The organism is Rufibacter sp. JT3400010 (assembly GCF_054956755.1).
Window position 1 is genome coordinate 115,343 of record NZ_JBUDXA010000008.1, and the last position, 57,671, is coordinate 173,013.

Below are 57,671 nucleotides of genomic sequence, written 5' to 3' on the forward strand. Positions count from 1 at the left end.
ATCAATGCCGCCCATAAAGATGATGTGCTGGCCATTGAACTGATTGCCAAAATAGGCGACAAGATTGGCCGCGGCATTGCCCTGCTCATCAACATCTTCAACCCCGAACTGGTGGTTTTGGGCGGCAGCCTGGCCTCCACCGAAGACTACATCCTGCTCCCCATCAAGAGCGCCATTAAACGCTATTCACTGAGTCTGGTGAACAATGACACCAAGCTGAAGGTCTCTAAATTGGGCGAGCAGGCCGGTGTCATTGGGGCCTGTCTGCTGGTGCGCCACCGCTACCTGGCCCTGGAACATAACTAGGATTTTCCTTGGTAAACATGGTTCAAGTTTTCAACTTGGACCTAAAATATCCGGAAGTTTGAAACTTCCGTGAGGCGAAACCCTCAAAACAACTTTTGCTGGCTTAGGTCCGCAATCTCAAAACCTTTTCTTGCCATCATAACCCAATCTTGCCGCTGGTTCCCGGCGAGTCTGGAGACTCGCTTCATCCTCGGTCACGAGACAGCAGTCTCGCGCCAGCAACTGCAAAGCTCATTCTTGTATTTAGCGTAAGATTCCTTTCTTAACTAAAACAGTAAAGCCCGGTTTCAGACCTGTTTTCAACAAAACAAGTCTGAAACTGGGCTTTTATCTTGATGAAACTCTTTCTAAAAGTCTACCACGCCGAAGACGCCCATAGCCACAGGTACTCAGCTACTTTCCAGAGACCGTAGAGTAGCAGCCCGAACAGGATTAGAAACGCGATGAGCACCCCAATGATAAAGCCGGTGCCTTTGCCCTGGTACTTGCCTTCCTGGTAGTGCTTCTTGAGCAGATTCACGTTGCGTTGGTTGGCTTTGTATCCAAAGTCGAAGAGCCAGCCTACAATAGGGATACTGCCAATAATGGCATCCAGGAAAATATTGAACAGCATTCTGGCTACCAACGCCCGGCTGGCGCCATGTTTGGCCATGGTCATGACCAGCACGCCAGACATGGCAAACGAGGAAATATCGCCTACTACGGGCAGCAAGCCCATAATCGGGTCTAGCCCGAAACGGAATTTAGTGCCCGGCACCTGAAACTGATTGTCCAGCAACCGGGAGATGGACTCTACCCACCGCAGGCGGTCATCAATGGGCGTAACGGGTGGTGTGGTCTGGTTCATGGCACAAATGTTTCTCCTTCATACGCAGAAACAACCGTCAGGATTACTTTACGCGTACCGCTGCAACATGGCCTCCAACCGTTTCTTCACCTCAGGCCATTCCCGGTCTAGAATACTCAGCATCACAGAATCGCGCACGCGGCCTTCCGCCGTAATCAGGTGGTTTCGCAGAATGCCTTCCTCTTTAGCCCCAATCCGGAGCATGGCTTGGTGGGAGCGGTGGTTCAGCACATCGGTTTTCAAGGTGACTCTAATGCAGCCCAGTTCCTCAAAAGCATGCCGCAGCATCAGGTACTTGGCTTCAGTGTTCACGCCGGTACGTTGCCACACCGGTGCAATCCAGGTCCAGCCAATCTCCAAGCCTCTGTTGGGGACGTCAATGTTCCCGAAGCGGGTACTGCCCATGAGTTCTCCGGTCTGCGGATGCTCGTGCACAAACGGCAAGGCTGTTCCGGCTTCCTGTGCTTTAAGGGCGGTCTGCACGTACGCGGCCATGTCTTCTTCCGTACGCAGCAGGTTCATGCCCAACCGCCAAAGATCCTCCACCAACCCAATTCTGCTCAGTTCCGGAACATCACTGGCTTGCAGGGGCCTAAGTTTTACGTGTTTACCTAACAGCGTAACCGGAACGGGAATTTTCATGGCTTTGTAGTTTTGGGTGATATCTATGCCCAAGTTAACAGAAGGAAAGGAAGATTTCGGCAAGCCTCCCTCCTTTTGTCATCTTGGAAAGATCTTGGCAGCGAACGGTAATGGTGCTTCTCTTCAACCTTTCTAGTTTGCCCACAAGATCCTTTCAGGATGGCAAAAGATAGGATGTTTTGTGATTGATTCTACAAAACCCTCCTCTATGGCGCGGAAGTTACTTCCGTGACTTTTGAAACTGCTGTAAGTCACGGAAGTAACTTCCGCGCCATAGATGACAGAATCGGAACTGGCTTATTTCTGAATTGCTTTAAACAAAACAGCCCCAAAACGGAAATCCGCTTCGGGGCTGTTTTCAGGAAATTGATTTGAAAAACGCTTACCGTTTATTGGTTATCGCTCTGTAAAAACGGGTAGCGGTAATCTACCGGTGGCACAAAAGTTTCTTTGATGGTGCGGGCACTAGTCCAGCGCAGCAGGTTCAGCATAGAACCGGCTTTGTCATTGGTACCAGACGAGCGCGAACCACCAAACGGCTGCTGCCCTACCACGGCTCCGGTGGGTTTGTCGTTGATGTAGAAGTTACCAGCCGAGTGGGTCAGTTTTTTGGTCGCCAGTTCAATTGCGTAACGGTCGTTGGCGAAGATAGCTCCGGTTAAGCCATACGGCGAAGTTTCATCTACAATCTGCAAGGTTTCCTCAAACTTATCAGCGTCATACACGTGCAGCGTCAATACCGGCCCGAAGAGTTCTTCGCACATGGTCACGTACTGCGGATCTTGCGCCACAATAATAGTAGGCTCAATGAAGTAGCCCACGCTCTTGTCATGGTTACCTCCGGCAATAATCTCTACTGAGTCGTCTTTCTTAGCGGCATCAATGTAGCGGGCCAGCTTGTCAAAAGATTTCTCGTCAATCACAGCGTTAATGAAATTCCCGAAATCTTCGGGGTCACCCATTTTAAAGGATTTCAGGTCTTCCACTACCTGGGCTTTCACCTCGTCCCAGATGTTGCTTGGAATATAGGCGCGCGAAGCAGCCGAACATTTCTGGCCCTGGTACTCAAATGCGCCGCGGGTAATGGCGGTGGCTACTTCTTTCGCGTTCGCGGATTTGTGCGCCACAATAAAGTCTTTCCCGCCGGTTTCGCCCACAATGCGTGGATAGCCCCGGTAAGTGTTGATGTGCTCGCCAATGGTTTTCCAGATGTGGTTGAATACGCCGGTGCTGCCGGTAAAGTGAATACCCGCAAACTGACGATGACGGAAAATCACATCACCCGCCTCTGGGCCGTCTACATATACTAAGTTGATGACACCGTCTGGCAGACCAGCCGCCTTGAACAGTTCCATAATCACGTTGGCCGAATACACCTGGGTGTTGGCCGGTTTCCAAACCACCACGTTGCCCATCATGGCCGGAGCGGCGCACAGGTTAGCAGCAATAGAGGTAAAGTTGAACGGTGTAAGTGCGAACACGAAACCTTCCAACGGACGGTGTTCCAGACGGTTCCACATGCCCGGCAGTGACTCCGGCTGCATTTTGTAGACATCTGTCAAGTACTTCACGTTGAACCGGAAGAAGTCAATCATCTCGCAGGCGGCATCAATTTCGGCCTGAAAAGCGTTTTTAGACTGGCCCAGCATGGTTGCGGCGTTCATACGGGCCCGGAAGGGTCCGGCCAACAGATCAGCGGCTTTCAGGAAGATGGCGGCGCGGCTTTCCCAAGGCATGTTAGCCCATTGCTCACGGGCCGAAAGCGCCGCGTCAATGGCTTGCCGAACGTGACTGGCATCTCCGTAGTGGTAATTTCCAATCACCCGTTTGTGGTCATGCGGAGGGGTCACGGGCATGAGGTTCCCGGTGCGCACTTCCTCGCCCCCAATGTACATGGGAATATCCAACTGCTGCTCGCGTAGCGCCTTATAGGTATTGAGTAGTTCTTCTCTTTCTTTGCTGCCGGGCGCGTAGCTTTTCACGGGCTCGTTCACCGGAATGGGGACATTGAAAAATCCGTTGGACATATTGTTTATAGAATTAAGTTCTAAACTGAGATAAGCAAAGGTAGGGCTTTCAGATAAAAAAGGCTAACAGTTGTCAGGGGCTATCCCTTGTGATTTCCCTATTACGTTGAGCGCCTAAAGGGCAACTACCAGGGACTCCCCCTACATTTCTCTTCTGTAATAAGCAAAACACCCCTCCTACTTTGGGAGGGGTGTCTGAAGTATGGAGAGTTTTTGCCAGCGTTTAGGACTTCTTATTTATCTACACATCAAACAAAAAGAACGGCATGGCAAAACCGGCCTTCTGGAGGATGGGTTTGGCTACGTTGAAGACTTTTACTCCCTTTGAGGTCTGTCCTTCTAAGGTACCTATGTGGGCGTGACCATGAAAACAGGCCAATACGTTTTGCCGGTTCAAAGGCTCTGCCAGACGGGAACAGCCCAGGAACGGGTGAATGGCCTCGGGCTCTCCTTCTACCGTGGCTTTGATGGGTGAATAATGCAGCACCGCTATTTTCTTTACGTCTGGGTGCTCGGTATCCAGGCGGGAAAGACCGGCTTCCAGCTTCAGGGCTTCGTCTACGGCTTCCTGCACAAAGGCTTTGTTGCTGACCTCACCAAACATAGACAGCATGTATTTGTCAAAACCACCGCCAAAACCCTTCACGCCCGCAAAACCTACGTTTTTGATTACTACCGCATCGCCGTCCAAGAAATGCACGTTGTCGCGCACCAGGCAGGCTCTGATTTGTTCGTGCTCGTCTTTGTCATGGTCGTGGTTGCCCAATACGCAGACCACGGGAATGGTGCAGGCACGCATCTCCTCGGCCAGTACCTCAGCTTCTTTGCAGTACCCATGATCAGTGAGGTCGCCGCAGAGCAGCAGAATATCGGCTTGTTCTGAGGCGGCTTTAAAGAAATCTACCCACTTTCCTTTGTCTGTCTCGCGCACGTGAATATCGCCCACGGCAGCAATGCGCACCGGCTTCTTTGGTTCCTCTACTACGGCGGGCAAATCGGCGGGCTGAGGAGCGGTAGGTTGTAAGGGCTGAACGGGCTGGGGCGTGACGTGTGGGTGCGATTGTTGTTCCATGCTTGTTTAGATTTTGGACGCTGGGCTTTAGATGTTAGACCTCTTGTTTGAGTCATAGAATACGTGCGAAGATTGGATGTTGGTTTAAAATCTATTTACCTTCTCCGCTTCCTCGCTGAAAGTCAAGCATCTATTATCTAACATCTAGTATCTGCTATATGGTCACGCTGGTAATGGCCTTGAAGCCCCACTCGGTCACGGCCGGGGCATATTGCGTTTGGTCGAACAGCAAACCACGGCATACTTTCTCCGTAGGCGGCGGCATGTCAAACTGTTCTTTGGCGCGTAACAGCAGCTCATCAAAAATGTCTCTGGGAATAATGTCGCGCTCAGACGGGTACACAAACTGAAAAGACATAAACTGGGCCAGCAGGAGGTGCCAATGGTGCTCCAGGGTCTCAAAAACACGTCGCCAGTTCATTTTATCACCGTACCGCAGAATGAGGTGGTTCAGGTCTGAGCCGTCGTACCGCTCCCGGTTCTGCACGTAGATTTTGCACTTGAACAGATCCTCGGCCGAGATATACTTCACGGGTACCCCGAACTCAGTGCCCTCTGTGGCGTGCCGATACCAGTTGTCGTTCACCGGGGTAAAACTGCCGGGGTTGTTGAAAATGAAATCAACGTACTTGCCGTCTTTGAAAGCTTTGGCCAGCCAGCGGGCATCTACCAGCTCGGTCTCAAACCCTTCGTCTGAAAACAGCTTCAATAACCTGGGGCAGTCGCCGGCGGTGCAGAACACATCCATGTCTTTCATGGCGCGCTGCATTCCGGTGTACTGGCGCAGCGCAAAGCCGCCACCCATCATAAAGGGCAACCCGCTCTCATGCAGCATCTTCAACGCCTGCGGGTAAAATTCCTGGGCCACCTCGGGGGCCATATCGTCCAATTCCATAATATTCTTAAGTGCTGAAAAGTAGAAAGATGCTTGCCTGCAACAGGCCAATTTCTGCTGTGTTCCTGGTTACCGCCGCAACCCCGACCATTAGTAAGAGACAGCAGGTATAGCATTTACTGAATCCTAAAAAAAATGTTATCCTGTAGCCCTAAGATGCGCCTTCTTTCCTACAAAAATCTAGTTCTAAGCCGTTTTCTGAAAAGAAGCTTCTAAACCAGCCGCGTAGTTTTTACTTGAGTTATGGACAAGCCTGCGTAAGTTTGGCTCCTCAACCAACAAAGGATCTGTGATGTCTGGAAAGAAAGTGAAATATATCCTAATGGCCGTTTTCGCGGCGCTCATCATCTGGTTTGTCAAAGATGCGTTTACCCAGCCGGGCGTGCAGGATTTAAAAGGCGGCTTCACCGAAGTGGCCCTCTACCGCAACGAGAACAACACCGGCCCTATCCATCGCATTTACGCGGTCACCGTCTCAGACACGCTCTGGGACCAGATACAGCAATACGGCGACTATATGCCCCACACCAAGTACGGCACCACCAAAGTCTACTTCTTCCTGCAAGGCCAACCCGCACCAACGGCAGTCTCACCGGGTGCACAAAACTTTGACCCGCAGTTTCAGGAGAATTGCTTGGCCAAGTACGAGAAAGACGCTATGGGGCAGGTGAGTCTGGTGAAGTGGCCGTTCAGGTAATATCTAAGAATTTTAGTCTTAAAAAAGATTAAAATGGTAAATCATTTTCATCAAATGGGACTACTGTCGTGCTTTCTCGTGTTAGTAGCAAGTCTATTCCAGTATTAGTAATGGAATATGCATAAAAGCTCTGATCGGGATCATTATTATACAATGCATTTTCTCTCTCCACTAAACCCAAACGCACTAATTTTATAGCACTTACATCAACTCGGTTGTCAGTGATTCCTAGCTTTTCTTTTATACTCCAGAGCGGCCAACCATTTGGAGATTCAGTATATGTGGAAATCAATTGAGAAAGCAATCGAAGATCTAACTCAATCAACTCGTTCGATACAGAAATATTAGAAGGTTGATTAGTTTGGAATATTTTAGTTTCGTCTATCAAACCATGCTTTTCAACTTCTCTCTTTATTTTAGTGCAGGCTAAATTTAAAGCAGATGTAAGATCTTTATCCGATCTGTTTGGTTCATAATCAGCAGTTGTCATCCCCAATAAATCTGTGGGCAGGTACAAGTCTACTCCTCTAGGCTTGACGATATAGCATCTTTCCTTCCCTATTTTCCCAATAAATAGCCCAAGCTCAAAGATTACATTATCTCTTACGACCTTTTTTTGCTCCTCTCTGATCGTCAACAGATCATCAGGAGAGAATATAAAAACTGCAAAATCAACAGAACTAGCCATTTTGACTAAATCATCGATTGTGTTGTTTGATAAAGCAAAAGTACCGTTTCGCCAAATTGTTACTTCCAGAGTATGATCCATATTCTCATTGATTGCATCAGCGATACTTAAACTTTCGACTGAGCAACCTATAAACAACCTTGGCTTCTTCATTATGGAAAATTTTCTTTTCAAGAGTTAATATAAAGTTTATTCCTTGATTTTCCATTTCCGGCCTTCTTTTCTCAAGACAGCCCTGAAAGGAAACCTACGTTGCACAAAACCAAGAACCTTCCTAGCCTGCCCAGATTCGGTTTCGCAATCGAATCAGAAACCTTTAACTTTGTAGAGCGATGGAGAATTTTGTTGTATCTGCTAGGAAATACCGCCCAACTACGTTTGATAGCGTGGTGGGGCAGCACCATATTACTACTACTTTAAAGAACGCGATCAGCAGCAACCACCTGGCGCAGGCGTTCCTGTTCTGCGGCCCTCGGGGTGTGGGCAAGACCACGTGCGCGCGTATTCTGGCCAAGACCATCAACTGCCAGAACATTACGCCGGAGGTAGAGGCCTGTAACGTGTGTGATTCCTGCAAGAGCTTCAACAACAACAGCTCGTTCAACGTGCACGAGCTGGATGCCGCGTCTAATAACTCGGTAGAAGACATTAGAAACCTGGTAGAGCAGGTGCGGTATGCGCCGCAGACGGGCAAGTACAAAATCTACATCATAGATGAGGTGCACATGCTCTCCAACTCGGCCTTCAACGCGTTCCTGAAGACCCTTGAAGAGCCGCCGGCTTACGCCATTTTCATCCTGGCCACTACGGAGCGCCACAAAATCATCCCCACCATCCTCTCGCGCTGCCAGATCTTTGACTTCAACCGCATACGCATTGAGGACATGGTGCAGCATTTGGGCCGCATTGCCGCCAAAGAGGAAATCAAAGCCGATGATGATGCCCTGCACCTGATCTCGCAGAAAGCCGATGGAGCCCTGCGTGATGCCTTGTCTATCTTTGACCAGATGGTGACCTTCTCGGGCCACCACCTCACCTACAAGGCCACCGTGCAGAACCTGCACATCCTGGACTACGACTATTACTTCCGCCTCACGGAATACCTGCTCACCCAGAACCTGAGTGGCGCCTTGTTGCTTTATGACGAAATCCTGAAAAACGGCTTTGATTCGCACAACTTCGTGCTGGGCATCGGCGAGCATTTCAGAAGCTTGCTGGTGTGCAAAGACCAGGTGACGGTGCAATTGCTACAGGTTTCGGACAACATTAAAGTGCGTTATGCCCAACAGGCGCAGGAAGCGTCCTTGAGTTTCCTGCTATCAGGTCTGAACTTAGTAGGTAGCTGCGACCAGAACTTCAAAGCGGCTAAAAACCAGCGGTTGCACGTGGAACTGCTGCTCATGAAACTGGCCCACCTCCCGCACGCCTTGCAGCTGGCCTCAGATGTCTCTCTCACCGGAGACGTCAAAAAAAAAACTAATGGAAATTCCGGCGTAGCCGCCCCTACCCTTGGTGGTTCGGCTCCGGCCTTGGGTGCTTCATCTGTGGCTACTTCGGCTACGCCGAAAATGCCTGTTCCTACTCCGGCACCGGCGCAGCCAGTTTCCGCCTCTTTTGAGAAAAACGGCGCTGAAACGCACCACAACACGGCCCCCGCCGACATGGACGCGGGCGAAGACCCGGTGTTTGACACCTACCCGGCCGAAGCGCCTTCGCCGGTTCCTTCCATGGCTCCGCCTCTACCAGCTCCTGCTGTGGCCGCCCCTGCAGCGCCTCTGCGCACGGTTTCTTCTCCGCTGGCCAGCCGCAAAATGTCTAAGTTGCCCAGCCTGAAAAACATAGAGGAACAGGTGGCAGCCTCGGCTGCGCCGATGGTGGAAGTGCTGGAAGAGGACACCGAGAGTTACGTACCCGGTTCTCTGCCCCCCATCAACGAGCACAAGCTGCAACAGCTCTGGAAACTCTACGTGGACCGCGTGAAGCACACCGACCGCACTCTGGAGTACACTATCCTGAACCGTGAGTGGTACTTTGACGCCGAGAAAGCCGAGGTGCACCTACAGGTGGAAAACGAGGTGCAGGTAGCCGAATTCAACAGTTTCAAGCCGGAGTTTCTGATGTTTCTGCGCCAAGGCTTGGGCCACAACCGCCTGCAAGTACAGATTGACGTGGTGCAGCAGGAAAACGGGCGCAAACTCTACACCTCACAGGACAAGTACAACTACCTGGCAGATATGTACCCGGCCCTGAAGGACCTAAAAAACCGCCTGGGTCTGGACACCGACTTTTAAGTCCCCTTTTTCGTAAACGGGTGAGCCCATTGCTGGCCTCACCCGTTTTTACTTTTAGCCTACCCCATGAACCAGCACCTCTTCGACCGCAAAACCGATTCTTTTTTTGGCAGTCTCCGTTACCTGGGCTACGTGCTGCTGCCAGCGGGCATTATCCTGGGCGGTTCACCCTTCTGGTCTGGTGCTGACAAGGTGCAGATGCTGTCTGTAGGCGCGTTGCTGTTTTTACTGGGCCTGCTCTTTCAAAGCACCTACCACGGGTTTCAACTGGATTTTCAGAACCGCCGGGTGCGGGAATACCTAAGCATGTTCGGGCTGAAAACCGGCAAATGGGCCCCCTTACCTACCTTTACGCACGTGCGGCTCACCTCCAATCTCAGAACTGCTGAGGATTATGACCACGGCCACACGCATGATCACGAGCCCGCCGCTCCGGTCATGTGGTACACCATCGGGCTATACTCCCAGTCAACCCAGGCAGACTACGAACTCCGCACCGATAACCAGCAGGACGCCCTGCAAACCCTGCATCTTTTATCCGGCAAACTCAACATCCCCGCCGAAGACAGAACCTCCATTTCCGCAACGCATTCCTAGTGTCCTTACCGGTTTTGCTGTTACCGCAGGCAGATTGTAGCGGCGTTACACTGTAACGCCGAGGCTCTACGCAGCAGTAGCCGCCGAGGGTCTTGAAACCGCCTTTGCAACAACTATTGCAGGGTTTAGAAGCCTTTTCTTAACGGGCCGTTCCAGTTGCATAGCACCACGGTGTTACGGTGTAACGCCGCTACAGTGATCTTAAATGTTTTCAATTTCTTATATTTGATTATCCTCTAGAAGATAAATCCCACCAGACGTGAAAAAAAGATGTATTGCTTTTTCCCTCATGGGGGCGATGCTGTTTGCCCAGTGCAAGACCAGTACGCCTACCCAGACTACCGCCACCCAAGCCCCTGTCTCTACGCCCCAGACGAAAGAGGAATTCAGGTACACCACCGTTCCCAATGATCCGCTGAAAGCGCGCATCTACACCTTAAGCAACGGCCTGACGGTGTACCTCACCAAGTACGAGAATGCGCCCCGTATCCAGACGTACATCGCGGTACGCGCGGGCAGTAAGAACGACCCGGCAGATGCCACCGGTTTGGCGCACTACCTGGAACACATGGCCTTCAAGGGTTCTACGCGTTTAGGTACCATCAACTGGGAGAAGGAAAAAGAAGAACTGGCCAAGATTGAGGCGCTGTACGAGTTGTACCGCACGCAGAAAGACCCGGCCGTGCGCAAGAACACGTACCACCAGATTGATTCTATCTCGGGGGTAGCGGCTAAGTATGCCGTGCCGAACGAGTATGACAAACTGGTGGCGGCCATGGGCATGAACAACTCCAACGCCAGCACCTGGGTGGAACAGACCATCTATTACGGTGACATCCCCAGCAACCAACTGGATAAATGGGCCATGTTGGAGGCCGAGCGGTTGGGCGTGATGATCCCTAGATTGTTCCACACGGAACTGGAAGCGGTGTACGAGGAAAAAAACCGTTCTCTGGACTCTGACCAGAACAAAGCGTTTGAAGCGGCTTTCGCAGCCTTGTTCCCTACGCACCAGTACGGCGCGCAGACCACCATCGGGACGGTGGAGCACCTCAAGAACCCGTCTATTACGGAGATCAAGAAGTATTTCGATAAATACTACGTACCCAACAACATGGCCATTGCCATGAGCGGCGACCTAGACTTTGACCAGACCATCAAAACCATCAATGAGCACTTCGGAAGGTGGCAGAAGAAAGCCGATCCGGCGTACACCGCCCCGCAGGAGAAGCCTATCACCGCGCCTATCGTGAAGGAGATTTTGGGGCCTGAGTCTGAGATGCTCTTGATGGCGTACCGTTTTCCGGGCATTAAATCAAAAGATGCCCTAGTGCTGCGCATGATCAACCAGATTCTGACCAACGGCCAGGCCGGATTGATTGACCTGAACATCAACCAGAAACAGGCGGCGCTGGGTGCCGCTTCTTTCGCTGAGATCTACAACGATTATTCGGCCCACTTCTTGACCGGAAACCCACGCCAGGGCCAGACCTTGGACCAGGTGAAGAACCTGTTGCTGCAGCAGATTGAATTGGTAAAGAAAGGCCAGTTTGAAGATTGGTTGATTCCGGCCATCGTGAACAAAAACAAGATTAGTAAGATGAAAGCCTATGAGAGCAATGCTGCCCGGGCCACCGCTTTTGTAGATGCATTCATCGCCCGACAGGACTGGGCCGATTACCTGAAGCAGGAGGAGAACTTTGAGAAAATCACCAAACAGGACGTGATGGAGGTGGCTAACCGTTACTACGGTAATAATTACGCGGTTATCTATAAGCGCACCGGCCAGGACCCCACGGCTCAGAAGGTAGAGAAGCCTACCATTACGCCGGTTCCCGCCAACCGCGAGGCGCAGTCTGAGTTCTACAAACAGGTGGCCAACCGCACCCTTTCTGAGTTACAGCCGCAGTTTGTGGACTACCAGAAAGACATTCAGCAGGGTACGCTCAAGTCTAACATTCCCATCTACTACACTAAAAACCAGGAAAATGGCCTGTTTAACCTGTACTACATTCTGGACATGGGTACCAACAACGACCTGAAACTGGGACTGGCTGTGGATTACCTCCAATACCTGGGTACTGACAAATACACCGCTGAGGAACTACAGAAGGAGTTTTTCAAGATTGGCTGTTCGTTCGGGGTTTCCTCGGGACAGGACCAGGTGTATGTTTCCCTCACCGGCTTAGACGCGAATCTGGAGCAAGGCCTGACTTTGTTCGAGAGCCTGTTGCAAAACCCCAAAGCCGACCAGCAAGCCTTGGATGACATGGTGGCGGGTATCCTGAAAGACCGCAAAGACGCTAAGCTGAACAAGAACATCATCCACAGCGTGGCCATGGTGAACTATGCCAAGTATGGCCCGAAGAACCCGTTCACCCATATCCTGAGCGAGCAGGAACTGAAAAAAGTAAATCCTGCTGAGTTGGTGTCCCGCATCAAGAGCATTCCTACCTACCAGCACCGGGTGCTGTACTACGGTCCCAGAGAGTTGCAGGCGATTACCGCCACCTTGAACACCGGCCACATTGTACCGGCTGCTCTGAAACCAGTCCCGGCGGAGAATGCCTTCAAGGAGCTGGACATCAAAGACCGCAACGTGTACTGGACAGACTATGACATGGTACAAGCCGAGCTGCTGTTTTTGACCAAGTCTCTCAATTACGACCCTAAACTGGTGCCAACCATCAGGCTGTACAACGAGTACTTTGACGGCGGCATGGGCGCGATTGTGTTCCAGGAACTGCGGGAATCGCGCGCGTTGGCGTATTCGGCTAGTTCACGTTTTGCCAACGCCAGCCGGAAAGACCGCGCCAACTACATCATGTCGTACATCGGGACGCAGAGTGATAAACTGCCTGAGGCGATGGCCGGGATGCAGGAACTCTTGAACGATCTGCCGCTGGCCGAAAGCAACTTCACGAACGCCAAAGCCTCGGTACGCAACAGCATCGCGACGGAGCGTATCAACAAGGTGGGTATTCTCATGAACTACGAGCAGGCCCGCAAACTGGGCGTGGACCATGACCTCCGCCGCGACATCTACGAAAGCCTGGACGCTCTCACGCTGGACCAAATCAAAGCCTTCCAGCAGCAGTTTGTGAAAGGACAGAATCAGACCATTCTGGTCATCGGTTCTAAAAAAAGGCTCAATTTCAAAGAACTGGCCAAATACGGCACTGTGAAGCAGTTGACCTTGAAAGAGCTGTTCGGGTATTAAGGGTTAGTTGTTAGTTATAATTAGAGCATGAGCAACCAACAGTTGTTCATGCTCTAATTATAAAGGTTAAATTGATGTAGTTAAAAAAAGAACTACTATGCATTGATAAGTTTTAGTGTCAAATCTGTTTTTATATAATTTATAATTATCATTAAGGTAAATTAGATTCCTTTGTTAAATGAAATCCAACCTATTAATCCAATTTTACTTTACTTTATTCATTTTCTTATTATTAGGTTGTAAAGATGATGATGATGATAGGAATAGGTATGAGCATTATCTTGGCACTTGGCATGCTGTTTCTTGTGGTTCTAACGGAGGGCCACCAAATTGTGGGCTCCCTTACCCAATGCCAAGAAACAAAAGAGTACTCACCTTAAATCCTGACAGAACCTATGTTGAAGTAATTGAGGGGGACACAACTAAAGGAACATATAAAATTGTAAAGGCCGAAAATCCACATAAGCTTAGTTATGATGAGATAAATGACGATCTTGTGTTTGATGGAACAAATGACAAGTGGGCAGTAAAAGTGAAGAATGATAGGCTGTCTATGACAAGCTACGGGTGCTGCATCGGATATACTTATGAAAGATAATAATATTAAAATACACTTACAGTGAAGCGAATTTAATATAGGACTTCAAGAGCTTTAAAGCTACTTTATCAACAAATATTACAATTTAAAGGAGCGGCCGTTGGTCGCTCCTTCTTTGTTTTCGGGCTGTTTTCTCTTAAATGGGCTAAAAATGGTTTATCTGCATCAAGTGAAAAATATTGTTTCTCCTAGTGTGATTTTCTCGGCGGAGCCCATACTCATAGCTTGAAGTTTGATTTAGATGGATATAAAAGCCCAGTTTACCCAAGTCATCAAAGAGCACAAAGGGTTGATCTTTAAGGTCTCGGCCCTTTACACGAACAACCAGGAAGACCGGAATGACCTGTACCAGGAGATTGTCTACCAGCTCTGGAAGTCCTTCGGGTCCTTCAACCAGCAGTCTAAGCTGAGTACCTGGATGTATAGGGTGGCTTTGAACACGGCCATTTACCATCTCAACAAAGCCAAAAGACGGGTAGATACCGCTCCGCTTGATCTGGAAGGAGACAGGATTGCCGACGAGTACGACAAGGTAGAGGAGGAAAGGATTCAACTACTTTATGAACAGATCCAGCGGCTGAATTTACTGGAGCGAGGCATCATTCTGCTTTACCTGGAAGGCAAACCTTATGAGGAAATAGCGGCCATTGTAGGCATCACGCCCAGCAATGTGGGCACCAGAATGTCAAGAATCAGAGAGAAATTAAGAACGCAACTAACCAAAAAACAATAATCATGGAACTGGAAGAAATGCAAAACGCCTGGAACAAACTGAGCAACCGGGTAGAAAAACAGGATGCCCTCACAAACAAAATCATGGAACAGATGACCCGGCAGAACTATCAATCAAAGCTAAACAGAATAGAGTATCCAGAGTTTATCGGGACCATGGTCTGTTACGCGGGCGCGGCGTATGTGAGTGTGCATCTCACCAGAATAGAAGAGATTTTCATGCAGGTCTTGGCTGCGCTTGCCATTGGGTTGCTCTTGCTGCTGCCCATTCTTTCGCTCGCCTCTCTGCGGGCCCTAAAAAGTGTGGGCATCTCCACGTCCACGTATCTGGAGACCATCAACAATTTTGGCCGGCAGAAGATCAGGTTTCAGAAGCTGCAGAAGCTTAATGTGTGTTTAGGGTTGGTACTTATGTTGCTTTCCCTCCCGGTGCTGGCCGCCATTCAGGGGAAAGACCTTAGTCAGGTTCCTTACTTCTGGACGCTTATTTTCCCGCTCTTTGGGCTGGTGATGTTTGCCTTTGCTTTTTGGGTCCTGAAGGCCTACAACAAGACGCTGCATGCCCTGGAAAACCAACTCGCTGACATCAATGCCTGATCTTAGGCTCAGACACTGCAATTCTCCTTCTTTTGCAGAAACAAGCTGAAATCGCTTTTACCTCACCTAATTGTCCATCCATAATTCACAAAAAAAGAGCAGCCACTGGTTGCTCCTTTTCATTTTAGGGCACTTTTTGATAAAACAGGACTAAAACGCTGGCTCAGTTCTTCTTAGAAAGTCATGGGGTTTATACCTAATTGTCTTTTTCAAGGGAACATCCCCCTCTTCAAGATCGTTACACCTACTTCGTGTTTACTATTTCGCGCGCCGGGTGCTGCTTTGGAGGCTGTGGTGTCTTGCACCATACCAACCTGCGGCGGCTGGTTTCACTTATGTTTACCTACCTTTAAACCATAAACCGGTTCCGGTGCTTTCTTCGGCTCATTCAGGGCAAGAAAGCACAGTTTCCTTTTACCATCTCCGGATGATCAATCATACGCTTACATGAAAAGTACCAACAATCCTCCCCGCTTCAAACTGAGTTTGATTTCCCTCTTATTGGGCGGTTTCAGCATAGGGATGACCGAATTCCTGATGATGGGCATTCTGCCCGATATGTCCAGAGCCCTCAGCATTTCCATCCCCGAAGCGGGCCACCTCATTTCCATTTACGCCTTGGGCGTAGTGATTGGCGCGCCTTTGATGGTGGGCCTTACCGCCAACATGCCGCCCAAAAAAGTGTTGATTGGCCTCATGCTGATGGTGGGCGTCTTCAATGGCCTGTTTGCCTTAATGAGCAGTTACCCCTTACTCATGGCCACCCGGCTTTTGGCCGGTCTGCCGCACGGCGCGTTCTTTGGCATAGGCGCGGTGGTGGCGAGCAAATTAGCCGAACCAGGCCGCGAGGCAAGAGCGGTCTCCTTGATGTTCGCGGGGCTGACGGTCGCCAATATCATTGGGGTGCCGCTGGGGACTTTCATCGGGCACAACTATAGCTGGCGGTTTTCCTTTGCCTTGATTGCGGCAGTGGCCTTGGTCGCGGCATTCGCGGTCAAAGTCTGGATGCCTTCGGTGAAATCAGAATCGGAGACCAGCTTCCTGAAAAGCCTCAACATTTTCCGGCACAAAGAACTGTGGTATATCATTGGCATCTCCACCATTGGCACCGGCGGCTTTTTTGCCTGGATCAGTTACATCGCCCCGCTCATGACCGAGGTTGCCGGGTTCAGCAATAACGTCATGACCATTATCATGGTAGTGGCGGGCCTAGGCATGGTGGTGGGGAATATCGTAGGCGGTCGGTTGGCCGACCGATTCTCGCCGTTGATCACTACCACCTGCCTGCTGCTGTGCATGGTGGCCGCCCTGTTGCTCACCGTGGTGATGGTGCAGTTCAAACCAACGGCTGTGCTCATGACCTTCCTCATCGGGGCCATTGGTTTTGGTGTGATCGCGCCTATGCAGATGCTCATTGTACAGCAGGCCAAAGGCGCCGAGATGCTGGCTTCTTCCCTGCTACAGGCTACCTCCAACATGGGCAACGCGCTGGGGGCTTTCCTGGGCGGCTTACCCATTGCCGCTGGCTTCGGGTATACGTCTCCGGAGTACTTGGGCGCCGCGTTGGCGTTTACCGGGGTGCTGTTCTGCCTCCTGCTGGTAGCCGCACATAGGCGAAAAGCTAGAAAACTGGCTATCGCGTAAACCCCTCAGGCGAAAAGAGGGTATTTTTTAGAAAACGGTGCGAAAACGAGGCACCTTTTTACATCATTTTCAACCTAAGACACCACCATGAATCAGATAGCGTTAGTAGTGGGTTCCAGCGGAATTGTGGGCAGCAACCTGGCCCAGGAGCTTATTTCCCAGGGATGGACCACATTCGGGCTGGCCCGCAACCCCAAAACCGATGTACCCGGCCTGCAACCCGTGGCCGCTGATCTGCAAAACCCCGGGAGCCTACAGACCGCCCTGGCCGACATCGCGCCCACGCACGTGTTCTTCACCAGCTGGATGCGCCAGGAAACCGAGGCCGAGAACATCAGGGTGAACAGCGCCATGGTCCGGAACCTGCTGGATGTTTTGTCACTCAAAAAATCGGTGCAGCACGTGGCGCTGGTGACCGGCCTGAAGCATTACCTGGGGCCGTTTGAGGCCTACGCCAAAGAAGGTTTTCTGCCCGAGACGCCGCTGCGCGAGGAGCATCCGCGCCTAGACATGGAGAACTTCTATTATGCCCAGGAAGACGAGGTGTACGCCGCTGCTGAGCGCGATGGCTTTACCTGGAGCATCCACCGGCCGCACACCATCATCGGCAAAGCCGTGGGCAATCTCATGAACATGGGCACCACTCTGGCCGTCTACGCAACCATCTGCAAAGAGACCGGCCGTCCGTTCCACTGGCCAGGTTCCTCAGCGCAATGGAACGGCCTCTCTGACGTGACCGATGCCCGTGTGCTGGCCAAGCACCTGGTGTGGGCCGCCACCACAGAGGCTGCCCGCAACGAAGCCTTCAACGTGGTCAACGGCGAGTACTTCCGCTGGAACAAGCTGTGGTACCAGTTGGCCCAATGGTTCGGCGTGAAGGCTGTGGGCTATGACGGCACCATCCATCCGCTGGAAGCTGAGTTAGCGAACGACGGCGAGTTATGGCGACAAATTGCTGAGAAATACAATCTGGCAGAACCCAACCTGGACCGTCTGGCCTCGGCTTGGCACACCGACCTGGACCTGGGTCGCCCCATTGAGGTCATGACCGATATGTCTAAAAGCCGCAAGCTGGGTTTCCACGTCTACCAAAGAACCGATGAGTCTTTCTTCGACCTGTTTGAACAACTGCGCAAAGACCGGTTGATTCTGTAAAAGTTTCGGGCGCTGGATCTGCGAAAAGAAAAGAAAGATTCAGGCCGATTCACCTCCAGATAAAACAAAGGAGGAGCAGCTGCAAGGTTGCTCCTCCTTTGTTTTTAAGCTATTTTTAAGGAAAGAGGCCCAAAACAGAAAAACCAGAGGAAGTCCTTCAAGTGGGGAAATACGAATTCCCGCTTCGGCACGACTATACGCTAGGCTGGTCTCACAGCATCCAAGACCAGCAATATCGCTCCTAGTCCAAACTGGTGAAGAATGCATTTTATCTAGCGGGTTCCGAAGTATGATCACAATCAAGCCTATACATCACGTAGTCCCCAATGTCGGCATTCTGATGGTAATGGAGCAGCAACAAAAGATTATTTCTGCTAGTGGATATTATTTAATATCTTAATGCCAACGTTGGCACGTTTACGCATTAGACTTTAATAGGTTTGTACGCCACCTCGGCAAATGATGCCCAGCCCCAGCAAGAAGACCAACTAATAGTCATTTATTTTTTGGATATAGAAAGACTGATTTAATGAACATGAAGAGACGAACACTACTACCAGTAGTCCTGCTACTACTAGGGGCCTTCCAGTATGCTTCGGGCCAGGATTTGAAACTCAATGACCGGGAGTATTTTGAGCAGCAGGGCGTCAATGTGCTGGTGTACAACAACCTGTTTACCGGAGGCTTCAACGATGAGAAGAACGCCGGGATAGAATTGATCCACCATGGCGTGAGAACCGCGCAAGGCGGCGCGGTGCGACTCTCCAACACGCCGGAGCAGTGGGACCTGGTTCCTGACATCCTGAACAGGAAGGTAGACCGAGCCGCCAAAACGGTAGAGGCCACGCTACGGTACAAAGAGTACAACTTTGATTCACGGGTAGTGGTCACGGCCAAGGGCAAAGGCGTGGAGATAGCCGTTTACCTGGACAAACCCGTTCCCGAGGCGCTGGAAGGAAGTGCCGGGTTTAACCTTGAGTTCCTGCCCTCCCAGTATTGGGCCAAGAACTATCTAGTGGACGGGCGCCCTAATCTCTTCCCACGCTATGTGGTAGGGAACACCGTTACCAGGCCCAACAGCCTAAAACCGAAGCAATTCAAAGGGTATGTGACGTCAGATGACAGAGGGACCGGCAGATTCATTGATCCGCTTCCGCTGGAAACCGGCCGTACCTTTCTGTTTGCCCCAGATGCCCCGGAGCGGATGGTAAAAATCACCTCGCCAGATGCTGACCTGATGCTGTTTGATGGCCGCATGCTGGCTCAGAACGGTTGGTTTGTGGTGCGCAGCTTGCTTCCGGCTGGCAAAACAGGCAAGGTGTTGACCTGGACCGTGGAGCCAAACGCCATCAAAGGCTGGGTAAGAGATCCCAATATCGGCTTCTCTCAGGTAGGCTACCTCCCCGCGCAACCCAAAGTCTCTATCATTGAACTGGACAGGAAAGACAAACCTGCTAAAAGCGCGTCCATCTTTAAAGTAGGCGATGACGGTAAGGCCACCAAAGTATTCACCGGCAAAATCGCCCCCTGGGGAGACTACTTCAAGTATCACTACGTGAAGTTCGATTTCTCTCCCGTGAAGACGCCCGGTATCTACTACATTCAATACGGAGACACCAAGACCAATAATTTCCTGATTGGCGAGCAGGTGTACAGCAAGATCACCGACGCTACCAGCGACATCTGGATCCCCATCCACATGAACCACATGTTTGTGAACGAGGCGTACCGGGTATGGCACGGCGAGCCTTTCAAAGAAGGCTATCGCCAAGCCCCGCCCAACACCGATCACTTCGACCTCCACGCGCAAGGCCCCACCACCGACACCAAGTACAAACCGCTGGAATTGATCCCCGGCCTGAACGTAGGCGGCTTCTTTGATGCCGGGGATTTCGACATCGAGACCGGGTCGAACATCAGCGTGGTGCAGAACTTTGTGAAAACCTGGGAGAGTTTCAAACCCCAGCGCGACCAGACTTTTATTGACCAGAAGCAGCGTTACGTAGATCTTCACCGCCCCGATGGGACCCCGGACGTGTTGCAGTTCATTGAGCACGGCACCCTGAACCTGGTAGCGCAGGCAGAGATTATCGGGCACATGGCCCAAACGCTCTCCAACTCCGTGCTGGATAACTACCACCACCTGGGTGACGCCGCCTCCTTAACAGACGGCCTTCCTTATAACCCCAAACTTGGCCCGTACGAAGTAGCCAAGGATGGCCGCTCCAGCGGCGTGAAGGATGATCTGTGGGCCTTCACCAGCCGCGAGCCTGAACTAGACCTACGGGCTGCCACCATGTTTGCCGCTGCCAGCCGGGCCTTGAAAGGGTACAATGACGACCTTTCAGCAAGGGCCTTGACCCAATCCAAAAGACTCCTGAAAGAAGCTACCACCTTACTCGCCAATCAGAAGCAGGATACCACAGGCAGAGGCAATGCTGCCAACATGGCCACCAACCTCCAGCTGTACATCGCCACCGGCGAGAAACAATACCTGGATAGATTCCAGGAGCTGTTATGGCCTGCCTTGGAGCGTAACGTAAGCGGTAACCTTTTAACGGCCCTGGATGCAATCCCGCAACTGGATGCCTCCTATAAGGAAAAGCTCCGCCCGTACGTGGTGAAGTACAAAGACTACATTGCCAGTCTTGAAAAGAATAATCCTTACGGCGTGCCGATTGGTCTTACCAACTGGGCCGGTAGCGGAGACGTGACGAGCTTTGGTACCACCGTTTGCTTTGCTACCAAGTATTTCCCCGAGATCATTGAGGCCCAACATGCGTTCAAAGCCACCAACTACCTGTTTGGTGCGCATCCGTACCATAACTACTCCTTAGTGGCCACTGTGGGCGCTACCCGCCCCAAAGCCGTTTTCTACGGAAACAACCGCGCTGATTTCTCCTTTATTCCGGGCAACGTGGCCCCCGGCATCTTGTTCAGAAAACCAGACCACTTTGAGAACTACGATGACTGGCCTTTCCTGTGGGGACAAAACGAGGGCACCATTGGGGGCAATACCGCTTACCTGATTTTCGGGTCAGCGTTTAAGAATCTGATTAAATAAGCAGATTGATTTAGGCAGTTCTGGAGGAGCAACTGATTCAAAACTGCTCAAAAAGATAGGGCAAGGTATACGTTCATTGATGAATGGGTATATCTTGCCCTATCTTTTTGCTCTGAAATCCACAATCATGAGAAGCACCCTGCATTATCTTGCGATTTTATTCCTTCTGATTTCAACCAATGTTTTCTCACAAAACAGAATTGAGGGTCTACCCTATTCAAAATCTCTGAATTACGGGAAATCTGTGGCCGTCTTTGGGGGCTCTGTTTCTGTTATCCCTGAAAGTGACAGCGCCAAAGCCATGTGGAAGGAATACTTAGGCCTGGCGATCACTAACTACGGAGTACCTGGGGCCGGCTTTTCATCCTTACAAGGGAAATCAATCCAGAAACAGGTAGAGGAAGCGGGCGTGTTTGACATCTATATCCTTTGGGCTTCCACCAACGACTATACAAACCACCGGGAGATTGGGTCTTACACAGACTATACGGAATTTGACGGCTACGACAAGAAAAAACTCACTACCCAGGCCGGAGGAATCAACTATTGCATCAAGAAGATCTATGAGACAAACCCCAAGGCAACCATCTACTTTTTCACCTCCAGCAAAGCCTTCAATGACCGGGGAGGGTATGACCCGCTTTACGCGCAGGGGATGGGTAACTATGTGGAAATGCAGAAAAATATCTGTTCGCTTCACGGAATTCCGGTTCTTGATCAGTTTTCATTAGGCGGCTATAATATCTACAACAAGCATTTATATTACCGTGACCCTATCCATATGAATGCATCAGGGTATAAAAAGTTAGGCGAACTACAGGTTTCGTTTCTTGCTTTCCCATAGAGAGCAAGAGTATTGTTTTTTTTAGCCGATACTATCTTACACAACACAAGCTGTAAGAAATATCAGAGATCTTTAATTCTTAGCGATACACCCAGTTTGCTCTTTCTTGCCACAAAACAAAAAGGCCGCTTGAGATTTCTCCCAAGCGGCCTTTCCATTTTAATACAGTTTTACTAAAACTGATCAATAAACGCGTTCAAGGTGGCACTTGGGCGCATGGCTTCTGCCACCTTGCTGAAGTCTGGGTGGAAGTAACCGCCCATATCAACCGGTTTGCCTTGCTCCGCGATTTGCTCCTGTACAATCTTCTCTTCGTTTTCGGTTAAGCCTTTGGCCAGGTCAGAGAACTTGGCTTTCAGTTCTTCGTTCTTGGTTTGGGCTGCCAAGGCTTGCGCCCAGTAAAGCGCCAGGTAGAAGTGGCTGCCGCGGTTGTCAATGCCGCCTACTTTACGGGCCGGTGACTTGTCTTTCTCCAGGAACTCGGCATTGGCTTGGTTCAGGGCTTCAGCCAGCACGGCGGCTTTGTCGTTTTTGGTCTTGTAAGCCAGGTCTTCCAGAGAAACGGCCAGGGCTAGGAACTCGCCCAGAGAATCCCAACGAAGGTAGTTTTCTTCCTGGAACTGCTGTACGTGCTTAGGCGCAGATCCGCCGGCCCCGGTTTCAAACAGTCCGCCACCATCTAGCAACGGAACAATAGACAGCATTTTGGCGCTGGTGCCTAACTCAATAATCGGGAAAAGATCCGTGAGGTAATCACGCAGTACATTACCGGTTACAGAGATAGTGTCTTGACCAGCTTTGGCACGCTCACAAGAATAGCGCATGGCTTCTACCGGCGACATGATTTTTACTTCCAGGCCGTTGGTGTCGTGGTCCTGCAGGTAACGCTCTACTTTCTTAATGAGGTTAGCGTCATGCGCGCGCTGTGGGTCTAACCAGAAAATGGCAGGGGCGCCGGTAATGCGGGCGCGGGTCACGGCCAGTTTCACCCAGTCCTGAATAGGCAGGTCTTTGGTCTGGCACATTCTGAAGATATCGCCTTCCTCTACCTTCTGCTCCATCAGCGCGTTGCCGTTGGCGTCTACCACGCGCACGGTTCCGGCCTCGGTCATCTGGAAGGTTTTGTCATGTGAACCGTATTCCTCGGCTTTCTGGGCCATCAACCCGATGTTCGGCACAGTGCCCATGGTTTTAGGATCAAACGCGCCGTTCTCTTTGCAGAAGTTGATCACTTCCTGGTAAATCCCCGCGTAAGAGCGATCTGGAATCATGAACTTGGTGTCATGCGGTTTGCCATCGGCGCCCCACATTCTGCCCGAGGTCCGGATAGCGGCTGGCATAGACGCGTCAATGATCACGTCATTGGGGAAGTGTAGGTTGGTGATGCCTTTGTCTGAGTCTACCATGGCCAAAGCCGGGCCGTTTTCATATACGGCTTTGATATCGGCTTCAATGGCCGCGCGCTGGTCTTCTGGCAGGTTCTGGATTTTGCTGTATAGGTCGCCTAGGCCGTTGTCTGGGTTCACGCCAATCTGGTTCAGTACTTCGGCGTGCTTCTCAAATACCTCTTTGAAGAACACGGTTACCGCGTGGCCGAACATAATTGGGTCAGAGACCTTCATCATGGTGGCTTTCAGGTGCAAAGACAAAAGAATACCAGACGCTTTGGCATCAGCGATCTCTTTCTCGAAGAACGCGCGCAGGGCTTTCTTGCTCATCACCGAAGAGTCAATCACCTCGCCTGCTTTCAGCGCGATGTTTTCTTTCAAAGTTCTGGTAGAGCCGTTGGCGCTTACGAATTCAATTTTCACGCTGCCAGCCTCTTCCACTACCACAGACTGCTCGGTGCCGTAGAAATCGCCGCCGTCCATGTGGGCTACGTGCGATTTGGAGTCTGCTGACCAGGCACCCATAGAATGTGGGTTCTTGCGGGCGTACTGCTTCACGGCATCAGCCACGCGGCGGTCAGAGTTTCCTTCGCGCAATACCGGGTTCACGGCGCTGCCCAATACCTTGCCGTAACGGGCTTTAATTTCCTGCTCGGCTTCATCTTTCGGCGTAGCTGGATAATCTGGAATGTTATAGCCTTGCGCCTGCAGTTCTTTAATGGCTTGCGTGAGCTGCGGCACTGAGGCCGAAATGTTCGGCAACTTAATAATGTTGGCCTCCGGGGTTTTGGCCAGCTCGCCAAGTTCCGCCAGGTCATCGTTCTGTTTCTGCTCGGCGGTCAGGTTCTCCGGGAATGTAGCCAGAATACGGCCCGCCAAGGATATGTCACGGGTTTCTACTTCAATACCGGCGGCTTTGGTGAACGCCTTGACAATAGGTAAGAATGACTGCGTGGCCAAAGCCGGCGCCTCATCTGTGATGGTATAGATGATTTTAGTGGTGTTTGACATTTCTTTCGTTTAAAGTTAAGGAATACTGCCGGAAACCATTCAAACTTAGAACAGCCTCAGAACCGGGCGTCTCCCCAAAAGATTGGTTCCCCAAGCAAATATAAGCGAGTTTTTAATATAGGCTACCCCGAAGCGCAGTTGAGCCCCTATCCTTTCAGCTTACGTACACGGCGGCACAGGGATTAGTCTATTCAGGAGGAGCAGCTTCATTTGAACGCTTGTGAAAACAGAAACTTCTCTGAAAATTATTTTTCTTCAATAATTTCTTACTTCCTTAGAATAGCTGCTACGCATTTCCTGGAGAAAATACCCTTGTCCATTATCACCCACAACATGTCAGGAGTAGATATTTTAGGGACAGCAGTTTCCATGTAATACTTTCTTTTTCAACAAGGTGCGGCATCCTGAATTTTCGATCTGAATACCTTGAAACTCTCTGAAGCGAATTGCTTATGTTTTAATGCGTAGAAAGCATCTGAAGCCAACCCTGAATGCCATATCTGCTATTCACTATTTCTACATTAAAATTAATTTAAAATATTTTAAATATAACTATTTTATAAATAATCTAAATATAACCCCTCCTAAAGCTGAAAACATTATAATCATTCAAATAATTAATAAAATATTGTTAATCCTTTGCTACGTATATCAATTCCAAAAGGTTGTACAATTATTAAAATAAATATAAGTTTGTGCACTTTAGAAGCACAGATGTGTACACTTTAGCATTATACTAACGAATCTTATAAAATTTTATACGCTAACTAACAAACAGCACCCCGACCTATATCTAAACCCCAAAATTTATATTTCCCTTTATGAAGTCAACTTTACAAACGCTCATTGCTTGCGTAGTGCTCACACTACTGCAAGTAGAGGTGTATGGACAAAGAACAACCATCTACCATGAAAATTTTTCCGGCACGGTCACTAACCTGGCCTCTAACTGGCAAAATGGAGTACTTCCTCTGGCCACAGGAGGCTACCCTCTGAAGGCTTCCCGTGGGGAATACATCCAAACAGGCTCCACTGCTGGCACTTACACCTTGACTCTGGGTGAATTCTCAGCTGGTGGGTACGAGGATATTACCGTAAGCTGGATTGCAAAAAAAACGGGCACTCCAGCTATAAAATTAGAATACCGTTTTAACGGAGGCGAGTACGTTCCTGCAGAGAAATTGATAGATGTAAATCCAAATCAATTGGATGTAGTAACTGTACCTCTGAAAGAATGCTTCAATAAAGGCCGGGTAGAACTACGGTGGACATATAATTCAGAAGGCAACTCTACCTATGCCCTAGATGATATCACTGTGACAGGCGTGCCTTTTGGAGGTGAGCCTAGTGCCATTTTCAATTCTTCAAGTGCAATCACTAGTCTTCCTCCAACCTCTGTTTTTGAATGGTCATCTAGAGAAGTAGGAGAAGATCCTTTTAGCTTTGCAGGACTCAATAACACCAAAAACAGCTTTTATGAAGCTGATGGTGTAAAAATGCAATGGAGCAACTACCTGTCTCCTGGCATAGACATGTGGAGACATCACGTTACTAAAGATTTTCAAGCAAAGGAAAGTTTCGCCATCGTACAAAACTACTACAAAGGCGTAGGCACTGAGAACTACACAAGAAGCACACTTTCCTTATCTGCACCTGTTCAGGGCTTATCTTTCACCATCAATGATGTGGACGAGACGCCACGCATTAACCGTGACATTGTAAAAATTATTGCTTACCGCGCAGACGGCACTACTGTTCTTCCTAAGAAAGAACACGCGCAAGTCACTACTTACAATGAATTTGTTGTAGCAGGAAATGAATATCTATTCAGAAGCAAAACAGATCCAACAGACACCAATCCATGGGATGGTAATAATATTAACGAGGTCAATGACAATAACCCCGAAGGAGATATTACTGTTACGTTCTTAGAAGCTGTTGCAAAGGTGGATATCATCTTTTCTAACGGTGTTTTAAATGGTCAATCTAGTGGGCAGCAAAACATCGGGATTTCAGATATCTCCTGGAGAAATGCGAGTTTACCTGCTATCAATCCAGATATGACTACCAAAAGCGCGATTCCTACCCCGTTACCCGTAACCATGGTTTCTTTTGAAGTGAAAAAGATGGTAAACGGTGCTAAACTGGAATGGTCTACTGCCTCTGAGATCAACAATGATCGGTTTGTGGTGGAACGCAGCGTAGACGGTAAGACGTTTGAAGCTATTGGTGAGGTAAAAGGAACAGGTAACAGCGCAACAATTGTGAAGTACTCCTTCCTTGATAACGCCCCTACAACAGGCATCAATTACTATCGCTTAACGCAGCATGACTATGACGGTAAATCTGAGACTTCTAAGACTATTTACCTGACCTATAGTGGTGCCACTGCCGCTGTTGCGCTCTCTACTTACCCAAATCCGGCAACTGAAGACCTGACCATTAAGCCAACTACTAGCGCTACTGTAGATCAAACCTACTACATCCTGAACGCGGCTGGCAACCTGGTAAAAACAGTAGTACTGCCTAAAAACCAGACATCGGTGCAAGTATCTGTTCGGGAATTAGCAAGCGGATTGTATCTGGTAAAATCTGATAAAGCTGTCAGCAGATTCTTTAAGCAATAAAACAGAAAGCGTTTGAGACGCCTTGACGTAGCACGCTTTTGAGCCTGCCTATAAAAAAGATGCCCACTCTAATAAAGTGGGCATCTTTTTTATAGGCAGGCTCTTTTCTTTGGAAGGGAAGATAAGACCTGAGTAACGCCCATGATGGCAGCAGCCCTTATGCGTACACCATGCGTATACAAGGCATGAAGGCTTTCAGAAATATACTAGGCTTAACTTTCTGCTTTCTGGCAAGTTGCCGACCCAATTCCTCCTCAGACTCAACTTCCAGAAAAAGAGAAAACCCAGCCACTACTTTCCCAAAAGAGCAACAGCAGCAAACTGATGTCTTGGCAAAAGACACCCTGAACGTTTTGCAGGACGAAGTAGTCCGGAAATCCACGCAGCCGGGCCAGGCAGATTTTGGGGAGTTTTTCAGAAAATTTGCCCAAAGCATACAGAAGCAGGATGCCGATGCTTTTAATACCTACATAGACCCGCAGCTCGGTTTGTACATCATAGAGACGCCCGGAGCAGTACCCCAGTTTATGCACCTCATAGACATCACTACTTTCCGGCGGACGGATGCGCAGCAGCGAAGCTTTCTGTCTATCAGGGAAGAATTTCAGCACTGTGACTTGGAGGAGGTAAAGGTTCTGCCCACTCTCACCTGCCAAGGCGAAAACAACAACTTCACCCAACAGGGCTGTTTTGTAGCAGAAGCGTCTTTGTTCAGGAAAAGCGATGCCTATAAATACGCCAGTTTGCCCATTGAGGCAGAAAGCAAAGTAGCCCAGAACCAGCAACTGGTTTCCATAACCGTTCTGCATACCTGGAGCGGTTTCAGGTTTCATTTCGGGCAGGTGAATGGGCAATGGCGCGTGTTGTTTGTAGACCTCTCGGTTCCCTGCAGTGCCTGAGAAAGGCGGGGCAAGTATCTCTGGCCTTAGACAAACGTATGAGCAAAGGAATCAAACGTTTTCAGGCTGCTTTCCTTAAAATAGCCCGAAAACAGAAAGACTCAAGACTCAGAACTCAAGACTCAGAACTCCCTACAATGGCCTGGTACCAACAACTTCCCCCACCCGATCCGCACCTGGTAAAACAATTAACTGAGCAGCAAGAGATACTGCGAAAACAGGTGATAATCCAGAAACCGGATTTTGAGTTGAAGTTGCTGGCCGGTTGTGATTCATCGTTTATTGGCGAGAATATCTTGTCGGTGTTTGTGGTGCTGACGTTCCCGGAGTTGAAGCTGGTGGAAAGTGTGTGGAACTATGCTCCTGTGGAGTTGCCGTACATTCCCGGTTTTCTGGCCTTCCGCGAAGCGCCTAATCTGGTCAAAGCGTACCAAAAACTGCAACATACGCCAGACTTGATCATGGTAGACGGACACGGCATAGCGCACCCACGCAGACTGGGTATTGCGAGTCAGCTGGGCGTATTGCTGAATAAACCTACCATGGGCGTGGCCAAGAAAGTACTGACGGGCAAGCACGAAGAACCGGCAATGGAGAAGGGAAGCATCACGCCGCTCACCCATCGGGGAGAACACATCGGTAACGTGATTCGCACCAAAGACAAGGTGAAACCCGTGTTTGTCTCCCCGGGGCACCTGATGGATTTGGAATCGGCGACAGCCATCGCTTTGCAAACAGCCATCAAACACAAACTACCAGAACCCACCCGCCTAGCCGACCATTACGCTGAGGTGTACAAAACTGAGGTGCATTGATTCAGGCCATAAGAGCGCATCTGGTAAAACAGGTGTGAATTCCAGATTACTACGGAACCAAGCCGGTGTATGTACTAAATTTATTGTTTCCGGCTTTTAAATCACTAACTCCGCCCAATGACTCTAGTATACTTACAGGGTTAGCATGAGGTTAAATCCCTTTTCCAGCCAACAGGTATCTATGTTTCATTCAAAACCGGAAGTAAATGGAAGTAAAAGAGAAAGCAAAAGAAGCAGCCCAAGCCTTGAAGAAGTCCTCTTTTGATGTGCAGCGCGTACGGCAGGATTTCCCTATGCTCCAGCAGCAGTTGAACGGCAAACCCTTTATATACTTAGACAGCGCCGCCAGCGGGCAGAAGCCGCAAGTGCTGATAGACCGGCTCAGTGAATTCTATGCCAACGAGTACGGCAAACCCAATGAACAGCATACCGCCAGCAAAAAGGCTACCGAGATGGTGGAGGAAACCCGCCAGAAATTGGCAGACCTAATCAAAGCCAAAAGCAGTAAAGAGATTGTCTTCGTGCGGGGCTGCACCGAAGCCATCAACGTAGTGGCCTTGGGCTTTGCGCGCGGTTTGCTACAAGAAGGGGATGAAATCATTACTACTATAATGGAGCATCACGCCAACATTGTGCCCTGGCAGATGGCAGCACAAGACGCAGGAGCCGTGGTGAAAGTAGTACCCATCACAGAAACCGGGGAACTTGACTTAGAGGCACTAGAGAACATGATTTCTGAGCGCACCAAAATCATAAGCCTGGTGCATTCTTCGCAAATACTGGGCACCATAAACCCCATCAAGAAAATCACGGCCATGGCCCACAAGAAAGGGGTACCGGTTCTGGTAGATGGAGCGCAAACCGCTCCGCACATGCCCCTTGACATGCAGGACCTTGACTGCGATTTCTACACGTTCTCGGCGCATAAAATGAGTGGCCCCACCGGCGTAGGTGTCTTGTACGGCAAAGCCGATTGGCTGGAGAAACTACCGCCGCATAACGGAGGAGGCGAGATGGCCGAAACTGTGGAGTTTGAGAAAACCACCTACTCCTCCCTGCCTAAAAAGTTTGAGGCCGGCACCACCTCGTTTGCAGATATTATTGCCTTAGGGGCAGTCATTGATTACCATAACGCCCTGGGCATGCAAGCCATTGCCGACTATGAACAGGAACTGCTTGAATACGGTTTAGAAAAATTAAATCAGATAAAGGGGCTGCATATTCTGGGTTCGGCCCCCGAGAAAGAACCGGTAGTGTCCTTCATCATTGACGGGGTAGATGTAAAAGACCTGGAAAAATACCTGAATGATGAGTGGGGCATCGCGGTGAAAGCCGGCAAACTTGCCTCACAGCCCTTGATGAAGCACCTGAATGTGGATAAGGCTTTGCGAGCCTCTTACTGCTACTACAATACCAAAGAAGAGATAGACACCATGAACCAGGCCATTGAAGCTTATTTGCAAACCAAAGCCTAGGTGTTCCAAATTAAAAACCGGATGAAGGAAGTAAAATAAGCCCTTCTTTTAGAATTCAGCACTTAAGAAAGCTCAGTTAACCCGGTTAACTGAGCTTTTTACGTTTTGGCCCTTTGAAAACAAATAGTATTGTAGATATTGCATATACAATACTGACTTAGAGTTCATTTACCTGGCAATAAGCCCTAACCGGTGACCTACACCCATGAATATTCTATATTTACTTTTATTGCTGGGAGTGGTGATTGCAGACATTCTACTCTTTACCCAAGTCGCCCAACTGCTACGAGCTCCTTCAGACACCTCTGTGGCCATGGGCGTGGGTTTCTTTGTGCTGCTGGCTGCCGTGAACTACTTTCTGATTCGTTTTCTCTTATCTAAAATCAAAAACCAATGAACCGCCGAGTTATTACGGGTATTGTCAGCATATTATTAATCATTGTGTTCGGGGTGACGCTCACCCAGTCCTGCACCCGCGTAGACGCCGGCCATGAAGGCGTGTTGGTGAAATTGTACGGTACCGGCAAAGGCGTGCAGGATGTGTCTTTGGTTACCGGCCGGGTGTGGTTCAACCCGTTCACCGAGGAGGTCTACGAGTTTCCTACCTTCATCCAGACCTATGACTATGACGCGTTCACGGTCAACGCCAAAGATGGTTCGGTGTTTACGGTAGACCCCACCATTTCCTTTTATGTGAAAGCGGGCGCTTCGCCCATGATTTTCAAAAAGTACCGCAAAACCATCAATGAGATCACCCAAACCACCCTGCTCAACTATGTGAAAGACGCCTTCCGAATTCAGTTAAACCAGTACAGCACCGAGGAAATCATCTCCAAGCGGCAGCAGTTTGAGACCGAAGTCCAGAATACGTTGGATGCTGCTTTGCAGAAAGACGGCTTCAAACTGGAGCAGATGACCAGTGGTTTGTCTTACCCCGAGGAGATTGTGCGGGCCGTGAACCTCAAGAACCGCGCCGTGCAACAGGCTATGCAAGTAGAGAACGAATTAAAGGTAGCCGAAGCCCAGGCGCGCAAGAAAATAGTAGAGGCCCAGGCCGAAGCCGAGGCAAACAAACTGCGTCAGCAAACCTTAACCCCGCTTCTCATCCAGCAGCAATTCATTGAGAAATGGAACGGTTCTACCCCGCTGTACGGCAACTCGCCGGTTTTCTTCAAGAACATGGAATGATGAAGAGTTCTGAGTCCTGTGTCTGGAGCGTTTTAGCCTTGTTTCATGAAAGTAAGGCTTAAAACCAGCTTCCTAACAGCCTTTCCCAATTCAGCATCTTAACCCAAAGCCCCGGTCTTACGTCCTTTAGCGTATCCGGGGCTTTTGCTTTGGGCCTCGCCAACTAAAAACACTATGGAAACAATTAAATCCTTTTCCGCCGATACTGAAGAAGAACTTTGGCACCTGGTAGCCTATGACATGGCCAACCAGAAAGAACTGCTGCAATATTCGGCCCAGCTAACTCAAGCCGGACAACCCATCTATTTTGACATTGATATTGATTTAGGCGGAGGTTTTGAAGGAGGCATCTCTTCTACCACGTTCATGGCCCCCGTCCCCAGCCATGTTGCCTTAAGGTTTGCCTTGCACGAACAAGGCTTTATGGACGAGCTTGGGAAGTTCTTCGGGATGGAAGACATAGAACTGGGTAACCCAGACCTTGACGACGCCTTCATCATTAAAACGAACCAACCCGACACCCTCAAAAGCCTGCTCGCTGACCCTACTCTTCATCAATTACTGCTGAAGCATAAATCTTGTGAGTTCAAACTCCACGATGACGCAGACGAAACCGGCCCCGAAACCGTACTGACCTTCACCAAAGACGAAGCCATTCTGGACATTTCTGAACTCCGGGAAATTTACAGCATGCTGTATCTCTTGTTGCAGAAGTTAAGCAGTGGACATGCGTCATTAGTTTAATAAAGAGAACCTTACTTAGGACGTTTTGTCTGATTATGTTAACTAAGAGGGTTCTTCTTTATGACATATTTTCCGGAAAACAGCATAAAAACGCTTCGGCACCTCATTTGCTATTATCGTCGTAACAAACTTAGAAACTACGCAAAGACGATATAAAGCTATGAACTTTAACAATTATACCATCAAATCGCAGGAGGCCGTGCAGAAGGCAACCGAGATTGCCGGCGGCAACCAGCAGCAGGCCATCGAGACGGGGCACTTGCTGAAGGGTATTCTGCAAACGGATGAGAACGTGACTGGTTTCTACCTGAAGAAACTGGGGGTGAACGTGAACCAATTCAACACGCGTCTGGACGAGATTGTGAAAGCTTATCCAGTGGTGACTGGCGGTAGCCCCTATCTTGCCAATGACGCAGCCGCAGCTTTACAGAAAGCCAACTCTTATTTAAAGGAGTTCGGTGATGAGTACGTGGCCATTGAACACTTATTGCTGGGCTTGCTGGTGGGTCGCGACAAAACTGCTACTCTTTTAAAAGATAGCGGTATTACGGAGAAAGGCTTGAAAGCCGCCATCAAAGAATTGCGCGGTGACTCTAAAGTAACGGACCAGAATGCCGAGGCAAAATACAATTCCCTCAAGCGCTACGCTATTGACCTGAACGAGCAGGCTCGCTTAGGTAAGATTGACCCGGTGATTGGTCGTGATGAAGAAATCCGCCGCGTATTGCAGATTCTGAGCCGCCGGACCAAAAACAACCCGATTCTGTTGGGTGAGCCAGGTGTGGGTAAAACTGCCATCGTGGAAGGTCTGGCCCAACGCATTGTGTCTGGTGACGTGCCGGAGAACCTGAAATCCAAAACCATCATGAGTTTGGATATGGGTCTGCTGGTGGCGGGTGCCAAATACAAAGGGGAATTTGAGGAGCGTTTGAAAGCGGTCATCAAAGAAGTGGTAGATTCTGAAGGAGAGATTGTGCTCTTCATTGACGAGATCCACACCTTGATTGGTGCTGGTGCCGGTGGCGATAGTGCCATGGACGCGGCTAACCTCTTGAAACCAGCCTTGGCTCGCGGGGAATTGCATGCTATTGGTGCTACCACTTTGAAAGAGTACCAAAAGTACTTTGAGAAGGATAAAGCCATGGAGCGTCGTTTCCAGGCCGTAACGGTAGATGAGCCAAGCATTCCGGATGCTATCTCTATCCTGCGCGGTATCAAAGAGAAATACGAGCTGCACCACGGCGTGCGCATCAAAGACGATGCGATCATTGCTTCCGTGGAGTTGTCCAGCCGTTACATCTCTGACCGTTTCTTGCCAGACAAGGCCATTGACTTAATTGACGAGGCTGCGTCTAAACTGCGCATTGAGATTGACTCCTTGCCAGTAGAGTTGGACGAGGTACAGCGCAAAATCATGCAATTGGAGATTGAGCGCGAGGCCATCCGCCGCGAGAACGACAAAGAGAAAGAGAATCTACTTTCCAAAGAGATTGCTGACCTGAGCGAAACTCGTGACGCGTTACGCGCCAAGTGGCAGAGCGAGAAACAGGTGATTGAAGGTATCCAGAAACAGAAAGAGGCCATTGAGCAATACCGCCTGGAAGCCGAGCAAGCGGAGCGTGCCGGTGATTACGGTAGAGTAGCGGAGTTGCGTTATGGTAAAATCCAGGAAGCCGAAGCCAAGCTGAAAGAATTGCAGCAGCAAGTGCAAGAGCAGCAAGACGGCGACCACATGTTGCAGGAGGAAGTTACCTCTGAAGACATCGCGGAAGTAGTAGCCAAGTGGACTGGGGTACCGGTAAACAAGATGCTGCAAAGCGACCGTGAGAAGCTGTTACACCTGGAAGAAGAACTGGGCCGTCGCGTGGCCGGTCAGGAAGAAGCCATTGCCGCTATCTCTGATGCCGTGCGCCGTAGCCGGGCTGGTCTGCAAGACCCTAAACGCCCTATCGGTTCGTTTATCTTCCTGGGTACTACCGGGGTGGGTAAAACTGAGCTTGCCAAGGCCTTAGCTGACTTCTTGTTCAACGACGAGAACGCCATGGTACGGATTGACATGAGTGAGTACCAGGAGCGTCATGCCGTGAGCCGTTTGGTGGGAGCGCCTCCAGGATACGTGGGTTATGATGAAGGTGGTCAGCTGACTGAAGCTGTTCGCCGGAAGCCATACTCTGTGATTTTGCTGGACGAGATTGAGAAAGCACACCCAGATGTCTTCAACATCTTGTTGCAAGTGCTGGATGATGGCCGGTTAACCGACAACAAAGGTCGGGTGGCTAACTTCAAGAACACCATCATCATCATGACGTCAAACATTGGCGCGCACATTATCCAGGAAAACTTCCAGGATTTGGATGAGATGAACCCAGAGCCAACCATTGACCGGACCCGTGACGAGGTGTTTGAGGTGCTGAAGAAAACACTCAGACCTGAGTTCCTGAACCGGATTGATGAACTGATTATGTTCCGTCCGTTGAGCTCCCGCGAAATCCGGAAAATTGTGGACATCCAGTTCCGTCACATCCAGGAGCGTCTGGAAGACACCGGTATCCGTCTGGAAGCCACCGACGAAGTACTGGACTTCCTGGGCCACGAAGGTTACGATCCGCAGTTCGGTGCCCGTCCGTTGAAGCGTGTGCTGCAACGCCGTATCCTGAATGAGTTGTCCAAAGCTATCTTGTCTGGTGACATCCGGAAAGATGCAGTCGTGGAAGCGGTACTGGAAGACGGTGAAATCAGGTTCATCAACGTGGACATTGACCTGCCCATTGATAGATAATCCGTTGTTTTAAGTTGAAGTGAAGGCGTCGGGGAGCAATTCTCCGGCGCCTTTTTTATTTGTGCCCTTACCAGCAGTAAAATTTGCGTTTTGAAGCTGTTTTACTTGAAACAGACACAAACCAGCAAGTGTCACTTTTAAAGAATCCATCTTTGACTCTTCCGCTGGCGCGAGCGTCCCGCTCGTGTCCGCACGCATTGCTGAGCTTTGTCCACTTCTTTTTTATGTTCGGCGTTCTGGCTACTCCTATGCTTTCCCAACCCACTTAGTCATCTTGTAAAGATCTTATGGTCGAACTAGAATGGCTTTGAAAAAACGACTCTGCCGTTTGCTCACACAATTAAAATAGGGAGAATGCCATTACTTTCTGGAATGCGTGCGGACACGAGCGGGACACTCGCGCCAGCGGAAATTGTAGCGGCGTTACACGTAACGCCGTGTTCCTACGCAGCAATCACTCTCTTTCCCCAACGGCCGTTCTATGCAAAAGAGACTTGTCCACACTCTTAAAGAACACCGGTCAGGGTGTGGGCAGCGGTATTGCTTTGTGGTTACATGGCGTTACGGTGTAACGCTGCTACGTTTTGGATATATATTTTCTAAAACGGGAAGAAAACAGAAACTCACCTTCTCAGGCGCACTCATCAACTACAGAACTTGCATCGCTGAGGCTTTTTTCTAATCTTGCCTGACTAACACCCTCTTAAAACAGCAAACAAACGTGTCTTCAACCTTTTTCACGTACCTCCAGGTAGGCTTCCATCATATCTTCAACCTTCAGGCGTATGACCACATGGTGTTTGTGCTGGCCATGTGTGCCGTATATTCGGGCAGCGAGTGGCGGCGCATTCTGGCGTTGGTTACCAGTTTTACCATTGGGCACTCCATCACGTTGGCGCTTTCCACGCTGGAGATGATTAGGTTCAACACGGCTTTAATTGAACTGCTGATTCCGGTGACCATTCTACTCACGTGCCTGTACAATTTCACGCAACTGAACATTACCACCTCCAGACCCAAGGGAAGTGCCGTATGGTCGTGGAACAACCTGTTTGCCGCGGTCTTCGGCCTGATTCATGGCATGGGCTTTTCCAATTACCTGAAATCATTGCTGGGCCAGGGCCAGAACATCGTTTTAGAGTTGCTTGCGTTTAATGTAGGGATTGAACTGGGTCAGTTGCTGATTGTTCTGCTGGTGCTCATACTGAATCTGCTGTTAACCCGTTTTCTCCCCGTCAAGAAACGTGATTGGGTGCTGGGGGTTAGCAGCGCCGCGGGTGCCATTGCCCTCATGCTGATTCTGGACCAGGATTTTTCGGCTATTTTCTGAAAACAAGCCCAAAACGGCGGCATTGCTGTCCTTTATCCATTTAACTAAATGCTGGCTGAGTCTTACCGGGTGTTGGGAGTACCGTTTGGCGCTAAAATGCCGCAGATCAGGCACGCTTACCGCCAACTGGTGTTGCAATACCACCCAGACCGAAACCAGGACCCCGGCGCTCCGGCCATGTTTCTGCGCATTCAGTCGGCGTATGAGTATCTGCAGCGTTTTCAGGAGTTGGCCTCGGCACCTGCCGCTGCGCACGTCACCCCTCCCCCACCCGCGCCCAAACTCCAGACCGATTGGGAAAAGTACCAGTTTGTCTATGACCCACCCGCTGACCCTAAAGAATACGTGGCGTGGGCAGCCGTAGCAAGGGAACGCGCCCGTCGGCAGAAAGAGAAAGACCACGCGGCGTACGTGCAACGCACCCTGGCCATGAAGAAGAAGTGGTGGTACCCGCTGGCCCGCTACAGCAGTTACGCGGTACTGGTATTAGGTATGGTGGCTGGCGCCGCTTTCATCCTGATTCCGTTTATTTTTCTATATTTCAAAGAGTTCAAGCCTTTGCTGCTGGGCATCATCATGGTGCCTATGGGTTTAAAGATGATAAAAGTGATGCGCGAGTTCCGCCAGGACATACAAAAACATTTTGGCGAAAACCTTCCCGAACCGCCTAAATAAGCCTGCGCTCGCTTTTTTCTTTGCCCAGAATTAACCAATTTGCTTTATTACTCAATCCAACCAACACAACCGTACCTAATGAAACAACTCTTACTCGCCTCTGGGCTGCTCCTCAGTTTGGCAGCACCGGTTTTGGCGCAGGAAAACATTGATAAATCCAAGTTCCGGCAACTGGCCCAGGAACTGCCCACCCCCAACACCTACCGTACCGCCTCTGGCGCTCCCGGCCACGAGTACTGGCAACAACGCGCCGACTACAACATCAAAGCTGAACTGAACGACGACAACCAGTCGCTCACCGGCTCTGAAACCATCACCTACACCAACCTCTCGCCAGATGTTTTGACCTACCTGTGGGTACAGCTAGACCAGAACCTCTTCGAGAAGAACTCCATGACCAACCTCACCCGCACCAACCGCATTCCAGACAGACCTACGTTTGGTGTGGCCGAGGCTCTAGCGGAGCAGACGTTTGACGGCGGGTACAAAATCAAATCAGTGAAAGATGCCAACGGCAAAGCCCTGCCCTATACCATCAACTTCACCATGATGCGCATTGACTTGCCGCAGCCATTAAAGCCGAAGCAGTCTGTAAAATTCAGCATTGACTGGTCTAACCTCATCAACGACCAGAAAAAGCAAGGTGGCCGCGGCGGTTACGAGTTCTTCCCCGAAGACGGCAACTACGAATACCAGATGGCCCAGTGGTTCCCGCGCATGGCCGTCTATGACGACGTGAACGGTTGGCAGCACAAGCAATTTTTGGGTACCGGCGAGTTCGCCCTGCCGTTCGGGGATTACAAAGTGAGCCTGACCGTTCCTTCTGACCACGTGGTAGCCTCTACTGGCGAGCTGCAGAACATGGACGTGCTCACCAGCACCCAGCGCAGCCGCTTCGCACAGGCGCAGAAAGCAAATAAACCGGTCTTGATTGTGACGCCCGAAGAAGCGCTTCGCGCCGAGAAAAACAAAGCCAAAGGCAAGAAAACCTGGACGTTTGTGGCCAAAGACGTGCGCGACTTCGCGTGGGCCAGTTCCCGTAAGTTTATCTGGGATGCTATGAACGTGAACGTGGCGGGCAAAAACACCCTGGCCATGAGTTATTACCCCAAAGAAGGAAATCCGTTGTGGGGCCAATACTCAACTGAGGTGGTGGCGCATACGCTCAAAACCTACTCCAAATTCACCATTGACTATCCGTACCCGGTAGCTATTTCAGTACACGGTGCGGTGGGCGGCATGGAGTACCCCATGATCTCGTTCAACGGCGGAAGACCTGAAAAAGACGGTTCCTACACTGAGCGCACCAAATACGGCATGATCTCCGTGATCATCCACGAAGTGGGCCACAACTTCTTCCCCATGATCATTAACTCAGATGAGCGCCAGTGGACCTGGATGGATGAAGGCCTGAACACGTTTGTACAGTACCTCACGGAGCAGGAATGGCAGCGTGACTATCCATCTAGCCGCGGTGAGCCTAGAAACATGGTGACCTACATGAAGATGGATAAGAGCCTGCAACAGCCTATCATGACCAACTCTGAATCCATCACGCAGCTTGGAAACAACGCCTACGGCAAGCCCGCTACCGCTTTGAATATTCTGCGTGAAACCGTAATGGGCCGCAAACTGTTTGACTACGCCTTCAAAGAATACGCTCGCCGCTGGGCCTTTAAACACCCTATGCCCGCAGATTTCTTCCGGACCATGGAAGATGCCTCAGGCACCGATTTGGACTGGTTCTGGAGAGGCTGGTTCTACACCACAGATCACGTAGAGCAGGAACTGACCGGCGTGAAATGGTACTCAGTAGACACCAGAAACCCAGAGGTGGAAAACGCCAAACGCAGAACCGAGATCAATGCCGCCCCAAAAAGTTTGTCTCAGCAACGCAACTTACAGGACATTCCTAAGACATTGGTAGACACCAAACCAGAACTGAAGGATTTCTACAACACCTATGACCCTTTAGCGGTGACCGAAGAAAGCAAAGCGCAGTACCAGAGATATCTGCAGTCGCTGAACCCTGAAGAACGTGCGTTGTTGCAGAAAGGCCTCAACTTCTACGAGGTGGGCATCCGGAACAACGGCGGCCTGGTAATGCCGGTAGTAATGCAGATGACGTACCAGGACGGAACGTCTGAAATAGTGCGCATCCCCGCCGAAATCTGGCGCTATGACGAGCAGGAAATCACCAAAGTGTTTGTGACCGAGAAACCGGTAGCCAGCTTCATGCTGGACCCCTTCCAGGAAACCGCCGACATTGACATGAACAACAACTCCTATCCGCAGCGCACCCAGCCAAGCCGTTTTGAACTGTTCAAAGAACAGCCTCGGGGCATTACTCCTAATCCGTTGCAACAACAGACCCAGCGCCCGGGAACAACCCGTCCGCAAGGCAATTAAGTTACCGTTTTCGGTCTTTCTTTCAGAAAACAGGCCTAAACCACTATCCATGAAAAGGCTCTCCTTCAGTAGAAGGAGAGCCTTTTTGTTAAACATATCTGAGCATTACTTGAAAGCTAAATGCAAGATATCTGCACAGGAGAGAACGCCTTACAGATTATCTGCGGGTTCTTCTCCCACAGAAAAACAACCGACTAGTGTTTGCTCCTTTTAAGCCGCTTTTCCCAAAAGCCTGCCAAAACGCGATTTGTCAAATTAAAGGCCCCAATCGAATTACTGCCTGAACTTTCAACTCACCCCCTATAGCAAAAGAGGCTGCCCTAGGTAGGACAGCCTCTTTTGCTATGGCGTATATAGAAGTTTATTCTTTTCGCTTCAGGTCTCCGTTTTTAATGGCTTTGATCACCTGGTACCATTTAATAGGGTCTAACAGCGGGTTGGTAGCCCCGGGGTTATAGCCACCCCTACGCATCATCTGCTGGTTTTGCAGGTCCATGTAATTGCGGTGATTGGAGTTGGCATCCATAGGCGTGTTCCGGAACATCTGGTCCAAGATCTGCCGGCTCATAGCACTCTCGGTGTCAATGTCTTCGGTGGGAGACTTCATGGCTAAGACCGCTTGGGTAAAATCGCGGAACGTGGCATACGGGAAAACCCGAACCTCGGGCAGCACGGTAGGGTCTTCCAGCATCTCTATGATAATGGAATAACTATCGCGCTCAAAACTCTCGGGAATAATCAAGGATTGTTTGGCGTAACCAATAGAACTAAACACCACACTGTCTCCGGCAAGCACTGGCAAGGAGAAGAAACCATATTCATTGGTATTGGTGCCCCGGCCCGCTTTGGGAATATACACACTAGCGCCCGGTATGCCTAAAAGACTATCACCGGCAGTCACCACCCCCGTCAACTGAATGACCTTGCGGGCTCCCTGCCCCTGGGCCGAAGTAAGGCTGATGCCAGATAAAAGTAAAACTGCCACCAGAAAGCGCCCCAAATGAGCCCAAAAGCGGTGACAGGAAGAAGATGAAGGGAAATATAGCGTAGTCATGGAACAGTTCGTTTACAAGTATAGGCTTTTTATAGTACTTTGTGCCGAAGAGCTTTAAATAAATTTTACGAAGAGATACTCCATGAGGCTCAAACATTTTAACGTTACTTTTGGGGAACAAGTATTTAAAGCCATGAGCGATGTCTCCAGAATACGCGTCCTCCATCTGCTCCTGCGCAACAAAGAACTCTGCATCGCTGATCTGGAACTAGTCCTGGACTTTACCCAAACCAAAACGTCCCGTCACCTCATCTACCTCAAGAATACCGGTTTGGTGACCTTCCGTAAACAAGACCAGTGGGCGTTTTATTACATCAAAGACGAAATGCTGGATTTTTTGCAGCAGATGTTCGGCTACCTGGAGAAAGACCCGCTTCTGCTCAAAGACCAAGAAGTGTACCAAACCCTCTTCTCTAACCGTGAACTGGCCATTAACCGTTTGCAGCAGCGGCATTTCACGGGTTTGTAGTAGAAATGAGCATTCTCAACAACACAAAGCTGTATTTCCCAGCCCTGACTGGCTTACGCGCTCTTGCTGCTTACCTAGTGTTTGCGCACCACGCCAGACCAACCGTACCAGTTGCCACCAGTTTCTTTCAGGTCTTGTTCCAGGAAGCGCACATGGGCGTATCTATTTTCTTTGTACTTAGTGGCTTCTTAATCTCGCTGCGCTACAGTCAAACCTTTAAACAGGCAGACACTGCCGGCAGGCGGTTATATGCCTTCCATAGGTTTGCCCGCATTTACCCGGTTTACGCCGTATGTACCATCATCGCCTTCCTGTTCAAGCAGGATTTCAGGCTTGATGCGTGGGTGCTCAACCTTTTCATGTTACAGGGTCTTTTCTCAGAATTCTCCTTTAGCGGCATTGGCGTAGGCTGGTCCATGACTGTAGAGTTGTTTTTCTATGCGGCGGCCCCGGCGGTATTGCTGTACTGGGATAAACTGGGTTTATGGAGGATGCTATTATTTACTTTTCTGGTAGGCGGCATAGTTCTGGCTCTGGGCCAACTCTTGTCTCTGCCGTATGAATTTCTACCTGACCTTAATTTTCTGATTAGATCTACGTTCTTTGGAAGATGCTTTGAGTTTTATTTGGGTATCTGGCTGGCCAAAAAGATGATTCTGACACCTACTCAGCCGTTTGCCTTACCTAAGCTAATTCCTGGTATCTGGACGTACACGGGCGCGCTAGGCATTTTAGCCTGCATGCTGTGCATGGGGTACGTGCGGGGCGTACCACCCACTACACTTTCTACTGCAAGTCAAGTTGCTTTCAACGGAATCAACAACTTTATACTTCCCCTGTTTATAGGTAGTCTAATTTTAGGACTGGTACAAGAAAAGACGTTATTCTCCAGACTGGTAGGCTCCAGAGTAGGCCAAGAGCTAGGTAAAGGCTCTTACATTTTCTATTTAGTGCACTACACCTTCGGGTTTGATATTTTGTATTTCCATGTATGGCCCAACCGAGGGGGAGTTTTGCTGCTACTAGCGGTACTCTCCGTCGTAGGTTACTATGTTTTGGAAGCGCCTTTGCGCAAAATGGTATTAAAGTGCTTTGCCCGCCCATTTTATGGAAACTAATACCTTCTAAAATGGTTTTAACTTACACCACTACCTTGCTCCCTCTTTTACCGGTAGCATTCCTTTTATGAGAAAACCAAAAACGTACCGTCACCTGTTCTTTGACCTGGACCACACTTTGTGGGATTTCGAGAAGAACTCAGAAGAGACGCTCTACCATCTATACGACCATTACAACCTGGCCCAACTGGGTAATTTTTCCCGAGACTCCTTCTACAAGAAATATAGTTTTGTGAACCAGCGCATGTGGGATTTGTACCACAAAGGAAAGATCACGCAACAGCAACTCCGCGAGAACAGATTCACCAAATGCCTGACCGGCCTGGGCATGGCGGCCGCCGATATTCCCGAAGGCATCAGCAAGGCCTTTACCGATCTCTGCCCCACCAAGACGGCGGTGTTCCCCTTTACCCATGAGGTATTGGCGTATTTGCAGGAAAAGTACGTCTTGCACATCATCACCAACGGGTTCAAAGACGTGCAGTATATCAAGCTGAAATCAGCGAAGCTGGACTCTTATTTCTCAGAGATTATCACTTCTGAATGCATCAACTGCACTAAGCCAGACAAACGCATTTTCAAGCATGCGCTGGAACGGGCCGGGGTAAGCGCCCACGAAAGTCTTATGATTGGCGACAGCCTGGAGGCCGATATTCTGGGAGCCATGAACGCCGGTATTGACCAGGTGTTTTTCAACCCCGAGAAGAAGCGTCCGCGGCTGCGCCCTACGTATGAGGTGCACTGCCTGAGCGAACTGAAAACGTTTTTATAGGTTTGTTTTAGGCCCGTTTCTGGAAGAACAGCCTTAGAACGGGAACTCCGGCAGCGTAGGATTTGTCTATTATTTGGTTACTTTTGCAGGCATCGGCCGTAAACATAACCGATAGAGTTCTTTCACACTTGGGGATGACCGGAATTGACAGCTTGAGCAAGCTGGGTGTAAGCATGTCGGGAGTTGGCAGTTTTCCCGTAAATCAGAATTGACCGACGATTATCTGGCGAGTCTAACTACGCCATGGCTGCCTAGTCTAGGTACTAAGCATTTTGCCATTGTCCTGCAGCTCCTCGGTTCGGTGGGGGCTGGTCACAGGGCATCGTAATGCCGATCTAGTGTAGACCAAGGTGCGGGGTCTGCATGAAACTAAAGCATCTAAGGTGACTTCATAGGCCAGGCTTGGGCCTGGAGCCACACGAAAACCAATCCAAGACTAAACATGTAGAAAGCGCTCAAGTTTCCTTGTCTGGACCAGGGTTCGACTCCCTGCATCTCCACAGATCACAATAAAAAAGCCTGATTATCTAAGCGATAGTCAGGCTCTTTTGTTTGAGTACATTGGCTTTGTGCTAACATTCACTAGATCTCCTGTTCAGTAAAGGCTGCAATGCCAAGATAAACTCAGGAAAAGCTCATGGTAAAATGGTATTCCCAGGCCGTTTATTTCTCTCCTGTAAAGTTTTGGTTCGTGACAAACTGATTATCAGCCAAAAGGCTTAACCTGAACTCAAAGAAGCTATAATCTGCTAAATAAGCATAGACATTCTCATAAGACGCTGTGATACACATCACGTTAGCAGGGCTTTCTTTCTCTCTGAAGTAATAGGAGTTGCGTTCCTGTTGAGTAGATTCCTTGAAGGCGAAAAACTCATAGTGGTTCAGGAAAGATTCTAGCTCTATGGTTTGGACACCACCACCCTCAGACTTCACGAAGATCAACGTATCATTCTTGATAAAAGGGAGCACCTTCTCCTTAAAATGATTTACCGTGTGTGTGTGTGTGTGTGTGTGTGTCCATGAGGCTGCTTAAAGCATTCAATATAGTATAAGCACGATAATAAATCGGTTTAAGTTCATTAACAGGATCTTAACGCTGTGAGTAGAAGGCGTATTTAAGCAGGTATTACTACGAAAAGGCTAGCCTACAAGCTGTAGGCACACTTTCCAGCTTTTACTATTTTCGGAAATATATTTTTTAAACAGGCTACCGCTTGAAGAACATGCAGGGCATTTAAATAAATAATATCAACCAAAATCCTTATGCCACAATTAATCGTATCTTTACGATAAACAAACATTCCTTTACATGGGAGTTACCAAAACCGAGAATTTCACTACGGAGCAGAACCAGATGGCAGCGTACGCGAAAGCATTGGCGCATCCGGCGCGGATTGCCATTCTGCAATACCTTCTCAAAAAGCAAACCTGTATCTGCGGTGATTTGGTGGGGGAACTTCCGTTAGCGCAGGCAACCGTGTCGCAGCACCTGAAAGAACTGAAAGCAGTGGGTCTGATTAAGGGAACCGTAGAGGGAACCAGCGTCTGCTATTGCATTGATGCCCAAAAGTGGGAAGAAGTGCGGGACATTTTCCTGGGCTTGTTCACCAGTCCCGTGGCTTGCCAGGCAGATAACTGCTGTTAAAAAAATTTAGCTTTCTTCATCGTAACATCGCAATCTTATGCAAAACACCAATCTTCTTACCTGGCAGGCGTTCAAAAGCGAATTAACCAAGACGCCAGACCTTACGCTCCAGTTCCAGTATGCGGCAGATAAGTGGGTAAATGCCTCGTACCACATCACCGAGATTAAACAGGCACCCATTGTCTCAGTAGATTGTGGCGGGCAGATGAACAGCTGGACCGAGGTGATTGTGCAGTTGTGGGAACCCGGCCAGCGGGAATCTGATACCGCCATGCCGGTCAGCAAGGCTTTGTCTATTATTGGCGTGGTAGAGAAAGTACTTCCGCTGAACCCGTTGGGCATTGTCAAGATTGAATTCGGGAATTCTGCGTTTGATACGCGCCAGATGTACCCGGCAGAATTCACCATCACAGAGGGAAACCTGGTGGTGAACCTTACGCCAGATGCCACCCAATGCAAAGCCATTGAGCGCGGCGGAAGTTGCGGCACCACGGCCTCGGGCGAGGAATGCTGCGCCCCCGCTCCGGCAGTAGAAAAAAAGAAGGTGCAATTAATTGAGTTGACCACCTTTCAGGAAAACAGCTGTACTCCGGGTTCGGGCTGTTGTTAACTTCCATTTCGATCTTACTTTTTCAAATCTACATGAAAAACGTACTTGTTCTCTGCACCGGAAACTCCTGCCGCAGCCAGCTAGCCGAAGGCTACTTACGCCAGTTCGCCAACGGCAAAGCCAACATCTACAGCGCTGGCATTGAAACCCATGGCGTCAATCCCAAAGCGGTAGCCGTCATGGCCACCGATGGCATTGACATTTCAAATCACACCTCTAACCACATTGAAGAGTACCGCGAGGTTCCGTTTGACTACGTGATTACGGTGTGCGACCATGCCCAGGAAAACTGCCCTTACTTTCCTACCAACGCGGTACGCATTCACCATAATTTCCCTGACCCGGCCAAAGCCACCGGTACGCCAGAGGAGGTTACCGCCACGTTCCACCAGGTACGTGACCAAATTAAGCAATTCAGCTGGGAGTTTGTAGAAAAGTACCTGCAGGACTAACCTATCTGTAGAGGTGCCTGTTTTGCACCTGTTTTTATGAAAACTCCTTAAAAGGAAGAATATGAGTCAATGTACTGTTGATAAACGAAAACGGCTTTCCACCCTAGACCGCTTCCTAACCCTCTGGATTTTTGTGGCCATGGGCGCGGGCGTGCTTCTGGGCTACTTGTATTCGGGCACCGAAGAATTAATCAATTCCTTTCAGGTGGGCACCGTGAACGTACCCATCGCCATCGGGCTGATTTTGATGATGTATCCGCCGCTGGCGAAGGTAAAGTATGAGCAACTGGGACGCGTCTTTGAAAACCTGAAGGTCATTACGTTGTCGCTGGTGCTGAACTGGATAATCGGCCCTATTCTCATGTTTCTGCTGGCCATTATCTTCCTGCGGGACTACCCCGAGTACATGGTGGGCATTATCCTGATTGGGCTGGCGCGTTGCATTGCCATGGTACTGGTCTGGAACGAACTGGCCGAAGGCGACCGCGAGTACGCCGCCGGATTGGTGGCGTTCAACAGTATCTTCCAGGTGCTGTTCTACAGTATCTTCGCGTTCATCTTTATCACCGTGTTGCCCACTTGGTTCGGGCTGGAAGGGAAAGTGGTGGACATCAGCATGGGTGCCATTGCCGAGAGTGTGTTCATTTACCTGGGCATTCCGTTTCTGCTGGGTTTCTTGTCCCGGTTCATTCTGCGCAGAATCAAAGGCGATGACTGGTATACTCAAACGTTTCTTCCGGCCATCAGTCCCATTACGTTGGTAGCCTTGCTATTCACCATTGTGGTTATGTTCAGTTTGAAAGGGAACCTGATTGTGCAGATTCCTATGGATGTGCTTCGGATTGCCGTGCCGCTGGTCATTTACTTTGCCATCATGTTTGTAGTGAGCATTTACCTGGGCAAAGCGTTGGGTGCCAATTACGCGCAGAACGCCTCGGTGGCATTCACCGCCACGGGCAACAATTTTGAACTCGCCATTGCGGTAGCTATTGGCGTCTTCGGGCTGAACTCAGGGCAGGCGTTTGCCGGAGTGGTTGGTCCGTTGATTGAGGTACCGGCGTTAATTGCTCTGGTAAACGTGGCCTACTGGTTCAGGAGAAAATACTACGGCACGGAGCCTTTGCTCACCTCGGCTCCTGAAGCGGGAAAACAATAAGCTTATTTTCAGCTCTTTATACACAAGAAAGAAGCGCTTTAAGTCTGATTTTTAGAAACCAGACTTAAAGCGCTTCTTTCTTGTGGCAAGTTGTGAGCACCTCTCCTTTTACCCCGGTTCTCGTTCAGGCTTAAATCCTTGAAGATTCAAAGCTATGAGTTCCAAGCAGCAGCAACCCCATGACCTGGGATGGGCAACTCCACAAAAATGGGTACCTTTAACATTTGGTAACGGAATCCTATCAACCCACAATCGCTTACAGAACATGTATAAACTCCTTTTAATGACCGGCATTTTGCTTTCCTTCTTGGGTCAGGTTGCTGCTCAAGATTTGAAATCCCCGAATGGAAAACTCATGATGAGCTTCTCCCTGCAAAATGACGGCACCCCTACTTATAGCCTCACCTACAAAGGCAAGCAGGTCATCAAGCCCAGCAAATTGGGTTTCGAACTGAAGACCAAAGCCGCCGATGCCGCCTCGGGCGGGTCAGATGCCAACATGGACCAGAAAGCCGTGAATCAGCAGGCTTCGCTGCACGACAACTTCGCGTTGGTAGCCAACCAGACCACCAATTATGACGAGACCTGGGCACCGGTTTGGGGCGAGGTGAAAACCATCCGGAACCACTACAACGAACTGGCCGTAACGCTGAACCAGAAAGGCACTGACCGGCAGATGCTCATTCGGTTCCGGTTGTTTGACGATGGCCTGGGCTTCCGCTACGAGTTCCCCACTCAGAAGAACCTCACCTATTTCGTGATCAAGGAAGAGAGAACGCAGTTTGCCATGGCCGGTGACCACACCGCCTTCTGGATTCCCGGCGACTATGACACGCAGGAATACGACTACACCACCTCTAAACTGTCGGAGATCAGGGGCATCATGTCTAAGGCCGTAACGAACAACCTGTCGCAGACTACTTTCTCGCCCACCGGCGTGCAGACTTCCCTGATGCTAAAATCCAACGACGGCCTGTACATCAACCTGCACGAAGCCGCTTTGATTGACTACCCGGTGATGCACCTGAACCTGGACGACAAGAACCTGGTGTTTGAGTCCTGGCTTACGCCCGATGCCATTGGCGACAAAGGCTACATGCAGGCCCCGCGTAGCACGCCTTGGCGCACCGTGATCGTGAGCGACGATGCCCGCGACATTCTGGCCTCCAAGATGACCTACAACCTCAATGAGCCCAGCAAGATTAAAGAAACCTCCTGGATCAAGCCTACCAAATACGTGGGCGTGTGGTGGGAGATGATCACCGGCAAGAGCACCTGGTCCTACACCAATGATTACCCTACCGTGCAGCTGGGCATCACCGATTTCTCCAAAGCCAAGCCCAACGGCACCCACGGCGCCAACACGGCCAACGTGAAACGCTACATTGACTTCGCGGCCAAGCACGGCTTTGACGGCGTGCTGGTGGAAGGCTGGAACGTGGGCTGGGAAGACTGGTTCGGGAACTCCAAAGACTACGTATTCGATTTCGTGACCCCGTACCCAGACTTCGATGTAAAAGGCATCCGGGAATACGCCAACTCCAAAGGCGTGAAGATGATCATGCACCATGAGACCTCTTCTTCGGTGCGCAACTATGAGCGCCACTTGGACAAAGCCTATCAGTTCATGAAAGACAACGGCTATGATGCCGTGAAAAGCGGGTACGTGGGCGACATCTTGCCGCGCGGCGAAAACCACTACAGCCAATGGATTGTGAACCACTACCAGCACGCCTTGGAGAAAGCCGCCGAGTACAAGATCATGGTGAACGCCCACGAGGCCGTGCGCCCGACCGGAATTGCCCGTACCTGGCCTAACCTGATCGGGAACGAATCGGCGCGCGGAACCGAGTACCAGTCGTTTGGCGGTTCCAAACCCAACCACGTGACCCTTATTCCTTTCACCCGCTTGATTGGCGGTCCCATGGACTACACGCCGGGCATCTTCGAGATGGATCTGAGCAAGATCAACCCTACCAACAATTCGCACGTGAACAGCACCCTGGCTAACCAATTGGCTCTGTACCTGACCATGTACAGCCCGCTGCAAATGGCCGCTGATCTTCCCGAGAACTATGACCGCTTCCCAGACGCGTTCCAGTTCATCAAAGACGTAGCCGTGGACTGGGACGATAGCAAGTACCTGGAGGCCGAGCCGGGCGAGTACATCACGGTGGCGCGCAAGGCCAAAGGAACCGGCCAGTGGTTTTTAGGCAGCGTGGGTGGCAATAATAGCCGTACTTCCAACATCAAACTGGATTTCCTGGACAAAGGCAAAAAGTACGTGGCCACCATCTACGCCGATGCCAAAGATGCCCACTACAAAACCAACCCGCAGGCCTATACCATCCGGAAAGTAAATGTCACCAATAAATCAAAGCTGTCGCAGTTTGTGGCACCGGGCGGCGGGTACGCCATCAGCTTTGTGGAGGTTAACGGAAAATAGTTTCAACCTTAAATCTATAAAGTAAAACAGAAACGGGTTGGCGGTTTTCCGGCCAGCCCGTTTCTGTTGTATGCCCTTGGTGTGAGTTCCTTTTCAAAACCTTCTTGGCGTTTAGCAGCCATTTTCAGAAAAGAAACCGTAAATCAAAAAGGAGCCTTTAACTTGCCGGTAAGTACCAGGACAAACAAGTATACCTGAACTTCGGCTATCCCTCTTTGTCATCCTGAAAGGATCTTGTGGGCGAACTAGAAAAGCAGAAGAACTCACGCTACTACCGTTCGCTCACAAGATCCTTTCAGGATGACAATAATGAGAGAGAAGAAGATATAGGTATTTCTGTCTGAGTACTTACTTTCACAATCCTTGTTTTCGGGCTATTTTCTCTGAAACGGTCCTGAAATGCTTTACAATTTATCCTTACCAAACCATGCGTAAATTATTACTTTTCCTGATGGTCTGGACGGTGGCACCCCTGCTGCAGGCCCAGACACTCACCTCGCCAGACAAAAATTTAACTTTAAAATTTGAGCTGAAAGAGAAGGGCGTTCCCTCCTACCAACTCACGTATAAGAAAAAACCAGTCATCAAATCCAGCACTTTAGGCATTGAGACCAAAGATGTGCCCTCTTTTCTGGACGGTTTCACCGTGGTAAAAACCGAGCTGCAGTCGGTGAACGATATTTGGGAACCAATACTGGGCGAGCAGAAAACCATCCGGAACAACTACAATGAGCTGCTGGTGACCTTGGCCCAAAAAGCGCAGAAAGACCGCATCATCCGCCTCCGGTTCCGGTTGTTCAACGATGGGCTGGGTTTCCGTTACGAGTTTCCTAAGCAGAAGGAACTGAATTACTTCGTGATCAAGGAAGAGCAGACGCAGTTCAACCTGGCCGGCGACCACAAGATCTTCTGGATTCCGGGCGACTATGACACGAATGAGTATCCGTACACTACTTCTAAACTCTCGGAGATCCCTAGTCTACAGAAGAAAGCCACGGTGCAGATCACGGCCCAAAGCCCTATCAAAGAACCATCGGTGCAGACGCCTTCCATGATGAAATCCTCTGATGGCCTGTACATCAACATCCATGAGGCGGCGCTCATCAACTACCCCGCCATGCACCTGGAAGTGGATGCCAAGACCCTCCGGATGAAATCGCACCTGGTACCCGATGCCGTGGGTAACAAGGGCTACATGCAAACTGATGCCCAGACGCCCTGGCGCACCATCATCGTGAGCGACAAAGCCACCGACATCCTGGCTTCTAAACTAATTCTGAACCTGAACGAGCCTACCAAATACAAAGACGTTTCCTGGATCAAGCCCGTGAAATACATTGGTGTGTGGTGGGAGTACTTTGTGGCCGGCAAAAGCACCTGGGCCTACGGCACCGAGAACAACGTGAAACTGGATCAGGATTTCAGCAAACTCACGCCCAACAACCGCCACGGCGCCACTACACAGAACGTGAAAAGACACATTGACTTTGCCGCTGAGCACGGTTTTGATGCGGTGCTGGTTGAAGGCTGGAACATTGGCTGGGAAGACTGGATTGGCAACTGGAAAGAAAACGTCTTCGATTTCACCACCCCGTACCCAGATTTTGACGTGAAGGAACTGCAACGCTACGCCGCCTCTAAAAAGGTAAAGATCATGATGCACCATGAGACCTCGGCCTCGGCCACCAACTATGAGCGCCGCCTGCACCCTGCCTTCCAGTTCATGGTAGACAATGGTTACAACGCCGTGAAAACCGGCTACGTGGGCCAGATCATTCCGCGCGGCGAACACCACGATGGTCAGTGGATGGTGAACCACTACATTCACGTGGCCAATACCGCCGCCGATTACAAGATCATGGTCAACAGCCACGAGGCCGTACGGCCTACCGGCCTGAACCGCACCTTCCCTAACTGGATTGCCCAAGAATCTGCCCGTGGAACGGAGTTTGAAGCCATGGGCGGATTAGCTCCGGAACATACCACCATTCTGCCCTTTACCCGTTTAATGGGTGGCCCCATGGACTATACGCCCGGCATCTTCCAGACTGATTTATCAATATACGGCACCAACAACAAGCAGCGCGTGAACACCACCTTGGTGAAACAGTTGGCCTACTACGTGACCATGTACAGCCCACTGCAAATGGCCGCCGATCTCCCCGAGAACTACCTCCGTTTCCCAGACGCGTTCCAGTTCATCAAAGACGTAGCCGTGGACTGGGATGATACCTATGTTCTGGAAGCCGAGCCCGGTGACTACGTAACTACCGCTCGCAAGGCCAAAGGCAAAGATGAGTGGTTCGTAGGCGGCGTGACCGATGAAAACCCACGCACGGCCACCATCAATCTCTACTTCCTGCCCAAAGGCAAGCAGTACATCGCCACTATCTACGCAGACGGTGCTGATGCCAGCTACGACAAAAAGCCGCAGAGCTACACCATCAAGAAGGTAGTGGTGACTCCTAACAGTGTCATCAAGCAGCGTTTAGCTTCCAGCGGCGGTGTGGCCATCAGCATCAAAGAAGGCAGCAAGAAAGAAGTGAAAGACTTACCTAAATTGTAGGAAAGCCCTTCAGGCAACTTACTACCTTTAAACAGAAAGCCCCACCAGTGGAATTGGTGGGGCTTTCTGTTTCTATAATTGGGAGCAATATTTAGAAATTCATCTCATCGGCGCTTGGGCCGTAGCTGCCCGGGATGGGAATGTTGAGCAGGCGCAGGAACACACCCAATTGCGCGCGGTGGTGGATGATCTGGCTCATGGTCATGCGCAGCACCTCATATTTGGTAGAGGTGAGATAGATGGTGTCTCCATCCCTGAGCGTCCACGCCTCATCTAGTTGGTCATCAGAGCCCTCGGAGAAATGCTTGCGGCCATCTTCCAGCATCTCCTCAAAATAGGCCAGCAACTCGGCGGTGGTATTCACTACTCTTGGCTTATAGGGATTTTTGGCGAAATCCAGCTCACTGGTGGTCAGGGTCATGCCTACCCAAGACGGTAAATCCGCAATGTGCATGGCAAGCGTGCGGATGTCCATGCTTTTGGGGTGGGGTCTCCAGTCGTACTTGTCATCTGGAATGCGCTCCAGCATTTTACGGGTGGTAACAGCTTCCTGCTCTAGTTCTTTGGTGAGCAGATCCAGGATAGTAGTGGTGGCGATGGAGGTTTGCATTTCTGACATAAGGTTAGTGGTTTAGTGATGACACAAAGAAATAGCCACCCACTGACAACCCTATGGCAGTCTACTTTCAGGAAATGAAAATTATTTTTACTTAATTCTGCTTTTGACCTTTTCTCTGCAAAACGGCACCAAAACCGCATACCCCAACGGGTCTTTATCAATACGGCACAGGCAATTGTTTCATGTACTCGCTTACCGCCATGTGCTCTGTTTTGCAGAAAGGCAGCTCGGTGTTTCTGATAGTGAGAATGCGGGAAACCTTAAAATCGCGGTAGTCCTGGCGATGGTGGCACCACCCTATGAGGTGCCAGCTGTAGGCGTAGAAGATTAACCCGATGGGTTCCAGTTGCCGCTTGCTAACCTCCTCGTTTTTGTTTTTGTACCCGATCTCCAAGATGGTTTTCTCTGAAATGGCCTGCTGAATAATTGCCAGGTACTCGTAATCATTGTTGAGGCAGGGCGGCAGTTGCAGCTTGATGTGGTTGTTGAGGAAATCCAGCTTTTCTTTCTGGGTGGTGCGCAGCACGGCTTTTACTTTGTTCAGCGCCGAGGCATAATGCGTGTGAATGGACTTATCGGTGAACCCGAAGACCATGGCTTCCATCAGTAGGAGGGCATTGGCTTCCTCGGAGGTGAACGAGACCGGTGGCAGAAAATACCCTTGCACTACAAAGTAACCTTTGTGCGGCTCAAACCCCACGGGCACACCCTGCTCGCCCAACGCCTTCACGTCACGGTACACGGTGCGCACGCTTATGTCAAAGGCCTCCGCAATCTTCTCGGCGGTCACGTATTTCTTGGACTGCAGCAACGTCAGTATCCCAAAAAGCCTGTCTACCCGGTTCATACGCGTGGAAGTTTTAGAGCGGGTTTACCGCCTAGTTTTGCGAAGGACAAGGTAGAAAATCCGCCGCTCATCTGCACAGAAAAATCCGTTTAGCAGCTCTTTTCCTTAAAACTGCTCCTAAACGGATTTTCTAAAATTTTCAAGCAAACAGGTGCTAATCTTTCAAATACTGGCACAAGCGTCCGCTTGTATCCACGCGTATTGCTGATCTTGACTACGCGCGGAAACAAGCGGACGCTTGCGCCAGGTATTCAGCTTTAAACTAATGCTTACTTCTTGGGCAGGATTTTCTTCAGCTCTTTGCCTATATACGGAGCTACGCGCGTGAACCCCAGGTCTGAGAGGTGGCTGCCGTCAATGGTGCCTTCGTGGTCATAGCCTTTGAGGCCTTTGGCAGACAGGTAATACAGGTCTTTGTATTTCTCCTGCTTGAGCTGCTCGTAAGCTTTCCGAAACTCCTGGTTCTGGCCGGTATCGAACTTCATTTTCTCCTGGTCCCAAGGCGTGCTCTCCCTGAAAAAGCTCTCCACCATAAGAATGGGCGTGTTGGGTTTGAGCTCGCGGAGGCGCTTGATGAACGGCACGGCCCGCTCTCTGATCTGAGCCGGCGAGGGGTTGGGCACGCAGTCCAGCACGTAGACATCGGCATCCATCTGACCCAGTATCTCGGCCAAGGCTATTTCCATTTTGCCGCTGCCGCTGAAGCCTAGGTTATAGATGTCCACATTCAGTTGCCGACTCAGGATGGCCGGATACGCCATACCAGGTCGGCTGGCCGAGGCCCCCTGCGTGATGCTGGATCCGTAGATGACTACTTTCTGGGTGGGCAGGAACCGGGCATCGGCTTTCTGGAGCGTTGATCTGACCTCCACGCCCACGTGCACTTCCTCGGCGGCGGCGTACAGCGGCAGGTGCACTCGGTAGTGCCGCAACTGACCGTCCAGGTTACGGAGGACCAGCACGTCGTTCTCTTCCTTGGCTGGGCGAGCCGTGGCCGCATATTGCCATTCTTTGCCGTTCCAGGCGTACAAGTCCAAGCCGTTCACCGCTGCGGGCGTCATGTTCCAGAGCGTGTTGTACTTGGCCAGCCGCCACCTCAGCTTAATGGATTTGGAATTGGTCTGAAACGAGACACTGATGCCTGCTGAATTAGTCGCCAGCCCCGCCACCGCCTTGGGCAGCTTGGGCCGTTGCACCTCGTCTATGCGGTGAAAACCAGAATCGCGCACAGTAGCAGATTGGCCCAGCACACTCAACTCACGGGCGTTCACATACGTGTACCTTACACCGGTGCTGTCCTGCGCCACTGCCGAACCGCCCAGCAGCACGCAGGCCATGAACATCAAAAACAAAAATCTGACACGAAGCATCATGAAGATAAAATAAGGGTTGATAATTCGATTTACTGCGGACAGCACCTCTTGACCTCAGAACAATTTTCACGCATTCCGTCCCCCCTTCGAAGGGGGTAGGAGGATGATTACTCGTGCTGAACATGACGTTCGAGACGGTAGGGGCAATCCCTTGTGGTTGCCCATTCCTCTGTTGCGAGGGCCTTTCTAGTTTGACGCGCCTTTGTCATCCCCCTACCCCCTTCAAAGGGGGACGGAATGCGTGTACTACATAGTAGAGGACTGACCTGTACTTTCCTTCCCTAATCCATCTTGTTTTAAAGCCAATTTCAGAAAAGGAGCTGCTAAACAGGATTAACTCAAAGAAAGCAACCGCCGCCGTAGTTAGTTACCAGAATTCCGTTTAGGGGCTATTTTTTGAAAAACAGCCCCTAAACGCAAAATGTATTACGGGTCTAGATGGTCCAACGGGTCTACCTGACGCGAGGTGGGCACGGAGGAATATTCCGTCTCCACGTCAGAGAGTTTCTTCAACTTCTGGAACGGCGCGTAACCCAGTTCCTCCTTGGCCTTCTTCTCGAAACGCATAATGTAGCTGCTCTGGCTTTCATCGGTGACAATCAAGATGGGTCTGTCAAGGGGCATCTGCAGCGTGTACAGCAGGCGGTTGGTGTTGCGCAGGTTGGTGGTGGTGTGGCGGGCATGCGGCTCAATGATCACCACCTGCTCAGCCACGCCCAAGCTGTCTACTAGGAACTTTTTCATTTCCACGGCCTCGTTGTACGGCGTTTTGTTGGGGTGCACGTTACCGCCCGATACCACAATGAACGGAGCCAAACCTTTCTGGTACCGTTCCAGCGCCATGCGGCAGCGGCTTTTGGCTTTGTCATGCAGCACAATGCCCTCTTCCTCGGGTCCAAAGCCCGGCACCAGAATCAGGCTGTACTTGAAGTTCTTCCAGTCCGTGGATTTTGCCTGCTTGAAAGGCCCTGCGTTCAGGCCTTGGTGCAGCGGCTCATAGCGTACGGCCTCGTCCCTGCCGTTGATGGCCAACGCCTCCAGCGAAGCCTGTAGCGGAATCTGGAAGAACAGTTGGTTGCCGGAGTTACTGGCCGCTTTCTCCAGCACTTGCCGCACCTGCCGTTGGAAAGCGGGATCAGTCATCTCAAAGCTGATGGCGTCAATCTTGGGGTAGCGCGGTTTCTTGCCTTTGAAATACACATCGGTTGCGTGGTTCATGGCTTGGGCCGAGTTTTTCCAGGCGCTGCGCAGGAAAGCGGTGTCGGGTTGGAGCGCATATAGCTCGTATTTCCCGCTGGCTTTCAAGGGCTGAACCACGTTTTGGAACCGCTTGCTGTTCTGGTACAGGCGCACCAGCTCGTTGCCCACCTGCTGCACCTCGGCAGCACTCCACTGCACCGAGGAAGCCAGACAAGGCACATCGGTACAGGTTTGCACGGCCTGCTTCACCCGCTGGGCACGTTGGGCAGCCAACTGCCGCAGGGGCTCACTTTTCTGGAGTTCGGTTTGGTACGGGTTTTCCTGGAGCGTGAGCAGCAGCGGGTAAATCTTCTGCTGCAACAGGGTTTGGGTGGAGTTCTGGCCCGTGGCCGAAGCCGTGGCCGGTGCTTTGGGAGAGCAGGCGCTCAACAGCGAAAGAATTGCTAAGCTGCCCACTTGTAAGGGTTTAGGGCTAAGAGAGAGAAAAGGTTTTATCATTGCGGAGGAATATAAACAAATGAAAAGAGGCGCGTTTAGGGGCTATTTTCCGAAAAACGGCCCCTAAACGCATGCGCCCTGGTAGTATTAGGGATTGGCTTTCACAGATTTCTGCTGCGCCGCGTACGCCGAGTGCAGAGACAGGTAGCATTCCTTCAAGTCTTTCACGTCTTTGAAGGCGCTCTCAAACAGGAACGGGCCTTGGTAATTCACCTCGTCCAGGGCCCCTAGAATCTCTGTCCAGTTGTTGCCGCCCTGGCCGGAGCAGGGGAAAAAATGGTTCTCCTTCTCCCCGTGCCCATCGGCTACGTGAATGGATTTCAGCCGTTTGCCCAGCGCCCTGATGAGCCGCTCTGGGTTTTTGATGTGGTTCATGTCCACGGCTGCGTAAATGTTCTGGGGCAGTTGGCCCATGATCTCCAGCGTCTCCTCCACCGACCGGCAGAGTGGGCGCTCACGGTTGGCATCGGCCAGCAGCTCGGGGCCCAGCATATTTTCGATGACCATCGTGGCCTTTAGTTCCTGCACCGCCGGCACCAATTCCTGGCTGGATTTGATCATCTGAGCCTTGCGGGTGTCGCGCTCATTGATGCCCAGATAATAGCTGGGGTGGAACAGAATGATCTGGGGTTGCAGCGCTTTCGCATACGCCAGCACCTGCTTATGCAACGCCACCACCGCTTGCCGCTCCTGCTCATTGGCCAGCGAAATGTCAATGGTTTTGCTGTACGGCATATGGATGGACCAAATCTTGATCCCGGCTTTGTCGGCGGCCTGCTTGGCCTCGGCCACGGCTTTTTGGATCTCGGCCTCCGGAAGTTTGAACTGCCGCTTGTCGTCAATGAAGGCCTGGAACGAGGTCTCAATGTAGTCTATCCCCACAGATTTGGCGTAGGCCATGTTCTCTGGGGTGATGTTCTTGAGGGCGATGGAATAGCCCACCTTTCGCGGTTCGGCCGCTTTCTGCTGCGGAGATTTGGTGGCGCAAGCCCATACCAGCAGGCACGCCCCCAGCAGAAAGCCGATGATGTTGGAGGAAACTTTCATGTTCATTCAGATAAGAGGATTCCGGAAAAACAGCGGGAGAAAAGAAACAAAGGCTGCCGCGTGGCAAGCTGTTCATAAAAACCGCCCCTCCTATCTAGCGTTTTCTTCTGCCACCGGAAGGGAAGATTTTACTTAAAAGGCTATTTCCCATTTAGAGGCCGTTTTTGGAAAAACAGCCCCTAAACGGAAAAAAGCTCTTGATCTTAGAGTTTTCTGATCACCCTGATGCGGTGGTTCTGCACATCAGCTACGTAGACGTAGCCGTCTTTGTCTACCGCCACATCGGTGGGTTGGTTGAAGCGCGCGCTGGCCCCGGGACCATCGGCGTACCCTGAGGTAGTGCCGGCCATAGTGGTCACTTTACCCGCCGCCGTAATCTTTCTGATGCGGTGGTTGTTCAGATCGGCCACGTACATAGTACCCTCTTTGTCCACGGTGACGCCGTAGGGCTGGTTGAACTTGGCGGCAGCGGCATCACCGTCTACTGAGCCCAGGGTGCCCTCGCCGGCAATGGTGCTGGCCATGCCCTGTGGCGTGATTTTC

The 57,671-nt window shown here is 50.4% G+C and carries 47 protein-coding genes and 1 other RNA gene (2 of these 48 running past the window's edge); 33 read left to right on the forward strand and 15 right to left on the reverse strand.

The window, feature by feature from the left end:
- Window positions 1-306: the 3' portion of an ROK family transcriptional regulator gene (locus ACY0JR_RS10385; RefSeq protein ID WP_462633993.1), read on the forward strand. The gene continues 927 nt to the left of window position 1, outside the view; only the last 306 of its 1,233 coding nucleotides appear in the window; the start codon falls outside the window, past its left edge; it ends in the stop codon at window positions 304-306.
- Window positions 307-661: 355 nt separating this feature from the next.
- On the opposite strand, the gene ACY0JR_RS10390 is transcribed toward ACY0JR_RS10385, so the two are convergent.
- The 5 genes from ACY0JR_RS10390 to ACY0JR_RS10410 form a co-directional block, all read right to left on the reverse strand.
- Window positions 662-1,153, reverse strand: coding sequence for a DUF4112 domain-containing protein (locus ACY0JR_RS10390; RefSeq protein WP_462633994.1), 492 nt, complete (start codon window positions 1,151-1,153; stop codon window positions 662-664).
- Between the two features lie 48 nt (window positions 1,154-1,201).
- Entirely contained in the window at window positions 1,202-1,795 is a 594-nt protein-coding gene (locus tag ACY0JR_RS10395; protein WP_462633995.1) for a GNAT family N-acetyltransferase, read from the reverse strand.
- A gap of 389 nt (window positions 1,796-2,184) precedes the next feature.
- Entirely contained in the window at window positions 2,185-3,822 is a 1,638-nt protein-coding gene (gene pruA / locus ACY0JR_RS10400; RefSeq protein ID WP_462633996.1) for an L-glutamate gamma-semialdehyde dehydrogenase, read from the reverse strand.
- Between the two features lie 241 nt (window positions 3,823-4,063).
- Window positions 4,064-4,894 (reverse strand): metallophosphoesterase family protein, encoded by an 831-nt coding sequence (locus ACY0JR_RS10405; RefSeq protein ID WP_462633998.1) that lies wholly within the window; start codon window positions 4,892-4,894, stop codon window positions 4,064-4,066.
- Window positions 4,895-5,048: 154 nt separating this feature from the next.
- Window positions 5,049-5,789 (reverse strand): nucleotidyltransferase, encoded by a 741-nt coding sequence (locus tag ACY0JR_RS10410; RefSeq protein WP_462634000.1) that lies wholly within the window; start codon window positions 5,787-5,789, stop codon window positions 5,049-5,051.
- A gap of 292 nt (window positions 5,790-6,081) precedes the next feature.
- Between ACY0JR_RS10410 and ACY0JR_RS10415 the strand changes: the two genes are divergently transcribed.
- On the forward strand, window positions 6,082-6,486 hold the full coding sequence (locus ACY0JR_RS10415; RefSeq protein WP_462634001.1) for a hypothetical protein: 405 nt from the start codon (window positions 6,082-6,084) through the stop codon (window positions 6,484-6,486).
- A gap of 28 nt (window positions 6,487-6,514) precedes the next feature.
- Here ACY0JR_RS10415 and ACY0JR_RS10420 read toward each other — a convergent pair whose 3' ends face one another.
- The gene (locus tag ACY0JR_RS10420) at window positions 6,515-7,348 is read right to left on the reverse strand and encodes a TIR domain-containing protein (RefSeq protein ID WP_462634003.1); all 834 of its coding nucleotides are present in this window, start codon (window positions 7,346-7,348) and stop codon (window positions 6,515-6,517) included.
- Between the two features lie 158 nt (window positions 7,349-7,506).
- Here ACY0JR_RS10420 and ACY0JR_RS10425 point away from each other — a divergent pair, with 158 nt between their 5' ends.
- The 10 genes from ACY0JR_RS10425 to ACY0JR_RS10470 all read left to right on the forward strand — a co-directional run bounded on the left by ACY0JR_RS10425 (window position 7,507) and on the right by ACY0JR_RS10470 (window position 21,916).
- Window positions 7,507-9,465: a DNA polymerase III subunit gamma/tau gene (locus tag ACY0JR_RS10425; protein ID WP_462634004.1), complete on the forward strand. Its 1,959-nt coding sequence runs from the start codon at window positions 7,507-7,509 to the stop codon at window positions 9,463-9,465.
- 66 nt (window positions 9,466-9,531) lie between these two features.
- A complete protein-coding gene (locus tag ACY0JR_RS10430; protein WP_462634005.1) occupies window positions 9,532-10,062 on the forward strand; it encodes a hypothetical protein in 531 nt (176 codons plus the stop codon).
- Between the two features lie 259 nt (window positions 10,063-10,321).
- Window positions 10,322-13,282 (forward strand): M16 family metallopeptidase, encoded by a 2,961-nt coding sequence (locus ACY0JR_RS10435; protein ID WP_462634006.1) that lies wholly within the window; start codon window positions 10,322-10,324, stop codon window positions 13,280-13,282.
- A 178-nt stretch (window positions 13,283-13,460) separates the two neighbouring features.
- Entirely contained in the window at window positions 13,461-13,880 is a 420-nt protein-coding gene (locus ACY0JR_RS10440) for a hypothetical protein (protein WP_462634007.1), read from the forward strand.
- 241 nt (window positions 13,881-14,121) lie between these two features.
- Window positions 14,122-14,613 (forward strand): RNA polymerase sigma factor, encoded by a 492-nt coding sequence (locus ACY0JR_RS10445; RefSeq protein WP_462634008.1) that lies wholly within the window; start codon window positions 14,122-14,124, stop codon window positions 14,611-14,613.
- 2 nt (window positions 14,614-14,615) lie between these two features.
- A complete protein-coding gene (locus tag ACY0JR_RS10450) occupies window positions 14,616-15,209 on the forward strand; it encodes a hypothetical protein (protein ID WP_462634009.1) in 594 nt (197 codons plus the stop codon).
- Between the two features lie 447 nt (window positions 15,210-15,656).
- Window positions 15,657-16,853 (forward strand): MFS transporter, encoded by a 1,197-nt coding sequence (locus ACY0JR_RS10455; RefSeq protein ID WP_462634010.1) that lies wholly within the window; start codon window positions 15,657-15,659, stop codon window positions 16,851-16,853.
- An 87-nt stretch (window positions 16,854-16,940) separates the two neighbouring features.
- Window positions 16,941-18,008, forward strand: coding sequence for an SDR family oxidoreductase (locus ACY0JR_RS10460; protein ID WP_462634011.1), 1,068 nt, complete (start codon window positions 16,941-16,943; stop codon window positions 18,006-18,008).
- Window positions 18,009-18,543: 535 nt separating this feature from the next.
- Window positions 18,544-21,072, forward strand: coding sequence for a cellulase N-terminal Ig-like domain-containing protein (locus tag ACY0JR_RS10465; protein ID WP_462634012.1), 2,529 nt, complete (start codon window positions 18,544-18,546; stop codon window positions 21,070-21,072).
- 301 nt (window positions 21,073-21,373) lie between these two features.
- Window positions 21,374-21,916, forward strand: coding sequence for an SGNH/GDSL hydrolase family protein (locus ACY0JR_RS10470; protein ID WP_462634013.1), 543 nt, complete (start codon window positions 21,374-21,376; stop codon window positions 21,914-21,916).
- 173 nt (window positions 21,917-22,089) lie between these two features.
- On the opposite strand, the gene ACY0JR_RS10475 is transcribed toward ACY0JR_RS10470, so the two are convergent.
- Window positions 22,090-24,315: an NADP-dependent isocitrate dehydrogenase gene (locus ACY0JR_RS10475; RefSeq protein WP_462634014.1), complete on the reverse strand. Its 2,226-nt coding sequence runs from the start codon at window positions 24,313-24,315 to the stop codon at window positions 22,090-22,092.
- Between the two features lie 821 nt (window positions 24,316-25,136).
- Here ACY0JR_RS10475 and ACY0JR_RS10480 point away from each other — a divergent pair.
- The 11 genes from ACY0JR_RS10480 to ACY0JR_RS10530 all read left to right on the forward strand — a co-directional run bounded on the left by ACY0JR_RS10480 (window position 25,137) and on the right by ACY0JR_RS10530 (window position 39,256).
- Window positions 25,137-26,942: a T9SS type A sorting domain-containing protein gene (locus tag ACY0JR_RS10480; protein WP_462634015.1), complete on the forward strand. Its 1,806-nt coding sequence runs from the start codon at window positions 25,137-25,139 to the stop codon at window positions 26,940-26,942.
- A gap of 170 nt (window positions 26,943-27,112) precedes the next feature.
- Window positions 27,113-27,841 carry a hypothetical protein gene (locus ACY0JR_RS10485; RefSeq protein ID WP_462634016.1) on the forward strand — a complete coding sequence of 243 codons (729 nt, stop codon included), beginning with the start codon at window positions 27,113-27,115 and terminating at the stop codon, window positions 27,839-27,841.
- Window positions 27,842-27,879: 38 nt separating this feature from the next.
- A complete protein-coding gene (gene nfi, locus ACY0JR_RS10490) occupies window positions 27,880-28,656 on the forward strand; it encodes a deoxyribonuclease V (protein ID WP_462634017.1) in 777 nt (258 codons plus the stop codon).
- A gap of 206 nt (window positions 28,657-28,862) precedes the next feature.
- Window positions 28,863-30,131, forward strand: coding sequence for an aminotransferase class V-fold PLP-dependent enzyme (locus ACY0JR_RS10495; protein WP_462634018.1), 1,269 nt, complete (start codon window positions 28,863-28,865; stop codon window positions 30,129-30,131).
- A 205-nt stretch (window positions 30,132-30,336) separates the two neighbouring features.
- Window positions 30,337-30,528: a hypothetical protein gene (locus tag ACY0JR_RS10500; RefSeq protein WP_462634019.1), complete on the forward strand. Its 192-nt coding sequence runs from the start codon at window positions 30,337-30,339 to the stop codon at window positions 30,526-30,528.
- Window positions 30,525-31,319, forward strand: coding sequence for a prohibitin family protein (locus ACY0JR_RS10505; protein WP_462634020.1), 795 nt, complete (start codon window positions 30,525-30,527; stop codon window positions 31,317-31,319). Before ACY0JR_RS10500 ends, ACY0JR_RS10505 begins: the two co-directional genes overlap by 4 nt.
- Window positions 31,320-31,493: 174 nt before the next feature.
- Window positions 31,494-32,063 (forward strand): hypothetical protein, encoded by a 570-nt coding sequence (locus tag ACY0JR_RS10510; RefSeq protein WP_462634021.1) that lies wholly within the window; start codon window positions 31,494-31,496, stop codon window positions 32,061-32,063.
- Window positions 32,064-32,223: 160 nt separating this feature from the next.
- The gene (clpB, locus tag ACY0JR_RS10515; RefSeq protein ID WP_462634022.1) at window positions 32,224-34,842 is read left to right on the forward strand and encodes an ATP-dependent chaperone ClpB; all 2,619 of its coding nucleotides are present in this window, start codon (window positions 32,224-32,226) and stop codon (window positions 34,840-34,842) included.
- A gap of 721 nt (window positions 34,843-35,563) precedes the next feature.
- Window positions 35,564-36,172: a HupE/UreJ family protein gene (locus ACY0JR_RS10520; protein WP_462634023.1), complete on the forward strand. Its 609-nt coding sequence runs from the start codon at window positions 35,564-35,566 to the stop codon at window positions 36,170-36,172.
- Between the two features lie 48 nt (window positions 36,173-36,220).
- Window positions 36,221-36,847 (forward strand): J domain-containing protein, encoded by a 627-nt coding sequence (locus tag ACY0JR_RS10525; RefSeq protein ID WP_462634024.1) that lies wholly within the window; start codon window positions 36,221-36,223, stop codon window positions 36,845-36,847.
- A gap of 78 nt (window positions 36,848-36,925) precedes the next feature.
- A complete protein-coding gene (locus tag ACY0JR_RS10530; protein ID WP_462634025.1) occupies window positions 36,926-39,256 on the forward strand; it encodes a M1 family metallopeptidase in 2,331 nt (776 codons plus the stop codon).
- A 361-nt stretch (window positions 39,257-39,617) separates the two neighbouring features.
- Here the strand turns inward: ACY0JR_RS10530 and ACY0JR_RS10535 are convergent, their stop codons facing one another.
- The gene (locus tag ACY0JR_RS10535; protein ID WP_462634026.1) at window positions 39,618-40,310 is read right to left on the reverse strand and encodes a carboxypeptidase-like regulatory domain-containing protein; all 693 of its coding nucleotides are present in this window, start codon (window positions 40,308-40,310) and stop codon (window positions 39,618-39,620) included.
- An 82-nt stretch (window positions 40,311-40,392) separates the two neighbouring features.
- Between ACY0JR_RS10535 and ACY0JR_RS10540 the strand changes: the two genes are divergently transcribed.
- From ACY0JR_RS10540 to ssrA, 4 genes are all read left to right on the forward strand, one after another.
- The gene (locus ACY0JR_RS10540) at window positions 40,393-40,779 is read left to right on the forward strand and encodes an ArsR/SmtB family transcription factor (RefSeq protein ID WP_462634027.1); all 387 of its coding nucleotides are present in this window, start codon (window positions 40,393-40,395) and stop codon (window positions 40,777-40,779) included.
- 5 nt (window positions 40,780-40,784) lie between these two features.
- Window positions 40,785-41,897 carry an acyltransferase family protein gene (locus ACY0JR_RS10545; RefSeq protein ID WP_462634028.1) on the forward strand — a complete coding sequence of 371 codons (1,113 nt, stop codon included), beginning with the start codon at window positions 40,785-40,787 and terminating at the stop codon, window positions 41,895-41,897.
- Between the two features lie 67 nt (window positions 41,898-41,964).
- Complete coding sequence (locus ACY0JR_RS10550; RefSeq protein WP_462634029.1) at window positions 41,965-42,669, forward strand: YjjG family noncanonical pyrimidine nucleotidase; 705 nt, start codon at window positions 41,965-41,967, stop codon at window positions 42,667-42,669.
- A 130-nt stretch (window positions 42,670-42,799) separates the two neighbouring features.
- Window positions 42,800-43,172: a transfer-messenger RNA gene (ssrA, locus tag ACY0JR_RS10555) on the forward strand.
- Between the two features lie 160 nt (window positions 43,173-43,332).
- Here the strand turns inward: ssrA and ACY0JR_RS10560 are convergent.
- The gene (locus tag ACY0JR_RS10560) at window positions 43,333-43,638 is read right to left on the reverse strand and encodes a hypothetical protein (protein ID WP_462634030.1); all 306 of its coding nucleotides are present in this window, start codon (window positions 43,636-43,638) and stop codon (window positions 43,333-43,335) included.
- A gap of 340 nt (window positions 43,639-43,978) precedes the next feature.
- On the opposite strand from ACY0JR_RS10560, the gene ACY0JR_RS10565 reads away from it, so the two are divergent.
- The 6 genes from ACY0JR_RS10565 (at window position 43,979) to ACY0JR_RS10590 (ending at window position 51,544) form a co-directional block, all read left to right on the forward strand.
- Window positions 43,979-44,314, forward strand: coding sequence for an ArsR/SmtB family transcription factor (locus tag ACY0JR_RS10565; protein ID WP_462634031.1), 336 nt, complete (start codon window positions 43,979-43,981; stop codon window positions 44,312-44,314).
- 37 nt (window positions 44,315-44,351) lie between these two features.
- Complete coding sequence (locus ACY0JR_RS10570; protein ID WP_462634032.1) at window positions 44,352-44,924, forward strand: DUF6428 family protein; 573 nt, start codon at window positions 44,352-44,354, stop codon at window positions 44,922-44,924.
- A gap of 32 nt (window positions 44,925-44,956) precedes the next feature.
- Window positions 44,957-45,376, forward strand: a complete 420-nt coding sequence (locus ACY0JR_RS10575) for an arsenate reductase ArsC (protein ID WP_462634033.1) — start codon at window positions 44,957-44,959, stop codon at window positions 45,374-45,376.
- 61 nt (window positions 45,377-45,437) lie between these two features.
- Window positions 45,438-46,532, forward strand: a complete 1,095-nt coding sequence (gene arsB, locus ACY0JR_RS10580) for an ACR3 family arsenite efflux transporter (protein WP_462634034.1) — start codon at window positions 45,438-45,440, stop codon at window positions 46,530-46,532.
- 265 nt (window positions 46,533-46,797) lie between these two features.
- A complete protein-coding gene (locus ACY0JR_RS10585) occupies window positions 46,798-48,978 on the forward strand; it encodes a glycoside hydrolase family 97 protein (protein WP_462634035.1) in 2,181 nt (726 codons plus the stop codon).
- A gap of 427 nt (window positions 48,979-49,405) precedes the next feature.
- Window positions 49,406-51,544, forward strand: coding sequence for a glycoside hydrolase family 97 protein (locus tag ACY0JR_RS10590; RefSeq protein ID WP_462634036.1), 2,139 nt, complete (start codon window positions 49,406-49,408; stop codon window positions 51,542-51,544).
- Between the two features lie 91 nt (window positions 51,545-51,635).
- Here the strand turns inward: ACY0JR_RS10590 and ACY0JR_RS10595 are convergent, their stop codons facing one another.
- From ACY0JR_RS10595 to ACY0JR_RS10620, 6 genes are all read right to left on the reverse strand, one after another.
- On the reverse strand, window positions 51,636-52,163 hold the full coding sequence (locus tag ACY0JR_RS10595; RefSeq protein WP_462634037.1) for a DinB family protein: 528 nt from the start codon (window positions 52,161-52,163) through the stop codon (window positions 51,636-51,638).
- 157 nt (window positions 52,164-52,320) lie between these two features.
- On the reverse strand, window positions 52,321-53,010 hold the full coding sequence (locus ACY0JR_RS10600; protein ID WP_462634038.1) for a helix-turn-helix transcriptional regulator: 690 nt from the start codon (window positions 53,008-53,010) through the stop codon (window positions 52,321-52,323).
- Between the two features lie 269 nt (window positions 53,011-53,279).
- The gene (locus ACY0JR_RS10605; protein WP_462634040.1) at window positions 53,280-54,383 is read right to left on the reverse strand and encodes an SGNH/GDSL hydrolase family protein; all 1,104 of its coding nucleotides are present in this window, start codon (window positions 54,381-54,383) and stop codon (window positions 53,280-53,282) included.
- A gap of 426 nt (window positions 54,384-54,809) precedes the next feature.
- Window positions 54,810-56,039: a YdcF family protein gene (locus ACY0JR_RS10610; protein ID WP_462634041.1), complete on the reverse strand. Its 1,230-nt coding sequence runs from the start codon at window positions 56,037-56,039 to the stop codon at window positions 54,810-54,812.
- A gap of 129 nt (window positions 56,040-56,168) precedes the next feature.
- Window positions 56,169-57,128 carry a sugar phosphate isomerase/epimerase family protein gene (locus ACY0JR_RS10615; RefSeq protein ID WP_462634042.1) on the reverse strand — a complete coding sequence of 320 codons (960 nt, stop codon included), beginning with the start codon at window positions 57,126-57,128 and terminating at the stop codon, window positions 56,169-56,171.
- A 203-nt stretch (window positions 57,129-57,331) separates the two neighbouring features.
- A protein-coding gene (locus tag ACY0JR_RS10620; RefSeq protein WP_462634044.1) for an IPT/TIG domain-containing protein crosses the window boundary here: on the reverse strand, window positions 57,332-57,671 show its 3' portion. Its footprint extends 986 nt past the window's final position; only the last 340 of its 1,326 coding nucleotides appear in the window; its start codon lies beyond the right edge, outside the window; its stop codon occupies window positions 57,332-57,334.

Coding starts and splice junctions, on each gene's coding strand:
- ACY0JR_RS10390 (WP_462633994.1), bottom strand. CDS start 1,153: ATGAACCAGACCACACCACCCGTTACGCCCATTGATGACCGCCTGCGG.
- ACY0JR_RS10395 (WP_462633995.1), bottom strand. CDS start 1,795: ATGAAAATTCCCGTTCCGGTTACGCTGTTAGGTAAACACGTAAAACTT.
- pruA (WP_462633996.1), bottom strand. CDS start 3,822: ATGTCCAACGGATTTTTCAATGTCCCCATTCCGGTGAACGAGCCCGTG.
- ACY0JR_RS10405 (WP_462633998.1), bottom strand. CDS start 4,894: ATGGAACAACAATCGCACCCACACGTCACGCCCCAGCCCGTTCAGCCC.
- ACY0JR_RS10410 (WP_462634000.1), bottom strand. CDS start 5,789: ATGGAATTGGACGATATGGCCCCCGAGGTGGCCCAGGAATTTTACCCG.
- ACY0JR_RS10415 (WP_462634001.1), top strand. CDS start 6,082: ATGTCTGGAAAGAAAGTGAAATATATCCTAATGGCCGTTTTCGCGGCG.
- ACY0JR_RS10425 (WP_462634004.1), top strand. CDS start 7,507: ATGGAGAATTTTGTTGTATCTGCTAGGAAATACCGCCCAACTACGTTT.
- ACY0JR_RS10430 (WP_462634005.1), top strand. CDS start 9,532: ATGAACCAGCACCTCTTCGACCGCAAAACCGATTCTTTTTTTGGCAGT.
- ACY0JR_RS10440 (WP_462634007.1), top strand. CDS start 13,461: ATGAAATCCAACCTATTAATCCAATTTTACTTTACTTTATTCATTTTC.
- ACY0JR_RS10445 (WP_462634008.1), top strand. CDS start 14,122: ATGGATATAAAAGCCCAGTTTACCCAAGTCATCAAAGAGCACAAAGGG.
- ACY0JR_RS10450 (WP_462634009.1), top strand. CDS start 14,616: ATGGAACTGGAAGAAATGCAAAACGCCTGGAACAAACTGAGCAACCGG.
- ACY0JR_RS10455 (WP_462634010.1), top strand. CDS start 15,657: ATGAAAAGTACCAACAATCCTCCCCGCTTCAAACTGAGTTTGATTTCC.
- ACY0JR_RS10460 (WP_462634011.1), top strand. CDS start 16,941: ATGAATCAGATAGCGTTAGTAGTGGGTTCCAGCGGAATTGTGGGCAGC.
- ACY0JR_RS10465 (WP_462634012.1), top strand. CDS start 18,544: ATGAAGAGACGAACACTACTACCAGTAGTCCTGCTACTACTAGGGGCC.
- ACY0JR_RS10470 (WP_462634013.1), top strand. CDS start 21,374: ATGTGGAAGGAATACTTAGGCCTGGCGATCACTAACTACGGAGTACCT.
- ACY0JR_RS10475 (WP_462634014.1), bottom strand. CDS start 24,315: ATGTCAAACACCACTAAAATCATCTATACCATCACAGATGAGGCGCCG.
- ACY0JR_RS10480 (WP_462634015.1), top strand. CDS start 25,137: ATGAAGTCAACTTTACAAACGCTCATTGCTTGCGTAGTGCTCACACTA.
- ACY0JR_RS10485 (WP_462634016.1), top strand. CDS start 27,113: ATGCGTATACAAGGCATGAAGGCTTTCAGAAATATACTAGGCTTAACT.
- nfi (WP_462634017.1), top strand. CDS start 27,880: ATGAGCAAAGGAATCAAACGTTTTCAGGCTGCTTTCCTTAAAATAGCC.
- ACY0JR_RS10495 (WP_462634018.1), top strand. CDS start 28,863: ATGGAAGTAAAAGAGAAAGCAAAAGAAGCAGCCCAAGCCTTGAAGAAG.
- ACY0JR_RS10500 (WP_462634019.1), top strand. CDS start 30,337: ATGAATATTCTATATTTACTTTTATTGCTGGGAGTGGTGATTGCAGAC.
- ACY0JR_RS10505 (WP_462634020.1), top strand. CDS start 30,525: ATGAACCGCCGAGTTATTACGGGTATTGTCAGCATATTATTAATCATT.
- ACY0JR_RS10510 (WP_462634021.1), top strand. CDS start 31,494: ATGGAAACAATTAAATCCTTTTCCGCCGATACTGAAGAAGAACTTTGG.
- clpB (WP_462634022.1), top strand. CDS start 32,224: ATGAACTTTAACAATTATACCATCAAATCGCAGGAGGCCGTGCAGAAG.
- ACY0JR_RS10525 (WP_462634024.1), top strand. CDS start 36,221: ATGCTGGCTGAGTCTTACCGGGTGTTGGGAGTACCGTTTGGCGCTAAA.
- ACY0JR_RS10530 (WP_462634025.1), top strand. CDS start 36,926: ATGAAACAACTCTTACTCGCCTCTGGGCTGCTCCTCAGTTTGGCAGCA.
- ACY0JR_RS10535 (WP_462634026.1), bottom strand. CDS start 40,310: ATGACTACGCTATATTTCCCTTCATCTTCTTCCTGTCACCGCTTTTGG.
- ACY0JR_RS10540 (WP_462634027.1), top strand. CDS start 40,393: ATGAGGCTCAAACATTTTAACGTTACTTTTGGGGAACAAGTATTTAAA.
- ACY0JR_RS10545 (WP_462634028.1), top strand. CDS start 40,785: ATGAGCATTCTCAACAACACAAAGCTGTATTTCCCAGCCCTGACTGGC.
- ACY0JR_RS10550 (WP_462634029.1), top strand. CDS start 41,965: ATGAGAAAACCAAAAACGTACCGTCACCTGTTCTTTGACCTGGACCAC.
- ACY0JR_RS10565 (WP_462634031.1), top strand. CDS start 43,979: ATGGGAGTTACCAAAACCGAGAATTTCACTACGGAGCAGAACCAGATG.
- ACY0JR_RS10570 (WP_462634032.1), top strand. CDS start 44,352: ATGCAAAACACCAATCTTCTTACCTGGCAGGCGTTCAAAAGCGAATTA.
- ACY0JR_RS10575 (WP_462634033.1), top strand. CDS start 44,957: ATGAAAAACGTACTTGTTCTCTGCACCGGAAACTCCTGCCGCAGCCAG.
- arsB (WP_462634034.1), top strand. CDS start 45,438: ATGAGTCAATGTACTGTTGATAAACGAAAACGGCTTTCCACCCTAGAC.
- ACY0JR_RS10585 (WP_462634035.1), top strand. CDS start 46,798: ATGTATAAACTCCTTTTAATGACCGGCATTTTGCTTTCCTTCTTGGGT.
- ACY0JR_RS10590 (WP_462634036.1), top strand. CDS start 49,406: ATGCGTAAATTATTACTTTTCCTGATGGTCTGGACGGTGGCACCCCTG.
- ACY0JR_RS10595 (WP_462634037.1), bottom strand. CDS start 52,163: ATGTCAGAAATGCAAACCTCCATCGCCACCACTACTATCCTGGATCTG.
- ACY0JR_RS10600 (WP_462634038.1), bottom strand. CDS start 53,010: ATGAACCGGGTAGACAGGCTTTTTGGGATACTGACGTTGCTGCAGTCC.
- ACY0JR_RS10605 (WP_462634040.1), bottom strand. CDS start 54,383: ATGATGCTTCGTGTCAGATTTTTGTTTTTGATGTTCATGGCCTGCGTG.
- ACY0JR_RS10615 (WP_462634042.1), bottom strand. CDS start 57,128: ATGAAAGTTTCCTCCAACATCATCGGCTTTCTGCTGGGGGCGTGCCTG.